We start from the raw sequence: 53,284 nt of genomic DNA on the forward strand, positions 1-53,284 counted from the left end.
TCCGGTTCTTGTCCATCGGCTCGCAGCTTCGCTCCGCGCTTCCTCCCCACACTCGGTCGCCCTGATGCAGTTGCGCTTCGCTTCGTTCGCTGTGATCAACTTACGGGAGGACTTGCACCTCCGGGAGTGCGCCCATGCTGGGCGCACCACGAAAAAGCCGCCCGAGGGCGGCTTTCCACTGTGAAGCGTGGCTTGGCTCTTACTTCTTCTGGCGGTACTTGCGCAGCGCAGCGAGCTGCGCTGCCATCACGACGAGTTCGGATTGCGCCAGTGCGATGTCGATGTCGCTCTTGGCGTTCTTCAGCGCTTCCTCCGCAGCCGCCTTTGCGGCGTTGGCTTTTTCTTCGTCGAGGTCCTTGCCGCGGATCGCGGTGTCGGACAGCACGGTCACGGTGGTGGGTTGCACCTCCAGGATGCCGCCAGCCACGAAGACGAATTCCTCGCCGCCATCGGCCGTCTCGATGCGCACCGCACCGGGACGGATGCGCGTGATCAACGGCGTGTGGCGCGGGTAGATGCCGAGCTCGCCGGCTTCGCCCGGCAGCGCGACGAACTTGGCCTCGCCCGAGAAGATGGACTCCTCGGCGCTGACCACATCGACGTGAATGGTGTGTGCCATCTGGGTTCCTTTGACGCCTGATCCTGAGATCAAGCGACCTTCTTGGCCTTCTCGAACGCTTCGTCGATGCCGCCGACCATGTAGAACGCTTGTTCCGGCAGGTGGTCGGCTTCGCCGTTCACGATCATCTTGAAGCCGCGGATGGTTTCGGCCAGCGGCACGTACTTGCCAGGCGAGCCGGTGAACACTTCAGCGACGTGGAAGGGCTGCGACAGGAAACGCTGGATCTTGCGGGCGCGGGCCACGGCCAGCTTGTCGTCGGGGGCCAGTTCGTCCATGCCCAGAATCGCGATGATGTCGCGCAGTTCCTTGTACCGCTGCAGCGTGCCCTGCACCGCGCGGGCCACGTTGTAGTGCTCTTCGCCGACCACGTTCGGGTCGAGCTGGCGCGAGGTCGAGTCCAGCGGGTCCACCGCGGGGTAGATACCGAGCGACGCGATGTCGCGCGACAGCACCACGGTCGAGTCCAGGTGGGCGAAGGTGGTGGCGGGCGACGGGTCGGTCAAGTCATCCGCCGGCACGTACACGGCCTGGATCGAGGTGATCGAGCCGACCTTGGTCGAGGTGATGCGTTCCTGCAGGCGGCCCATTTCTTCGGCCAGCGTCGGCTGGTAGCCCACGGCGGAAGGCATGCGGCCCAGCAGCGCGGACACCTCGGTACCGGCCAGCGTGTAGCGATAGATGTTGTCCACGAAGAAGAGCACGTCGCGGCCTTCGTCACGGAAGGACTCGGCGATGGTCAGGCCGGTCAGCGCCACGCGCAGACGGTTGCCCGGGGGCTCGTTCATCTGGCCGTAGACCATGGCCACCTTCGAGTCTTCGAGCTTCTCGAGGTTCACGACGCCGGAATCGGCCATCTCGTGATAGAAGTCGTTCCCCTCGCGAGTGCGCTCGCCCACGCCGGCGAACACGGACAGGCCCGAGTGCGCCTTGGCGATGTTGTTGATGAGTTCCATCATGTTCACGGTCTTGCCGACGCCGGCGCCGCCGAACAGGCCCACCTTGCCGCCCTTGGCGAACGGGCACACGAGGTCGATCACCTTGATGCCGGTTTCCAGCAGGTCGGTCGACGGCGAGAGTTCGTCATAGGCCGGCGCCTTGCGGTGGATCGAGGCGGTGAGCGCCTGGTCGACATCGCCGCGCTCATCGATCGGGCGACCGAGCACGTCCATGATGCGGCCCAGCGTCGCCTTGCCGACCGGCACGGTGATGGGAGCGCCGGTGTTGGAGACGATCAGACCGCGACGCAAACCGTCCGACGAGCCGAGCGCAATGGTGCGCACGACACCGTCGCCGAGCTGCTGCTGCACCTCGAGGGTCAGGCCGCCGCCTTCGAACTTCAAGGCGTCGTAGATCTTGGGCATCTGGTCGCGCGGGAATTCCACGTCGACCACCGCGCCAATACATTGAACGATCTTGCCTTGTGCTGCAATTGCTTGAGCCATCATCTGCTCCGATAAAAATTTAAATCTTGTTGACGTCGAAAGCGGGCGACTCAGACGCCAGCGGCCGCCGCGGCGCCCGAAACGATTTCCGACAGCTCTTTGGTGATGCCTGCCTGGCGGGTCTTGTTGTAGACCAGCTTCAGCTCATCGATCACGTTGCCGGCGTTGTCGGTCGCCGACTTCATCGCGACCATGCGCGCCGATTGCTCGGAGGCCATGTTCTCGGCCACCGCCTGGTACACCAGCGACTCCACGTAGCGCACCAGCAGTTCGTCGATCACGCTTTGTGCATCGGGCTCGTAGATGTAGTCCCACGAATGCTGGCCCTTCTCGACCTTCAGCGAGTCCGCCGCCAGCGGCAGCAGCTGCTCCACCACCGACTCCTGGCGCATCGTGTTGATGAACTTGGTGTAGCAGAGGTAGACGGCGCCGAGCTTGCCCTCGGCATAGGCGTCGAGCAGCACCTTGACGGGGCCGATCAGCTTCTCGAGGTGCGGCGTGTCGCCCAGCTGGGTGACATGCGATACCACGCGAGCGCCGATGCGGTTCAGAAAGCTGAAGCCCTTGTTGCCGATCGCCACCGCCTCGATCGCGACGCCGCCCGCCTGCTGCTCGCGCAGCTTGGTGGTCAGCGCGCGCAGGACGTTGGTGTTCATGCCGCCGCACAGACCCTTGTCGGTCGTGACGACGATGAAGCCCGCCGCCTTCGCGTCGTGTGTCTTCATGAACGCGTGCGTGTATTCCGGGTTCGCCTGGCCGAGATTGGCCGCGATGTTGCGGATCTTCTCGCTGTAGGGGCGGGCCGCGCGCATGCGTTCCTGCGCCTTGCGCATCTTCGACGCGGCCACCATTTCCATGGCCTTGGTGATCTTCTTGGTGTTCTCCACCGATTTGATCTTGCCGCGGATTTCCTTACCAGCTGCCATTGGGGCTCCTTGCGTGGTCGATCAGGCGAACGACTTCTTGAACGACGTGACGGCTGCCATCAGCTCGGCCTCGGCGTCCTTGTCGAGCGCCTTGGCCTGCTCGATCTTCGCGAGCAGCGGGCCGTGGCTGGACTTCAGGAACTGGTGCAGGCCGTGTTCGAACGGCAGCACCTTCTTGACGTCGAGGTCGTCCATGAAGCCCTTGTTCACCGCGAACAGCGAGGCACCCATCAGCGAGATGGGCAGCGGGCTGTACTGGGCCTGCTTGAGCAGTTCGGTCACGCGGGCACCGCGGTCGAGCTGCTTGCGGGTGGCTTCGTCGAGGTCGGAGGCGAACTGCGCGAAGGCCGCGAGTTCACGGTACTGCGCCAGGTCGGTACGGATACCGCCGGACAGGCCCTTGATGACCTTCGTCTGCGCCGCCGAACCCACGCGCGACACCGAGATACCGGCGTTGATGGCGGGGCGGATGCCGGCGTTGAACAGGTTGGTTTCCAGGAAGATCTGGCCGTCGGTGATCGAGATCACGTTGGTCGGAACGAAGGCGGACACGTCGCCGGCCTGGGTTTCGATGATCGGGAGCGCGGTCAGCGATCCGGTCTTGCCCTTGACTTCGCCCTTGGTGAAGTCTTCGACATACTTGTCGTTCACGCGGGCCGCGCGTTCGAGCAGGCGGCTGTGGAGATAGAACACGTCGCCAGGGTAGGCTTCGCGGCCCGGCGGGCGGCGCAGCAGCAGCGAGACCTGGCGGTAGGCCACGGCCTGCTTGGACAGGTCGTCATAGACGATCAGCGCGTCCTGGCCGCGGTCGCGGAAGTACTCGCCCATCGTGCAGCCCGAATACGCGCTCACGTATTGCATGGCGGCCGATTCCGAAGCGGAGGCGGCGACGACGATGGTGTATTCCATCGCGCCGGCCTGTTCCAGGGCACGCACCACGTTCTTGATCGACGAGGCCTTCTGGCCGATCGCGACGTAGACGCAGGTCATGTTCTGACCCTTCTGGTTGATGATCGCGTCGATCGCCACCGCCGTCTTGCCGGTCTGGCGGTCGCCGATGATCAGTTCGCGCTGGCCGCGGCCGATCGGCACCATCGAGTCGATGGACTTGAGACCGGTCTGCATCGGCTGGTCGACCGACTTGCGGGCGATCACGCCCGGTGCGACCTTCTCGATCACGTCGGTCATCTTGGCATTGATCGGGCCTTTGCCGTCGATCGGCTGGCCGAGGGCGTTCACCACGCGGCCGATGAGCTCTGGGCCGACCGGCACTTCCAGAATGCGGCCCGTGCACTTGACGGTGTCGCCTTCGGAGATGTGTTCGTATTCGCCCAGAATCACGGCGCCGACCGAGTCGCGCTCGAGGTTCAGCGCCAGGCCGAACGAAGGCGTGCCGTCCGCGCTGGGCGGGAACTCGAGCATTTCGCCCTGCATCGCGTCCGACAGGCCATGCACGCGCACGATACCGTCGGTCACCGAAACCACGGTGCCCTCGTTGCGGATGTTCGCGCTGACGCCGAGGCCTTCGATGCGACTCTTGATCAGTTCGGAAATTTCTGCGGGATTGAGTTGCATGACTCTTTCCTTCTTTCTTTAAGGGGGCTGAGGGCCTCAGGCCGCCAGCGCAACTTTCATTTGTTCAAGGCGCGCTTTGACGGAGGTGTCGAGCACCTCGTCACCCACCACCACACGAATGCCGCCGATCAGCGACGGATCCTGTTGGACCGTGACCTGCAGCTTGCGGCCGAAACGCTTCTCGAGCGTCGCGGAGACACCGTCCAGCGCGGCACCTTCGATGGGGAAGGCGCTGTAGACCACGGCATCCGACGTGCCGCTCTGCGCATTGGCCAGCACACGGAATTGCTTCGCGATCTCCGGCAAGGCGGCGAATCGACCGTTTTCCAGCAGGGCGACCAGGAAGTTGCTGGCCGTGGAAGACAGCGCAGAGCCGTAGGCCCCGGCGATCACGCCCAATACCTGCTCAGGCGTGGCCTTGGGGTTGTCCGCGAACTGCTGAAGCTCGGGATTGCCGGCGATGGCGGCAACCTTGTCGAGCCAGGCGCCCGCGCCGGCCAGGTCCGATGAAGACGCCTTGAAGAGCGCTTCAGCGTAGGGGCGTGCAATGGTGGCGAGTTCTGCCATGGCTGATCAGAGTTCGGTCTGCAGGCGGGCCAGCAAATCGGCATGGACGGCCGGATTCACTTCCTTGCGCAGGATCTGCTCGGCGCCCTTGACGGCCAGCGCGGCCACCTGCTCGCGCAGTGCCTCGCGCGCCTTCAGCGCCTGCTGTTCGGCTTCCACTCGGGCTGCCGCAACGATCTTGTTGCCTTCTTCCGTGGCGCGGGCCTTGGCCTCTTCAACGATGGCCTGCGCACGACGTTCGGCATCGGCAAGACGCTGGGCGGTCTCGTTGCGAGCCTGGCCGAGTTCGGCTTCCACGCGCTTGTTCGCGGCGGACAGTTCGGACTTGGCCTTGTCGGCGGCGGCGAGGCCTTCGGCGATCTTCTGGGCACGGTCGTCCAGCGCCTTCGCGATCGGCGGCCACACAAACTTCATCGTGAACCCGACAAGAATCAGGAACACGATCATCTGGACGATCAGGGTACCGGTAATGCTCACTTTTCACCCTCTCTTTGGGATTGAATCCGAAGCCATTCCAAACTGGGAAGGAAGGACGTGGAATCGACGAGAAAGCCTGTATTCGATTACTTCGGCAGGTTGGCGATTTGCGAGAGGAACGGGTTGGCCGTTGCGAACCACAGCGCGATACCGGTACCGATAATGAACGCGGCGTCGATCAGACCAGCCAACAGGAACATCTTGGTTTGCAGCTCGCCCATCAGTTCGGGTTGGCGGGCAGCCGACTCGAGGTACTTGCTGCCCATGATGCCGATACCGATACAGGCACCGACTGCGCCCAGGCCGATGATCAGGCCGGCGGCCAGTGCGACAAAGCTAATAACTTCCATGATGACTCCTAGAGGACTTTGGTTGAAGAGAAAAGGAAAAAAACGAAAACGGATCAGTGGTGGTCGTGCGCCTGACCGACGTAGACGAGCGCAAGCATCATGAACACGAAGGCCTGCAGCGTGATGATCAGGATGTGGAAGATGGCCCAGGCCGTGCCCGCCACGATGTGGCCGAGGGCCAGGAGCACGCCGGTGGTCGACAGCGTCCACGCGCCGCCCATCAGGGCGATCAGCAGGAAGATCAGTTCGCCCGCGTACATGTTGCCGAACAGCCGCATGCCGTGCGAGACCGTCTTGGCGACGAACTCGATGATCTGCATCGCGAAATTGAAGGGGTAGAGCGCCCAGTGGTTGCCGAAGGGGGCGGTGAACAACTCGTGGATCCAGCCTCCCAGGCCCTTGATCTTGACGTTGTAGTACAGGCAGATCAGCAGCACCGAGACCGACATGCCCATGGACACAGAGAGATCGGCCGTGGGAACGACGCGCAGATAGGCATGATGCGGATCACCGCCGGCCGCGCCGAAGATCGAACCCCAGATGGCAGGGAACAGATCGACCGGGAACAGGTCCATCGCGTTGAGCAGGAAGATCCACACGAAGATGGTGAGGGCCAGCGGCGCGACGAACTTGCGGCTGGTCGCGTTGTGGACGATGCCCTTGGCCTGCTGATCGACCACTTCCACGAGGATTTCGACGGCAGCCTGGAAACGGCCTGGCACGCCGGACGTGGCCTTGCGGGCGCCCAGCCACAGGAGCCAGCAGCCGATGACGCCCAGCAGGATCGAGAAGAAGAGCGAGTCGAAATTGAAAACCGTGAAGTCGGCGACACCCGCGGGCTTCGAGCTCTGAAGATGGGTCAAGTGGTGAACGATGTATTCACCAGCGGTCTGACCATGTTCCGCAGCGTTTTCAGCAGCCATCCGTTACTCGTCTCTAAGTTTCTGGCGCCGGGGAGCAAGCATCACTGCCACCCACGCCGCCTTCATTGTCACCACCAAGCCCACCAGCATCGCCGGCCAGCTCAGCGCCGTAATCAGTCTTGGCGCCGCGATCAGCATCGCAAGCGACAAGGCCATCTTGACCATTTCCCACAAGAAAAACCCAAACACCGCAGTGCCTGGATTCAGGGATGAGAACCGCCCGGTCAAACCCCGCGCGAACACCGCAGCGGGAATGACCACTGCCAGCGCGCCGTACCCGGCGGACCACCCCAGATTTCGCCTCCCCGTCAGACCCCAGGCGACCAACGCCACCAGGAGCCCCGCAACGACCTGAACCGCGATCACTCGCCAGGGCGAGAGCTGCGGCTTCTTGTCGCGCAGCCGCTGCGCCTCCTCGGCGCTCAACGGCTTGAAGTCAGCATCCGGGTCGTAAGCGTCCTCCTGGACTTCCCTCTCGGCATCACGGGCAATTGTTTTCATTTCGAATGAAGCCCGAATGACGACCCAAATTTCACAAAGCCATTGATTATAAGTAAAAACCCATCCTGATCCGCCAAGTTCCACCCCCCTGGTCGGAAATGACCTGACCGCCGTTGGCGGCGCCAACGGTTGGAAAGCCGCGGAACGACCCCACCATAATCTCTCATGCACCCCATCCTGGACGCCCTTCCCGACTCGCTTTGCTATCTTGACGGCGGCTACACGCCGCTGCGCGACGCCAAGGTGAGCGTGCTCGATCGCGGCTTCATTTTCGGCGACGGCGTGTATGACGTCGTGCCGGTCTATGGCGGCAATCCCTTCTGTTTCGATGAGCACATGGCGCGGCTCGAGCGTTCACTCGGTGAACTGCGCATCGAGAATCCTCACAGCCGCGCGCAGTGGTTCGCCATTGTCATGCACCTGATCGAGGTCGCCGACCCGGCCGCGAGGGCGGGTGCCCAGTCGGTCTATATCCAGGTGACGCGCGGCGTGGCGCCCCGCGAGCACGCCATGCCGAAGGGCCTCACGCCCACCGTGTTCGCGATGATCAATCCCATGAAGCTCGTGCCCGAGGCGGTGCGGGCCCAGGGCGTCGCCTGCGTGAGCGCACCCGACTTCCGCTGGCAGAAGGCCCATATCAAGACAACCAGTCTGCTCGGGGCGGTGCTCGCGCGGCAGATCAGCATCGAAGCCGGCGCGGCGGAAACCATCATGTTTCGCGGCGATTGGCTCAGCGAGGCGTCGTCGAGCAACGTCTGGACGGTCAAGGCCGGCACCGTCAGCGGGCCGCTCAAGGACGGGCTGGTGCTGCCCGGCATCCGCTACGGCCTGCTCGAACGGATCTGCGCCGACGCCGGGATTCCCTTCACCTTGCGCCGCATCGCGCGCGAGGAGGTCTTCGGCGCCGATGAACTGCTGCTGTCCTCGGCCGGCAAGGAAGTCCTTCCCGTCGTGACGCTCGACGGGCAATCCATCGGTTCGGGCCGGCCAGGCCCGGTCTATCAGGCGCTGTATGCGGGCTACCAGCAAGCCAAGCAGCGCAGCACACAGGAACACGGAGTCAACGCATGAGCACCTCACCAGACGCATCGCCCGACGGATCGCCCGACGCACCCATCGAGGGGCGCCAGGAATCGCTGATCGAGTACCCCTCGCAGTTCCCCATCAAGGTCATGGGAATGAAGGTCGACGGCTTCGTGCACGCGATCACGCAGATCGCCGAACTCTTCGACCCGGCCTTCGATGCCACCACCATCGAACTGCGCAACAGCAAGGCGGGCAACTACCTTGGCGTGACGATCACCGTCACGGCCACGAGTCGGGAGCAGCTCGATTCGATCTACATCGCGCTGTCCAAGCACCCGATGGTGAAGGTGGTGCTCTGAGCATGGCGATCGAGACCGCGCTGCTGGGCCGCGTCGACTACGCCGCGACCTATGCCGCGATGCGCCGGATCACGCTGGAGCGCGGGCCGGACGCGCCCGACGCGCTGTGGATCTGCGAGCACGCGCCGATCTATACGCAGGGTCTGGCGGGCAAGGCCGACCATGTCCTGAATCCTGGCGACATTCCGGTGGTGCAGACGGATCGCGGCGGCCAGGTGACTTACCACGGCCCCGGCCAGGTGGTCGCCTACCCGCTGATCGACCTGCGCCGCGCCGGCTACTATGTCAAGGAATACGTCTACCGCATCGAGGAATCGGTGATCCGCACGCTGGCGCACTTCGGTGTCACCGGCCACCGCGTGGCGGGCGCGCCCGGCATCTACGTCCGGCTGGACGATCCTTTCTCGCATGCGGCGCTGACGGGTCCCGCGCACCCCGCCGACCCGTTCCGCGGCCTCGGCAAGATCGCCGCGCTGGGCATCAAGGTCAGCCGCCATTGCACTTACCACGGACTGGCGCTCAACGTGGCGATGGATCTCGAACCCTTCTCGCGGATCAACCCCTGCGGCTACGCCGGACTCCAGACCGTCGATCTTTCTACAATCGGCGTTCAAACAACCTGGGACGAAGCGGCGCAGGTGCTGGGCAGCAAGCTCAACGTCTACCTCGCACCTTGAGCCCCACCTTAGGGAAGCCATGAGCACACTCGATGTTGTCCCCTCCGTCGTCAGAGAGGCGCAAAGCGCCGAAGACTACAACCCGCTGATCAAGCAGAAGGCCGCGGCCAAGCTCTCGCGCATCCCTGTCAAGGTGATCCAGGGCGAAGTGCTCAAGAAGCCCGACTGGATCCGCGTCAAGGCCGGCTCGCCGACCACCCGCTTCTACGAGATCAAGCAGATCCTGCGCGAAAGCAATCTGCATACCGTTTGCGAAGAGGCCTCGTGCCCCAATATCGGCGAGTGCTTCGGCAACGGGACGGCCACCTTCATGATCATGGGCGACAAGTGCACGCGCCGCTGCCCGTTCTGCGACGTGGGCCATGGCCGGCCCGACCCGCTCGACAAGGACGAGCCGCTCAACCTCGCGAAGACCATCGCCAGGCTGCGCCTCAAGTACGTCGTGATCACGAGCGTGGACCGCGACGACCTGCGCGACGGCGGCAGCCAGCACTTCGTCGACTGTATCCGCAACATCCGCGAGCTCTCCCCGCAGACGCAGATCGAGATCCTCGTGCCCGACTTCCGGGGCCGCGACGACCGGGCGCTGGAAATCCTCAAGGCCGCGCCGCCGGACGTGATGAACCACAACCTCGAAACCGCGCCGCGCCTGTACAAGGAAGCACGCCCCGGCAGCGACTACCAGTTCAGCCTGAGCCTGCTGAAGAAGTTCAAGGCGCTGCACCCCGAGGTGCCGACCAAGAGCGGCATCATGGTCGGCCTCGGCGAGACCGACGAGGAGATCCTGCAGGTGATGCGCGACATGCGCGCGCACGACATCGACATGCTGACCATCGGCCAGTACCTCGCGCCCAGCAGCAGCCACCTCCCGGTGCGCCGCTACGTGCATCCCGACACCTTCAAGATGTTCGAGGAAGAGGCCTACAAGATGGGATTCAGCCACGCTGCCGTCGGCGCGATGGTGCGCAGCAGCTACCACGCGGACCAGCAGGCCCACGCGGCCGGGGTCTGACGCTCGGCATGTTCGAGCGCGACTTCGGCGTCATCGCCGAACTGATCCATGGCCACGCCCTGCGGGCGCCCGAACGTCTCGCGCTGGTCGACGCCGTCGGCCAATTGAGCTATGGCGAGCTCGATGCCCTGATGGACCGCATTGCCGCGAGCCTGCAGCGCGATGGCCTGCGGGCTGGCGACGCGATCGCGGTCTGCGCGTCCTCCAGCGTGAATTACGCGGCAGTGTTCCTCGGCGCGCTGCGCGCCGGCATCGCGGTCGCGCCCCTGGCACCCGGGTCCACGCCTGCCAGCCTCGCCCGGATGATCGAGGACGCCGAGGCCCGCATCCTGTTCGTCGATGCGGCCGCGGCCGACATCATCGGGGCGCCGGCGGAAGGCGCCATCCCGCGCGTCGCTCTCGACGGCTGCGCGGCCGGGCGGGGCTTCGAGGCCTGGCTCGCTCCCGCCGGCGTGCATCCGGCTGCCGTCGAACCGCAGCCCGACTGGGCCTTCAACATCATCTATTCGTCAGGCACCACCGGCGAGCCCAAGGGCATCGTGCAAGGCCATGGCATGCGGTGGTCGCATGTGCGGCGAGGCGCGAAATACGCGTATGGGCCGGACACGGTCACCCTGCTCTCCACGCCGCTCTACTCGAACACCACGCTGGTGGTGTTCTTCCCGACCATCGCCTTCGGCGGCTGTGTCGTCCTGATGCCCAAGTTCGACGCCGCGCTCTACCTGAAGCTGGCCGAGCACCATCGCGTGACGCACACGATGCTGGTGCCGGTGCAATACCAGCGCCTGATGACGCATCCGGATTTCGACCGGCACGACCTGTCGAGCTTCCGGTTCAAGTTCAGCACCAGCGCGCCCTTCAATGCCGCGCTGAAGGCGGATGTGCTCGCGCGCTGGCCCGGCGGCCTGGTGGAGTTCTACGGCATGACCGAAGGCGGCGGCACCTGCATCCTCGAAGCGCACCTCCATCCGGACAAGCTGCACACCGTCGGCCGCCCGGCCGAAGGCAGCGACATCCGGCTGATCGACGAAACCGGCAAGGAGGTCGCGCATGGCGAGGCCGGTGAAGTGGTGGGCCATTCGGCCGGCATGATGGTCGGCTATCACCGGCAGCCGGAGAAGACGCGCGAGGCCGAGTGGTTCGACCCCAGCGGCAAGCGCTTCATTCGCACCGGCGACATCGGCCGCTTCGACGAAGACGGCTTCCTCACGCTGTTCGACCGCAAGAAGGACATGATCATCAGCGGCGGCTTCAACATCTACCCCAGCGACCTCGAGGCCGTGCTGCGCGGCCATGCGGCGGTGGCGGATGCCGCGGTCATCGGCGCGGCGTCCGAGCAGTGGGGCGAGACGCCGGTCGCATTCGTTGTGCGCCAGCCCGGCGACGACACGCCAGCCGAGGGGCTGCTGCAATGGGCCAATGCCCAGCTCGGCAAGACGCAGCGCCTCGCGCGCATCCACTGGATCGACGAACTCCCGCGCAGCGCGATCGGCAAGGTGCTCAAGCGGGAACTCCGTGAGCGCGACGCGCGCTGACTCCGCCTCGGGCGAGGCCGAGCACGGCGGCAGCGGCAACGGGCTGCTGTGGGTGCTGCTGCTGGTCGCCGTGGTCTTCGCCATCGCGCGCCCACGGGCGCCGCTCGACACGCTCAAGCTGGTCGACTGGCAGACCGTCGGCGCGCTGGCTGGCCTGCTGGTCATCACGCAAGGCGTGGAGCGCAGCGGCATGCTGCAGGCCGCCGCGGCGCGCCTGCTGTCGCGCACCAGCGACCTGCGAGGCCTCGTCATGCTGCTCACGGCCAGCGCGGCGCTGCTCTCGGCGCTGGTGACCAACGACGTGAGCCTCTTCCTGCTGGTGCCGCTGACGCGCGTCCTCGCGGCGCAGGCGCACCTGCCATTGGCCAGGCTGGTGGTGCTGGAGGCGCTCGCGGTCAACGCGGGTTCGGCCCTCACGCCGATCGGGAATCCGCAGAATCTCTATCTCTGGCACCGCTCGGGCGAAAGCTTCGCGGGCTTCGTGACGATGATGGCGCCCACCGTGGCGATCATGCTGTTCTGGCTCTTCGCCGCGGTCTGGCTGCTGGTGCCGCGCATCCCCGTCGCGCTCAAGCCGGCCGGCGACACCACGCCCGTCCAGCCGCGCCTGCTGGCGCTGGCGGGCGCGCTGTTCGTCGGCTTCGTGATCGCACTCGACCGGCACTGGCTGCTCGCGGGCCTGGGCGTGGTGTTCGGCGCCTTCCTGCTGCTCTACCCGCGCGTGCTGCTGCGCGTGGACTGGGCGCTGCTCGCCATCATCGCGCTGATGTTCGTCGACCTGCGGCAGTTGGCCGCGCTGCCCGCCGTCGCCACGCTTGTCGGCCAATGGCCGATCGGCGAGGGATGGCGCGCCTATCTCGCGGCGATCGTGAGCTCGCAATTCATCAGCAACGTGCCCGCCACCATCCTGCTCGACGGCTACGTGCGCGACCTGCCCGCGCTGGCGGCGGGCGTGAGCGTGGGCGGTTTCGGCTGCGTGCTGGGCTCGCTGGCCAACCTGATCGCGTTGCGGCTGGCGAAGGTGCCGAACGGCCTGCGCGAATTCCATCGGTTGAGCATTCCCTTCCTGCTGGTCTGCACCGCATCGGCGCTGCTGCTGCGCCTGGGGTGACAACGCGTCGGCGTTGCGAGGCGCCCGCGCGGCTTAAGCTCGGCGCCCATGTCTTCCACGCTCTATGCCCTCGCCGCCATTGCGCTCTGGGCAACGCTCGCCACGCTCGGCACCGCCTTGTCCCACCTGCCGCCCTTTCTGCTGACCGGCCTGGCCCTGATGATCGGCAGCGTCATGAGCTGGCCGCTGGTGCTGCGCAACCGGCAGGCCTGGGCGGTGCCGCCGGGCACGCTGGCCCTCGGGGTCTACGGCCTGTTCGGCTTTCACTTCCTGCTTTTCATTGCGCTGCGGCACGCGCCGCCCGTCGAGGCCAACCTGGTCAACTACCTCTGGCCGCTGTTGATGGTGGTGCTCGCGCCCGTGCTGTTGCCGGGCATGTCGCTGCGTCCGCTGCACGTGGCGGCCGCATTGCTGGGCTTCGCCGGCGCGGCGATCGCGATCCTGGGCGCGGCGCGCGGTGCGGGCGGCGCGAGCGCGGCGGCAGGCAGCGGCGAGGTCTGGGGCTTCCTGCCGGCACTGGGCTCGGCGCTCATCTGGGCCAGCTACTCGTTGTGGACGAAGCGCGTGGCCGCGTTTCCCACCGCGGCCATCGGACTGTTCGGCCTGGTGTCCGGCGGGCTGTCGCTGTTCTGCCACGTGCTGCTCGAACCCTCCGCGGCGCTCTCCTCACGCGACTGGCTGCTGGTCACGCTGTGCGGCCTGGGCCCGCTGGGCGCCGCCTTCTACTTCTGGGACATGGCGCTCAAGCGCGGCGACGCGCGGCAGATCGGCATCCTGAGCTACATCACGCCGCTGGCCTCGACGGCGCTGCTGCTGACCGCGACGCAGCGCCCGCTCAGCTGGACCATCGCGCTCGCCGCGGCCCTGATCATCTCCGCGGCGGTCATGGGCACGCGCGCGCGCTGAGCGGCTTCAGTCCGCGACCTTGAGCACCAGCTTGCCGAAGTTCTCGCCGGTGAAGAGCCGGGTCAGCGCCTCGGGGAAGGTGTCGATCCCCTCGACCACGTCCTCCCGGCTCTTCATGCGGCCGTCCTTCAGGTAGCCGGCCAGCTCGGCCACGGCCAGGGGAAAGCGCTCGGCATAGTCGAAGACGACGATGCCCTGCATCCTTGCCCGGTTCACGAGCAGGCTGAGATAGTTCTTGGGGCCCTGCACCGGCGTCGTGTTGTTGTACTGGCTGATCGCGCCGCAGATGATGATGCGGGCGCCACGCGCAAGGCGCGCCAGCACAGCGTCGAGGATGTCGCCGCCGACGTTGTCGAAATAGATGTCCACGCCCTTGGGGCAATGTGTCTTCAATCCCTCGCGCACGGCCGAGGGGCCGGCCTTGTAGTCGATGCAGGCGTCGAAACCCAGCTCCTTGACCACCCAGTCGCATTTGGCCTGGCCGCCGGCGATGCCGACCACTCGGCAGCCCTTGATCTTCGCGAGCTGGCCGACGGTCTGGCCCACCGCGCCGGCCGCGCCGGACACCACCACCGTGTCCCCAGGCTTCGGCTGCCCCACGTCCATCAGGCCGAAGTAGCCCGTCATGCCCGGCATTCCGAGCACATTGAGCCATTGGGTGATCGAACCCACGGCCAGATCGATCTTCGCCAGGCCGCTGCGCTTGATCTCCTCCTGCGGCACCACGATGTACTCCTGGACGCCGAGCGTGCCGTAGACGGTGTCGCCGACCGCGAAGGCCGCGTTGCGCGAGGCGAGCACGCGGCCCACTCCGCCGGCCCGCATCACCGCGCCGATTTCCACCGGCGCGATATAGCTCTTGCCCTCGTTCATCCAGCCGCGCATGGCGGGGTCGAGCGACAGCGAGAGGGTCTTGACGAGGACGCCGCCTTCGGGCGGCTCGCCCACAGGCTCGCTGGTGAACAACCAGTTGTCGCGCGTGGCCAACCCTTCGGGTCGCTTGGCGAGGCGAACCTGGCGATTGGTGAGGGTGTTGCTCATGCTCTTTTCTCCTTGGGGTGGATCTGCCGGGGGCGCATCGTAGTCCCGCCGGGCGCCAGGATCGGTAGCGCAGGCGACAACCACGCCGACGGCAGGGAGGACGAGTTCAGGCGGCAGGCAGCACGACGCTGACAGCCAGGCCGGGCCGCGCGTTGCGCGCGGTGAGCGTGCCGCCGTGCGCTTCGGCCACCAGGCGGCAGAGGTACATGCCCAGCCCGACGCCGCCCGTGGCGCGCTGGCGCGCGCTGTCGGTCCGGTAGAAGGGCTCGGTCAGCCGCCCGAGTTGCGCGGGGTCGACGCCCGGTCCGAAATCGCGCACCTCCAGTTCGACACCCTGGGCCGTCCTGCGCAATGCGACACGCGGCGCCTGCTCGGCGCCGCCGCCGTGGCGCAGCGCGTTGTCCAGCAGATTGCGCACCAGGAGCCGGATGCGCGCGCGATCGAGGGGGAGCATGAGCAGCTCAGGATCGATGGCCAGCCCGACGCGCTGGCCCTCGGGATGCTCCCGCACCAGTTCCCGCACCAGGGCCGCGAGATCGACCGCCTCGCGGTGCAGCGCCGCATGCGGGCTGGCGAGCCGCTCGCTCTCGAGCAGGTCGCTGATCAGGTCGCGCATCTCCGCCAGATCGCGCAGGAGCGCCTCGCGCTCCGTCTGGCCTTCGGGCGTCGCCGGCAGAAGCTCGGCGTTGAGCCGGGCGCGGGTCAAGGGGGAGCGCAACTCGTGGCTCAGCGCCAGCAGCAGCGCACGCTTGGCATCGAGCATGCCCTGGATGTCGTGCGCCATGGTGTTGATGCGATGGGCGAGCTCGCCCAGTTCGTCGTGACGGCGCAGCGGAATCGGCACGTCGAAGGCACCGCGGCCGAAACGCTCGGCGCCGGCGCGGATGTCGTCGAGCGGGCGCAGCAGGCGCCGGACATAGGCATAGGCCAGCCCGATGAGGCCGAGCAGCAGAGCCAGCGTGATCCAGCCGATGCCATGCGGCTCGCGCTGCCACGGCAAGGTGCCGAGGCCGAAGCTCACGCGGTGGCCGTCGGCGGTGGTCCGGCTCAACCACTCGCTTCCGCGCGAGCCGAAGTTCTGCCCCGCGCGGCGATCGGGATGCGAGTCCCAGTTCACGACGGGCCCCTCGATGCGGATCGAGATCGGCAGCCGCGTCACCAGCGCCTGCGCGCGGGCCACATCGGGCGGCACGCCGAGTTCGGCGACCAATCGGTCGATGTAGTCGCTCACGATCGGCCGCGCCGCGTCTCGCCAGCCGCCGGAGAAGGCGCGCTGCATGCCGCCCAGGAAGACGCCCGTCATCGCCAGCGCCAGCAGCACGAACACCGTGATCAGCCGCATCCGCAGCGAATGCCGCCAGCGGTGGCGCCAGCGCCGCTCTGCTCTTGCCATCGTCAGCTCTTTCCGACCGCCAGGGTATAGCCCGCGTTGCGCAGCGTCTTGATGCAATCGAGCGGCTCCAGCTTCTTGCGCAACCGGCTGACAACGATGTCGACGGCGCGCGTGTAGAGCTCCGCCTCGTGGCCACGCAGGCGGTTGAGGATGTCGTCGCGGCTCCACACCTTGCCGGGCTGGTCCGCCAGCAGGGCCAGCAGGTCGAACTCGGTGCTGGTCAGGTCCACGCGCTCGCCCTGGCGCAAGACCTCTCGCTTGTCGAGGTCGATGGCAAGGCCCTCGAACACGCGCCGCTGCGTCGGCGCGGTCGGCGCCGCCACCGGCGCGGCGCGCTGGCGCCGCAGGATGGTCTGCACCCGCGCCACGAGCTCGCGCGGCTCGAAGGGCTTGGGGAGGTAGTCGTCGGCGCCGAGCTCGAGGCCGACCACGCGATCCATCACATCGCCGCGCGCGGTCAGCATCACGATGGGAATATCGCTCTCCCTGCGGATCTCCCGGCACAGTGCGAAGCCGTCCATCTCGGGCAGCATGACATCCAGGATCGCGGCGTCGTAGGTCCCGGCGCGAAGCTTGGCGAGCCCTTCGCTCGGCCGGGCGGCGCTTTCCAGCACGCAGTCGAAGCGGGCGAAGTAGCTCGCCAGCGGCGCTGCCAGTTGCTCGTCGTCATCGATCAGCAGGATGCGTGGCATGGCGCGATTGTGCATACCGGCAAATAGGAGGCTCACGACCAGACCCGCCGGCATCAGATCGCGAGCCCGGCCATGAGGCTCACCACGAAGCGGCAAGCCCGGGGTTCCGCTTCAACTTCTTCCCCAGCGGCGGCCACGCTCCATGAACTCGCGCACCTTCTGCTGCTGCGTCGGGTTCAGGTTGTCGAAGAAGTCGGCCGCGGCCGCGATCACTTCGGGGCTCATGGATTGCACCGCGGCCATCTTGGCGTCGATCAGCTTCCTGGCGCGCTCCTGGTCGAGCTTCGCGCCCGCGAACAGCGAACGGAACTCGGCGCGCGGGTCGCCGCCGCCACGCAGCGCTTCGCGCTGTGCCTGCAGCTTCTCGGTCAGTACGTTGAGCTTCTCCTTTTGCGATGCATCGAGTTCGAGCTTGCTGCCGACGCGCTCGACCATCTTCGCGCGGAACTCGGCGGAGTCGCCGCCCCAGCCATGGCGGTGGCCGGCGCAGCCCGCGAGGCTGCCGGCGAGCAGGGCGGCACCCGCAATGCCGAAGAGCGAACGTTTGAACCAGGGTTTCATGAGAGTCTTCCTTCCAGAGAGATCGGAATCGATCAGGGAGACTCGATGGTGCGGCCGGGCCGTCGCGATGTCCTTTCGCGGCGGTTTCGGCGTGTTTCGTTTTATTTCGGCGCGGACGCGCCGGGGGTGCGGAGGCGGGCCGATGTCAGGCCTGGTCGAAGGACACCACCTGTCGAATCGCCTCTCCCCCGTGCAGGAGATCGAAGCCTTCGTTGATGTCTTCCAGACGCAGACGACCCGTCAGCAGTTTGTCGACCGGCAGCCGCCCCTGCTTGTAGAGCTCGATGTAGCGGGGAATATCGCGCGAAGGCACGCAGGTCCCGATGTAGCTGCCCTTGAGCGTGCGTTCCTCGGCCACCAGGCTGACGGCAGGCAATCCGAAACTGGCGGTCGATGACGGCAAGCCCGCCGTCACCGTCATGCCGCCGCGGCGCGTGACGGCATAGGCCAGGTCGAGCGCGCGGATGGCGCCCGCAAACTCGAAGGCGTACTCCACGCCCCCGCCGCCGATGGCGCGGATCTTCTCCCTGGCATCGGGATCTCCGGCATTGACCGCATGGGTCGCGCCGAGGGCCTTCGCCTGCTCGAGCTTGGCGTCCGACAGGTCGACGGCCACGATGTGGCGCGCCCCGGCCGCTTGCGCGCCGATCAGCGCGGCGAGGCCCACGCCGCCCAGCCCGATCACCGCGACGGACGCGCCGACACGCACCTGCGCCGTGTTCACCACGGCGCCGACACCGGTCAGCACGGCACAGCCGAACAGCGCGGCCTCGTCCAGGGGAACCCTCGGATCGATCTTGACGACCGAGCGCCGCGACACCGTGGCGTACTCGGCGAACACGGAACACCCCAGATGATGGTTCAGCGGCACGCCGTCCTGGCTCAGGCGCCGCTCGCCGGACAGCAGCGTGCCGGCGCCATTGGCGGCGGCGCCCGGCTCGCAGAGCGCGGGCCGGCCCTCCGCGCAGGGCGCGCAGTGCCCGCAACTCGGCACGAAGACGATCACGACATGGTCGCCGCGCTGCAGGTCGCGCACACCCGGCCCGAGCGCCTCGACCACGCCGGCCGCCTCATGGCCCAGCGCCATCGGCATCGGGCGCGGCCTGTCGCCGTTGATGACCGACAGGTCCGAGTGACAAAGACCGGCCGCGGCGATCTTCACCAGGACCTCGTCGGGCCCGGGCGGGTCCAGCTCGACGGTACGGATGGCCAGGGGGCGGCTCCGCGCGTAGGGCGGTGCGGCCCCCATCCTGTCGAGCACTGCTGCCTTGATCTTCATGCCTGCATTCCTTTCCGGGCGCTCACAGCGCGATGCCGATCGACTTGAGCTCGGTGTACTGCCCGATGGCCTCGTAGCCCATCTCGCGGCCCCAGCCCGATTGCTTGAAGCCGCCGAAGGGCAGGCCGACGTCGACGACGTGGTGGGTGTTGATGCCGATCGTCCCGGCCTTCAGGCGCTTGGCGACACGGTGGGCCACGCTCACGTCGCGCGTGTACAGGCTGGCCGCCAGGCCGTAGATCGAATCGTTCGCCTGGCGCACCACGCCCTCGATGTCATCGTCGTCGAAGACCATGGCGCACAGCACCGGGCCGAAGATTTCCTCGCGCACCACGCTCATGCCGGCGTGCGTGTTGGCCAGCACGGTGGGCTGGAGGAAGTAGCCCGCCTGGCCCACGCTGCCGCCGCCGGTCAGCAGCTCGGCGCCGGCCTTGCGGCCCTGGTCGATGTAGTCCGCCACGCGATCGCGCTGCTCGGCCGAGATCAGCGGGCCGATGCGCGTGGCCGGGTCGAGCCCGTGCCCGATGGTCAGCGACGCGGCTTCGCGCACGATGCCTTCCATCACCTTGTCGTAGACCTTGCGATGCACATAGAGGCGAGAACCCGCCGTGCAGGTCTGCCCATTGTTGTAGAAGATCGCGCTCGACGCGCCGGCCACGGCCTGCCCGATGTCCGCGTCGCCGAAGACGATCACGGGCGACTTGCCGCCGAGCTCCAGCGAGACCTTCTTCAGGTTGCCGGTGGCGGCACGCAGGATCAGCCGCCCCACTTCGGTCGAGCCGGTGAAGGCGACCTTGTCGATGTCGGGGTGCGCGGCGATGGCGGCACCCGCGCTTTCGCCGAAGCCGGTGATGACGTTGAACACGCCCGGCGGAAAGCCCGCTTCTTCTACCAGCTCGGCCAGGCGCAGGGCCGACAGCGGCGTCTGCTCCGCCGGCTTGAGGATGATCGTGCAACCGGCTGCCAGTGCCGGCGCCACCTTCCACACCGCCATCATCAGCGGGAAGTTCCACGGCACGATCTGGCCGACCACGCCCACCGGCTCTCGCAGCGTGTAGGCATGGAACTCGGCCGGGTTCGACAGCGGAATGGTCTGGCCCAGGATCTTGTTGGACCAGCCGGCCATGTAGCGCAGCAGCTCGACGGAAAACGCTACGTCCACGGCGCGCGCGTCCGTCACCGGCTTGCCGTTGTCCAGCGCCTCCAGCTGCGCGAGTTCGTCGGCATGGGCTTCCATCAGGTCTGCGAGACGCCACACGAGCTTGCCGCGCTCCGAGGGGTTGAGGCTGGTCCACGGGCCGTTGTCGAAAGCCTCGCGCGCGGCGGCGACGGCCAGGTCGACGTCCTTCGCGTCCCCCGCGGGGACCGTGCAGACCCGCGTGCCGAGCGCCGGGTCGAACACGTCCAGCGTCTTGCCGTTGACGGGGTCGCGCCACTGGCCGCCGATGAAGAGCTTCTTCGGGCGGGCGACGAAGGCGCGCACGTCGTCGCGCAGCAGGTTCCAGGGGTTGGTGATTGCGTTCATCGGGATCTCCTTGGGTAAGAACTGAATGTGTGAGGGACCAAGGGCTTCAGGCCACGCCGACGCAGACGTACTTGCGCTCGGTGTAGTCGTCCATGCCGTACTTCGAACCTTCGCGGCCGGTGCCCGATTGCTTGACTCCGCCGAACGGCGCTTCGGCCGTCGAGATCAGCCCGGTGTTGACGCCGACCATGCCGGCCTCCAGCCGTTCGGCCACGCGCCAGGAGCGCTGGAGATCCTTCGTGTAGAAATAGGAAGCGAGTCCGAACTCGGTGTCGTTGGCCAGGCGGACGACCTCGTCTTCGGTCTCGAAGCGGATCAGCGGCGCAAGCGGGCCGAAAGTTTCTTCCTCGCTCACGCGCATGGCACGGGTGACTCCCGTCAGCACGGCCGGCGAGATGAAATTGCCGCCCAGGCGCCGACCGCCGGTGCGCAGTTGCGCGCCCTTGCCGATCGCGTCGTCGATGTGCTCCTCGACCTTGGCAAGCGCGCGCGCGTCGATCAGAGGGCCGACCTGCACGCCCGCCTCGAGGCCGTTGCCGACGCGCAGTTCGGCCACTCGACGCGACAGCCTGTCGGCGAAGACGTCATAGATGCCGCTCTGCACGAAGATGCGGTTGGCGCAGACGCAGGTCTGGCCGTTGTTGCGGAACTTGGCGATCATCGCGCCGTCGACGGCCGCGTCGATGTCGGCATCGTCGAACACGATGAAGGGTGCGTTGCCGCCGAGCTCCAGCGAGAGCTTCTTGATCGTGTCCGCACAGGCGCGCATCAGGCTGCGGCCGATCTCGGTCGATCCGGTGAAGCTGATCTTGCGCACCAGCGGGTTGGCGCACAACTCGCCGGCGATCTCCGCCGCGCCGCCGGTCACCACGTTGATCACGCCCGGCGGAATGCCGGCGCGCTCGGCGAGCACCGCCATGGCAAGCGCCGAGAAAGGCGTCTGCGACGCGGGCTTGACCACCATGGTGCAACCCGCCGCGAGCGCGGGCCCGAGCTTGCGCGCCAGCATCGCGTTGGGAAAGTTCCAGGGCGTGATGGCGGCGCAGACGCCCACCGGCTGGCGCAGCACCACGATCCGATGACCGGGCTGCGTGGCGGGAATCACGTCACCGTAGCCGCGCCGCGCCTCTTCGGAGAACCACTCGATGAAGCTGGCGCCGTAGGCGATCTCACCGCGCGCTTCGGCCAGCGGCTTGCCCTGCTCCGTCGTCATGATCAGCGCGAGGTCGTCCTGCGCGGCCATCAGGAGTTCGTACCAGCGGCGCAGCAGATCGGAGCGGCGCTTGACCGACAGCGCGGACCACGCCGGAAAGGCGCGCGATGCCGCCTCCACGGCGCGTGCCGTCTCGGCCGCGCCCATGCGCGGCACCTCGCCGACCTCGTCGCCCGTCGCCGGGTCGCGCACGCCCAGTGTCGCGCCGGAATCGGCAGCCTCCCATTCACCCCCGATCAGCGCGCGGTCGCGCAACAGGGTCGGGTCCTTCAATGCAAGCATGGCGTGTCCTCGATAAGAAATAGGCTTGGGGTGGCGATTCAGTTCAGGGCTGCGTGCGCGGCGGCGATCTGCGCCCGCATGAAGGCGAGCGCCTTGCGCGCCGTGTCGTCCGAGTCGTGCCAGGGCTCGCGCCACAAGGCGATCAGGCCGGCGAGCTCGGGGCCGAGCACCGTGGGCGAGAAGGACTCGAACAGGATCGGCCCCTCGTAGCCGATCCGCGCGAGCGCGCCGAAGAAGGCGGCGAAATCCAGATTGCCCTCCCCCAGCCGCCCGCGATGGCTGTCCGCGACATGCACATAGCCGAGCAGGTCTCGCACATCGATGACGGCCTGCGCCAGGCGCTCTTCCTCGATGCACATGTGGAAGAGGTCCGCATGCACGAACATCGCGTCGGAGCCCACCTTGCGAATCAGGTCCGCCGCCTGGCCGACGGTGTTGATGAAGTTGCTCTCGTAGCGATTGAGCGCCTCCAGCCCAAGGCGGATGCCCGCCTCCCCGGCCTGCCGCGCCAGGCGCCGGTAGGCGTCGACCGCACGCTCGCGGGCCATCTCGGAAGGCTGGACCGCATAGCGATGCACAGCCGAATACGAGGGGCCGCCGAGCAGCGGCGAGCCCATGTCGCGCGCCACCGAGATCGCCTGGGCCACGAGCGCCTCGCCGCGCCGGGCGATCACCGGATCGGGGTTCGAGAGGTCGGCGCTGAGCTTGCCGCACATCGTGGCCATCACACCCAATCCGTGCTGCTCGGCCAGGCGCGCCGTCATGCGCGTGTCGACCGTGTCGGGATCGAAGATGAGCACCTCGACGAAGTCGTAGCCGATCTCGGCGGCCCGCTCGAACACGCGCCGCGCGCCGGCTTCGTCCCACCGCGGGGTGTAGACGAACATGTGGATGCCGAGCTTGTTCATCGCGCCCCCACCTGCAGGGCAACGCCGGGCGCCTTGGCAAGGCGCCCGGCGACAACGGCGCTGATGCGTTCGCGCCAGATGTCGACGCCGACGGCCAGGAGAATGATGCCGCCGATGGTGATGCTCTGCAGCGAGGTCGACACGGCGTTGAGGTTCAACCCGTTCTGCACCACGACGATGATCAGCACGCCGATCAGCGTGTTCAGCACATGGCCACGCCCGCCCGCCAGGCTGGCGCCGCCGACGACGGCGGCGGCGATGGCCTGCAGCTCGATCAGCGAACCGTAGTTGGGCGAGCCCGAATTGAGCCGCGCCGCGAGCAGCACGGCGCCGATGCCGGCGCAGGCGCCGGCGATCACGAAGGCCAGCATCCGCACGCGCGGCACGTGGATGCCCGACAGCCGCGCCGCCGATTCGTTGCCGCCCACCGCATAGATCTCGCGACCGAAGCGCGAGTGGTTCAGGACCAGCGTCGCGAACACGTAGAGGGCGACCATGTAATAGAAGGGCAGCGGCACGCCCAGCAACTCGCCGTAGAACACCTGCCCGAGGTCCGGCGACAGCGAGAACACCGGCGTGCCGCCACCGACCGTGAGCGCGATGCCCTTGAACGCGCTCAGGCCCGCCAGGGTGACGATGAAGGCGGGAATGCGCACATAGGCCACCAGCACGCCGTTGACCAGGCCCAGGACGCCGCCGAGCGCGATGGCCGCGGGAATGGCCACCCACAGGCTGGTGCCGTTGAGCTTGACCATGACCGCGAGCACCATCGTCAGGTAGGCGATCATCGAGCCCGGACTCAGGTCGATGCCGCCGGTGAGGATGACCACGGTGGCACCGATCGCGACAATCGACAGCACCGCCACCTGCAGCGCGATATTGCGGAAGTTCTCCGCGGCCAGGAAGCTCGGCGTGGTCGCGGCGACCACGCCCATGATGAGCAGCAGCGCGGCCATGGGCCCGGCGAACTGGCTGAGGACGGAATGTTTCATGTCATTGCTCCTTCAGGGATGGGGGATTCGGCAGGCGCCTCATGCCGCGTCTGCGAGGCACTGACCAGGTCCGCGTGGCGCACTTCGGCCGCCGCGTGAACGCCGGTCACGCGGCCGTGCTGCACGATCGCAATGCGGTCGCTCATCGCAATCAGTTCGTTGTGGTCGGAGCTGATCAGGACGACCGACTTGCCGGCGGCGGTCAGCCTGTTGATGAGCCGGTACACCGCAAGCTTGGCGCCCACGTCGATGCCCTGTGTCGGCTCGTCCATGATCAGGATGCGGGCCTGCGCGAACAGCCAGCGCGCGATCAGCACCTTCTGCTGGTTGCCGCCGGAGATCTGGCCGACCAGCTTGTGCCGGGCGAGCGGCGTGATCTCGAGCTCGCGGATGTAGTCGGTCGTGACACGCTCCTCTTCGGCGTGGTCGAGCCGCAGCCCGCGCATCACGCCGCCGAGCCTCGCCATGGTGACGTTCGGACCGGCGAAGAAGTTGAAGAACAGCCCGTCGAACTTGCGGTTCTCCGGCACCAGCGCGATCCCCGCTCGGATGGCGTCGGCCGGGCTGCGCAGGCGCAGCACACGCCCGTCGAGCCGTATCTCGCCCGCCTCCAGCCGGTCGACACCGAAGAGCGCGCGCGCGATCTCGGTCCGTCCGGCGCCGATGACGCCGCCGAGTCCGAGCACCTCGCCACGGTGCAATTCGAAGCTCACGCCGCGCACGCGGTTGGCCGTGCGCAGGCCCTCGGCGCGCAGCACCACTTCGCCGGTCGCGTGGCGCTCCTTCGGGTAGTGCTCGCCGACGCTCGCGCCCATCATGCAGCCGACGATCTCGTGCACATCGAGCCGCGTCTCGCCCGAGCGGCTGACCACGCGGCCGTCCTTCAGTATCGTCACCGCGTCGACCAGTTCGCACACCTCGTCGAGCCGGTGCGAGATATAGAGGATCGCCACGCCACGCGACTTCATGCGCCGCAGCAGTCGATGCAGCACGGCGATCTCGTCCTGGCCGAGGGCGGTGGTCGGCTCGTCGAGGATCAGCAGTTCGGCGTCCTGCGACAAGGCCTTGGCGATCTCCACCAGTTGCTGCTCGGCCACCGAGAGATCGACGACGCGCGAGGCCGGATCGATCGGTATGTCGAGCTGCCCGAGGATCTCGCGCGCGCCCTTCGCGATGGCCGGCCAGTCGACACGCAGGCCCAGCCACTTCGATGGATGGCGGCCGAGGAAGATGTTCTCGGCGACGCTCAGCTGCGGCACCAGCGAGAACTCCTGGAACACGGTCGCCACGCCATGGGCGCGCGCCTGTGTCGGGTCGCCCAGCCGCACCGGCTGGCCGCGATGGAGGATGGCGCCCTCGTCGGGCTGGATCACGCCCGACAGCAGCTTGATCAGCGTGGACTTTCCGCAGCCGTTCTCGCCAAGGAGGCCGTGGATCTCGCCCCCGTGCAGTTCGAGCGAGATCTGGTCGTTCGCCTTGACCCCAGGAAAGGACTTGCAAAGACCCTGCAGCGCCCACAGCGGATCGGCCCGCGTGGCCATGACCGGTTTCCCGTTCATCGCAAGCGCTCGACTCAGTAGGCCTTGGAGGGCTTCGGAAACAGGTCGGACGGCTGCCTGAGCACCGCCTCCACGTTGCCCTTGTACACGATCTCCGTCGGTACCCCGACATAGCCGCCGCTGGACTTCCTGTGAAGGAGGTCGACGGCGAACAGCGCGGCCATGCGGCCCATCTTGACCGGCGAGGTGTTGGTGGTGGCCGTGACGCCGCCACCGTTGGCGATGTCCTCCAGCGCACCGGTGTCGCCGTCGTAGCCGTAGATGGAGATGTTGGTGCGCCCGAGGCTCTTGGCGGCCAGCGCCGCGCCGAGCGCCATGTAGTCGCTGGAGGCGTAGATCGCATTGATGCCGGGGTTGGCCTGCAGCATGTCCATGGCCGCCGTGTTGCCCTTCTCCACGCTCCAGCCGCCGTTGATGCGCGTGACGAGCTTCCAGTTGCTGTCCTTCAGACCGTCGAGGAAACCGCCCGCGCGCTCGGTGGCGATGTAGCTCGGCTCGCCGTCGAGCACCCCCAGCGACTTCGGCGCGTCCTTGGCCTGTGCGCGCGCCCACTCGGCGAGCGCCTTGTTGGCGTTGCGCTGGTTGACGCCGACCACGCCATGCACCGGCGTCGGGAAGTTCGGGATGTCGGAGTTGACGATCACCACCACCTTGCCCGCGTCGACCGCCTTCTTGATCAGCGGCGCGAGCGAGTGTTCGTCGAAGCTGATGATCAGGATCGCGTCGACGTCCTTGCGCGACGTCACGTCCTGCAACATGCCCATCTGGCCGGCCTGGTCGGAGCCGGAGTAGGGCGAGAGCATGAAGGACTTGATGCCCGGCACCGACTTGATGCCCTCGTACAGCGCCACGTGGTAGTTGTACTCGGTGCCCATCGGCAGGTAGGCGATGGTGGGCGTGCCGCTCTTGTAGCTCACCTTGTCGAGCGTGGCCTGGGCGCCGGTGCCGAGCGGCCTGGGCGCGGGATAGCTCGGCGTCTGGGCCGACGCATGCGCCATCAGCAGCGCGGCGACCATTGTCATGAGTGCCTTGAGGCCGGTCTTGTGCAAAGTCATGGTTGTCTCCATCGGGTTGTGATCGGGAACGCCGCGACGCGACTGCGTGCGGGCGCACTGCAGGGTTGAAGCAGAGGCGCAGAGGGAGGCGGCTAGAACACCGTGCGGACGATGCCGCCGTCCACGCGCATCGCCGAGCCGTTGATGGCGCTCGCGCGCGCGCTGCACACGAAGGCCACCGCGTCGGCGATCTCCTGTGGATCGATCAGCCGCGCGATCAGCGAGGTCGATCGGTTCTCGCGCATGAAGCGGGCTTCGGCTTCTTCATAGGGCAAGGCGGGAAACAGGTTCTGCACGAAGGCCCGGACGCCCTCGGTTCGGGTCGAGCCCGGAAGGACCGCGTTGACGGTGACGCCGGTGCCCTTGGTCAGCTCCGCCAGGGTGCGCGAGATGGCCAGTTCCATGGTCTTGGTCGCGCTGTAATGCGGCAGTTCGGGCGCCGGCGATACACCGGATTCGCTGGAGATGAAGACGATCCGGCCCTTCTTGCGCTCCAGCATGCCGCGGATGTAATGGCGCGAGAGGCGCACGCCGCTCATGATGTTGATCTCGAACAGGCGCAGCCATGCCTGGTCGCTCACGTCGCAAAACGACGTGGCCTCGTAGATGCCGAGGTTGTTCACGAGGATGTCGACCGACGCCACCTGCGCGATCGTGGTCTCGCAGCCCGCGGCCGTGCCGTTGTCGGCCACGAGCGCCTCGAGCCTGGCATCGGGCACGGCGGAGGCGATGTCGTCCAGCGCTGCCTGCACGACGACTCGGGTGCGGCCGTTGACGATGACGCGCGCGCCCTCGCGGGCCAGCACGCGGGCGATCTCGCGCCCGATGCCGCCGCTGGATGCCGTGACGAGGGCGCGTTGGCCCTTGAGTTGCAGATCCATCTTCTTGTCTCCTTCTTTGTGGCGGGACGCTGGCTGTTCAGCTCAGGTCCGGCGAGCGCTTCCAGTCGCGCAGCGCGTAGACCGTGCCGGGACGCTTCTGCTCGGGGTTGGGGTTCTCGATGCGGCGGCGCAGGCTGTGGATCGGCGTGGCCTTGGCATCGGTGCGCACCTCGATCACCGACGCGCCGGGGTGGCCGAAGGCCTCGTCCAGCGCGGCTTCGATCTGGTCCGGGCGGTCGACCACGATGCCCTTGAGTCCGAGGCCCGCGGCGGCCGCCGCGTAGTTGGGCTTGGCATGCTCGGACTGCAGGTCCACCGACAGCCGGGTGTTGTTGTAGAAGATCTGTTCCCACATCCGCAGCCACCCGAGTTCACCGTTGTTGAAGACGATGTTGATGACCGGCATGTTGTAGCAGGCTTGTGTTGCCAGCTCTCCGATGGAGAACGAGAAGCCGCCGTCGCCGGCCACGGTGATCACGCGCTGGCCTGGCTTGACCATGCTCGCGCCCAGGGAAGCGGGCACCGCATAGCCGAGGCTGCCCTGCCCGCGGGCATAGAGGAAGCGGCGCGCGGCCTTGCGCGCCGGCAGGTACTGGCCGATCCAGCCCGACGCGAAGCTGGCATCGCTGATCACGACGTCGTCGGCGTCGAGCCGCGCGGCAAGGGACTTGAGCACGCGGCCCGGATGAATGGGCACGGCCTCGGATGCGTGGTCGCCGGCGATGACGGCCGCCTGCTCGGCCTTGACTTCGTTCACGCGGCTGTCCCAGGCATCGACCCGGTTCGCCTTCAGCAGCGGATTCAGCTCGTCGAGCACTTCGCGGATGTCGCCGAAGAGCGCCACCGTGGGCCGGAAGGTGCGGCCGTGTTCCTGCGGGTCGTCGTCGATGGTGATGGTGGCCTGCTGCGCGGTCGGCAGCGTCCAGTTGCTGGCGGTGTTCTGGCTCGCCTTGCAGCCGCACCAGATGATCAGGTCGGCCTCTGGCGCGAGGGCGAGCGCGGCCTTCGAGCCCATCGGGTTGAGCACGCCGACCGAGCGCTCGGACACTTCGGAGATCACGCCCTTGCCCGACAGCGAGGTCGCCACATAGGCGGCGCTGCGATCGGCCAGCGTCTGCAGTTGGGCGTAGGCGCCGGACATGTGCACGCCGCCGCCGGCGACGATCAGCGGTCGGCGCGCCTTGGCGATCAGGGCCGCGGCATCCGACAGGTGCTGCTTCATGGCGCGGGCCCGGTGCGCGGGGGCGCGGATGTAGCGGTCGTCCGCGGCCGCGGGTGCCGTGGCCGGATCCCATTCGGCATCCATCACATCGTGCGGCACGATGATGGCCACGGGGCCCGGACGCGGCGAGGTCGCGACGCGGAATGCGGTGCGGATGATTTCCTGGAAGGAGCTCGCCGTCGGCACCATGAAGGTCTCCTTGGTGATCGACTTCAGGAAGCTCAGCTGGTCGAAGCCCTGGGAAGCCACGCCCTTGGCCTTGAGCGGCAGCCAGTCGCGCGGCAGCTCGCCGACGATGGCGATCAGCGGGATCGAGGCATTCAGCGCTTCGACCAGGCCGTCGGTCAGCTTGGTGGCGCCAGGGCCGACGGTCACGTCGCAGACGCCGGGTTTGCCGGTGAGGCGCGCATAGGCATCGGCCGCGTAAACGCCGTTGCGCTCATCGCGCACCAGCACGTGCTTGATCCGGTCCTGGCGCTGCGCGATGCCCTCGTAGAGGCCCGAGGTCTGGCCGCCGGGCATGCCGAAGACCACTTCGACGCCGTACTCGATCAACATTTCCGTCAGCATGTCTCCGCAATGGGCCATGGTTGTTTCTCCTGGGGTGTATTCAAAAAGGTAAAGAAGGGAGGCGCGGGTTCAGACCAGGTACTTCCAGTCCTTCCTGGCTTTCTCGTAAGGCTTGGGCCAGGCGATCTCGACGCCCAGCACGCGCGCCGCATGCAGCGGGAAGTAGGGGTCACGCAGGAACTGACGGCCGACGGCAATGACGTCGGCGCGGCCGTTCTTGAGCACTTCCTCGGCGAGCAGCGGGTGGTCCAGCATCCCGACCGCGGCGCTCGGCACGCCGGCCTCGCGGCGGACCGCTTCGGCGAACGGCACCTGGTAGCCGGGGAAGGCATCGATGCGGATGCCGCTGGTGGGCGCCATCGCACCCGAACTGGCGATGACGAGGTCGAGGTACTCGCGCAGGCCCGCCACGCGGGCGACCACCTCGGCCTGCCGCGCGCCGCCCTCGTCGCGCTCGATGGTCGAGACCTTCATGAAGATCGGCTTGTGGCGCGGCCAGACTTCGCGCAGGGCCTGCAGGACCTCGCGCAGGAAGCGCTGCCGGTCGGCGCCGTAGGCATCGTCGCGCCGGTTGCTCAGTGGCGAGGTGAACTGGTTGATGAGGTAGCCGTGCGCCGCATGCAGCTCGATGTAGTCGAAGCCGGCCTCGTCGGCGCGCCGGGCCGCTTGCGCGTAGCTGTTCACCAGTTCGCCGACCTCCGCGCGCGTCAGCTCGCGGGGGGCGGGCCACTTCTCCGCGAAGGCGATGGACGATGGCGCCACCAGCCCCTGGTCGAAGAACTCGCCCTTGCGGCCCGCGTGCCCGAGCTGCACGCCGACCTTGGCGCCGTGCTGCTGGCAGGCCCGGGCGACGCCGCGCAGGCCGGGCACGTGTTCGTCCTTCCAGATGCCCAGGCAGCCGGGGGTGATGCGCCCGAGCGGATGCACCGCCGTCATTTCCAGCGAAATGAACCCGGCCTGGCCGACCGCTCGGCTCGCATAGTGGGTGAGGTGCCAGTCGTTTGCAAAGCCGTCCTCGGCGATGTACTGGCACATGGCCGACATCATCAGCCGGTTGCGGGCCTGGAGGTCGCGGAATTCGATGGGAGTGAAGAGCATGCCGACCCTCCTCAGCGCACGTAGCCGCCGACCACGCCGCCGTCGACGGTGAGGGCGGCACCGTTGATCACCGCGCTGTCGTCACAGCACAGGAACAGCACCGCCTTGGCGACCTCTTCCGGCGTGATGCTGACCTTGAGCGCATTGCGTTGCCGATAGAAGTCTTCGAGCTTGTCGGGCGCCACGCCGTGGCGCTTGGCGGCATTGATGCGCTGCTCGGGTGTGAAGATGCCGGTGCCCCGTATCACGCCGTCGGGCAGCACCATATTCACCCGGATGCCGAAGGGCCCGCCCTCCTCCGCGAGGCAGCGCCCGAGGTGCAGCTGTGCGGCCTTGGCAGCGCTGTAGGCCGCGGCCTTGGGTGTGGCGGCCACCGCCGACTTGCTGGTCACGAAGACGAGTTGTCCGCCGATGCCGCGCCCCTTCCATTCGCGAAAGGCCTGCTGGCTGACGAAGAAGGACCCTCCCGCATGCGTGTCGAGCATCAGGCGCCACTGCTCGACGCTGGTGTCCTCGATGGGTGCACCGAAGTGCGAACCGGCATTGCTCACGACGATGTCGAAGCCGCCGAAGCGGTTGCGCACCTGGTCGAAGGCGGCGCTGACGCTCTCGGGGATGCTGACGTCGGCCTGCACCGCCATGCAGCGATCGGCGCCGCCGATGGCTTCGAGAAGCGCGATGGTTTCGTCGAGTCGCTGCGCACCGCGCGCCATGATCGCGACGGAGGCGCCCTCTTGCGCCAGGCGCAGCGCGGTGGCGCGGCCGATGCCATAGGAGCCCCCGGTGACCACGGCCACGCGGCCGGCGAGCTTTGCTTCAGACATGTGCGTCTCCTGTTTGGGGGGTCATCGCTGGGTGAATCTTATGCATGGAATTACTTTCCGTCAAATGTTTTATGGAAGGAATTTACTTCTATCAACAAGGCGAACAGGGGCGCCGATCGGCCGTGCCGCGAGCCATCAGTCGTCCGTGGAAGCGCCGCTGGGGTGTTTCAGCTCATTTGCCCGCGCGGGCGAGCTTGTCGAATACGCTCTGGTTGCTCGCGAGCATGTCGAGGTAGGCCTCGGCCATGTCGTCGTAAAGCGGCTTCAGCGCGGCGTTGGGCTCTATCGGATCGCCCTTGGTCCGGTTCATCTGCTGCGACGCGGCGGCCAGGTCGCCGAAGAGGCCCACGGCCTTGCCGGCCACGAGCGCGGCGCCCAGCGTGCCGAATTCCTCGCGGTCCAGCGTGCGGTAGGGCAGGCCGAGGATGTCGGCCTTCACCTGCTTGAACACCTGGCTGCGCGCCCCGCCCCCGATGCCGATCACATGACTGGCATGGAAGCCCGGCACCAGCGCCTCGACGCTCTTGAGGTAGGCCCGGTACTCGTAGCCGATGCCCTCCAGAATGGCGCGGTAGAGGTGCTTGCGCTTGTGGGCCCAGTTCAGGCCGATGAAGGCGCCCCGCATGGACGTGTTGTTGGGACAGACGCGCCCGCCCAGATGCGGCAGGAACAGCAGGCGGTCGGCGCCCGGCGGCGCCTTCTCGGCCATGCGGCCGAGGCGCTGGTAGACGCTTTCGTCGTCCAGTTCGCAGATCGCCTTCTCGAGTTGGGAAAACTCGTCGCGGAACCAGCGCAGGTTGAGCCCGCCGCCGTTGACGTAGGCCATGGCGAAGTAGAGCCCGGGAATCACGTGCGGACACGAGAACAGCATGCCGTCACCCTCGTCCGCCACATAGCGGTCGACCACGATCGACAGGCAGGCGGCGGTGCCGGCGACGTCGAACACCATGCCGGGCTGCACGATGCCGGCGCCCAGCACGTTGGCCGTGGCGTCGCCGCAGCCGGCGGCAATGGGCGTGCCCTCGCGCAGGCCCGTCAGCGCGGCCGCGCGGCTGTCGACGCGCCCCACGATGTCGGTCGGATCGACGATCCGCGGCAACTTGCTGTCGTCAAGGCCGAACTCGCCGAGCAGCTCCTTGTTCCAGCGGCTGCGTGCGGTATCCGCGAAGTTGCTGAATGGCAGGTAGGTGCGGTCGATGAAGGCATCGCCGCCGCGCAGCCCCGCCATGCGCCCGGCCACATAGGCCGAGGGCACGACGAACTTGCTGATGCGGCGATAGATGTCGGGGTGCTCGTTCTTCCAGTACAGCATCTTGGCGCCGTGCGAGAACGAGGGCGGACCGCCCGCCGAGCGGATGATCTCGCCGCGGCAGCGCTTGAGTTGCTCGATGTAGGGCGCGCAGCGCGTGTCGAGCCAGGAGTCGTACACCGTCGGCGCGTCGCCCTGTGCATCGACCGTGCCTACGCCAGCCATCTGGCCGTCGCAGGCGATGCCCGCGATGTCGCGCGGGTTCACGCCGGAGCGGGTGAGGCACGCCTTGATCGTGTTCACCGCCGCGCCGTAGATGTCGTCGGGCAGCTGCTCGACCGCGCCGGGCGCCGGGTACAGCAGCTTCGACTCCTCGAACGCATCGGCCACGAGGCGGCCGGTTTCGTCGTAGAGCGCAGTCTTCGTGCCCATGGTGCCGATATCGACACCGATCAGATAAGCCATGTCCTTGTCTCCGTCTTCTTGTGTCGTCTCAGGCCGCCAGGCCTTGCCTGCGCCGGCGCAGCGCGGTCAGCCCGTCGAGGACCACCACCACCGTCAGGATCGCGCCCAGTGCCACGCCCTGCCATTGCGGCGCGACCTCGACCAGGTTGAAGCCATTCTTCAACAACGCCATGAAAAGTGCACCCAGTGCCGCGCACAGCACCGAGCCGCGGCCGCCCGCCAGAACCGCGCCGCCGATCAGGCAGGCGATGATCACCTCCATCTCGGCGCCGATGCCCAGGTAGCGGTTGGCCATGCCGACGCGCGCCGTGGCCATGAGGCCCGCCAGGGCAGCCAGCCCGCCGGTCAGCACGAACACGGCGAAAGTCGCACGGCGCACCGGCAGGCCGAGCAGCCGCGCCGAGGCCGGGTTGCCGCCGATCAGGTAGAGCTGCCGCAGTCGAGGCCAGCGCGCCAGCCCCCAGTCGACGGCCACCACCAGCAGCAGGCCCGCCCAGACCACGGCGTAGAGACCCAGGAACTTGGCATTGCCGAGCGCCACGAAATCGGCCGGCATCGAGGTGAAGCCGGCAACGCCGAGGCCGCGCACCAGCCACTCGATCACGCCGCGCACGATGGCCAGCATCGCGAGCGTCGCCATGAGCGGGTTGATGCCCACGACGGCCACCAGGAAGCCGTTGAGCGCGCCCACCACCAGGCCGCTGCCCATGGCGAGCAGGCACGCCACGAAGACGCCGAGTCCCGCATTCATCGCGATGGCCGCGACGATGCCGGCAAGCCCCATCACGGCGCCGATCGACAGGTCGAAATGGCCCAGGACGAACAGCAGCGTCATGCCGACCACCAGGATCAGCAGGGGCCCGACGATGGTCTGAAGGGAATCGAGGTTGTTGATGTCGCCGAAGGCATCGCTGCCGAGCGCCAGCGCGGCGAGCGCCAGGACGACCAGGCCGGCGGGAATGGGCAGCGAACGACGGATGAAGTTGACCATGGGCCTGCTCCTTTCGATTCAGCGGCGGCGGATTTCGAGGCGGCGGTCGAGTGCCACGCCAGCGATGAGCAGCACGCCGGTCACCAGCGATTGCAGCGCCGGCTCGACGTCGAAGGCCACCATGCCGTTGATGACGACCGCCAGGAAGGCCAGCCCCAGGAACGCGCCGGCCAATGTCCCCTTGCCGCCCGTCAGGCTGGCGCCGCCCAGCACGGCCGCCGTGACCAGGGTGAATTCCAGTCCGTCGCCGAGCTGCGCGTCGGCATGCGTGACCCGCGAAGCCGCGACCAGACCGGCCGCGCCCGCGGCCAGCGCGCTGCACGCAAAGGCCGCGATCTTGATGCGGTCGACGCGAATGCCATACAGCACCGCGCTGGCCGCGCTCTCGCCGGCAAGGTAGAGACGGCGGAAGGTCGCGGTGCGCCGCTCGAGCACGGTGAACAGCACGAGCATGGCGAGCGCCACGATCACGATCACATGCACGCCGCCCACCTGCAGGCGCCCCAGCTGGCGGAATGCCGAGGAGAAGGTCTGGCCGACAAGCACGGTATTGAGGACGCCCCCGAGGCCGCGGATCAGGACCATGGTGCCGATGGTCAGCATCAGCGAGTTCAGGCGCAGCCGCACAGTCAACCATCCGTTGATCAGGCCGAACAACAGCGCGGCCGCCAGCGACAACCCCGCCGCAGCAAGGAAAGGCACGTCCAGTTGCATCAGCAAGCCCGTGAACGCGCCCGTGAAACCGTACACCGCGCCAGCCGAGAGATCGATCTCGCCGATGGCCATCACGTACACGAAGCCGCTCATGGCCAGGGTCTGCAGCGAAAGATCGAGAAGAAGCGCGTAGAGGTTGCCGCCCTGGACGAAGCCCGGATGCGCGAGGCTGAGCAGCACGGTGACGGCCACCACCATCAGGGCGATCGGCACGACCTGCCGGTCGACCGGAGACAGCGCCAGGCGGCGCGGGAGCAAGAGCTGGGGCGTTTCGACTGCAAGGGGCTTCATGCGGCGACTCCCGGTGCCTGGGCGACAGGCGCGTGGCCGGCCGCGAGGGTCATGATTGTCTCGGCGTTCATCTGCGTGAGCGCGCAGTCGCCGACGATGCGGCGCGAACGCATGACGACGATGCGATCGCACAGTCCCAGCAGCTCGGGCAGTTCCGACGACATCACGAGCAGGCTCTTTCCTTCCCTGGCGAGGCTGCGCAGATGGCGATGGATGTCGGCCTTGGCCGCCACGTCCACGCCGCGCGTGGGCTCGTTGATCAGCACGACCTGTGGGTCGTCCGCCAGCGCCGCCGCCAGCATCACCTTCTGCTGGTTGCCGCCGCTCAGATCCGACGGCTGCGTCTCGGTGCTGGCCGCCTTGATCGAGAAGCGCTGCATGTAGCTGCGGGCGAAGTCGACAGCCTCCTGGCGGCGCAGCCAACCCGCGAAGCCGCTGAAGTTCGACAGCACCGGCGCCGAGATATTGGATGCGATGCTGCTGCGCATGAAGAGCCCGGCTTCCTTGCGGTTGGTGTTGACGAAGCCGACACCGTGACGGCGAAGCTCGTGCGGCAGCAGGCGCGGCACATCCTTGCCGCGGACCTGCAAGCTGCCGCTCGCCACATGCAGCCCGAAGAGCGCGGGTGCCACTTCGCTGCTGCCGGAGCCCTCGAGGCCGAACAGGCCCACGACCTCGCCCGCATGAAGCCTCAGGTTCACGTCGTCGAGCCGGCCCGGCACTCGAAGGCCACGCACGTCGAGCATCACTTCGCTCTTCGCCGGCCTGGCCGTGCGCACGGCCGTATCGCGCGCCAGTTCGCGGCCGGCCATGCGGTTGACCAGCTCGGCCTCGGTGGCGCGGCGGCAGTCGAAAGTCTCGATGTAGCGGCCGTCGCGCAGCACGCTCACTTCATCGCAAGCGCCGAGGATCTCGGGGATGCGGTGGCTGATGAAGAGAATGGTCTCGCCGCCGTCGGCCAGCTTGCGCAGGATGCGCATGAGGCGATCGGCCTCGGCGCTCGAGAGCCCCGACGTGGGTTCGTCCAGAATCAACAGCTTGCGCGGCTGGTTGAGGGCCCGAAGAATCTCGATCAGCTGCTTCTGGCCGAGCGCGAGTCCCGCCATCAGCGTGTCCGGATGCAGATCGAAATCGAAGCTCGCAAGTGCGCGGCGCGCCTCGGCGCGCAGGCGGTCGGCGTCGATCATCCCACCGCGCAGGAAGCGGCGCATGTCGGGGAAGATGTTCTCGGCGACCGAGAGGTTGTCGAACACGGCCAGCTCCTGGTGCACCATGATCACGCCCAGGCGCCGCGTGTAGGCGGGCTCGTAGCGCTCGTAGGCCTGCCCGTCGAGCATGATGCTTCCGCGATCGGGCATCACTTCGCCCTTGATGACCTTCATCAGCGTGCTCTTGCCGGCGCCGTTCTCGCCGAGCACGGCATGGATCGTGCCGCGGCGCACGCTGAAGGACACGTCCTGCAGGGCCCGCACAGCCCCATAGGACTTGGAGACATTCTCGATCTTGAGACTGCAATCGTTCATGGCGGCGTTCAGCTGCGGTACTGCGGGATCTTTTGGTGATTGAACAGATCGACGGTCTCGCGTGTGATCAGCTCCGTGCCCATGAACACCTGCTGCGGCGCGGGCATGGTGCCCGCCGCCTTGTTGTCGGCCGCGATAGGCACGCCGGCCAGCCCGTTCGGGCTGTTCCAGGATTCCAGCATCTGGACCGCGCTGAAGCACTGCAGCGCGGTCTTGTTGATGACGGAGCACTTGATGAGCCCCTTCTTGATGAACTCCAGCACCGGCGATTCGCGGTCGTGCACGACCACGGTGATCTTGCCGAGGTCCACGCCCATTTCCTCGGCTGCCAACGCGATGCCGCTGCCCGAACTCGAATCGAGCCCGACGACGGCATCGAGAGCCTTGTAGGTGTTGAACATGGCCTTGGACGAGGCGATGGCTGCTTCGGTGCTGGCCTTGTCGTCGACGCGGCCGGCCAGTTCCCATTCGCTGTTGGCCTTCAGGTAGTCGGTCAGGCCCTTGAACTTGGCATCGGTGTTCGATGCGCCCCAGTTGCCGCTGGCGACGTACTTGCCCTTCTTGCCGGCGAACCTGATCAACGCCTTGGCGGTATCCGCGCCGCAGGCATAGTTGTCCATGCCGATGAAGCTCAGCGCGCCGCTGTCGGGCACGTTGGCCTCGATGACCACCACCGGGATGCCCTGCTGCATCGCGCGGCGGATGGCCGGGACGGCGCCGGGCTCCCACAGGCTGGTGATGATGCCGGAGGGCTTCTTCGCGATGGCCTGCTCGACCGCCGCGGCATGACCGACCGGGTCCCAACCCTGCGGGCCCACCGTGCGGATGTCCGCGCCAAAGGCCTTCGCCGCATAGCGCATGCCCAGGTGACAGTCGAGCAGGTACGGGTGGCCGAGAAGTTGCGAAGCGTAGTAGTAGGTGCGGCCCTTGCCTGCCGCCGCTGTCTGCGCATGGAGCGCCGAAGTGCCGGCCATCAGCGCGGCGCCGGCGCCCAGCAGGGATGCGCCGAAGGCACGGCGCCTGGGGGTGAAGCGGGTGGTTGTCATGGTCTTGTCTCCAGTGGGAAGGTTTTCTCGGGATGCATCTGGGCGCGGGCTAGCGCATGTAGGCGGCCGTGAGCCCGCCATCGACGGAAAGGGAGGCGCCGGTGATGCTCCGGCTGCGCCCGTCATCGCACAGGAACAGCACCGCGCGCGCCACGTCCTCGGGTCCGATCGAGGCCTTGAGCGCATTGCGCTGCGCGTAGTAGTTCTCCAGCGCCTCAGGGGCCACGCCGTGCCGGCGGGCGTTGGCGGTGCGTTGCACGGCGTCGAAGATGCCGGTGCCGCGGATTACGCCATCCGGCAGCACGCTGTTGACGCGGATGCCGTGCGGGCCGCCCTCTTCCGCCAGGCAGCGCGCGAGGTGCAGCTGCGCGGCCTTCGCGCTCGCATAGGGAGCGGCGCCCGGGCTGGCGGCCACCGCCGCCTTGCTCGCCACGAAGACGAGGCAACCATTGCGACCTCCGCGCTTCCAGTGCGCGAAGGCTGCGCGGCTGAACAGGAAGGCGCCGCCCAGGTGGGTATCGAACACCGAACGCCACGTATCGGGCGAGACGTTCTCGACGGCATCGGCGTGGTGAAAGCCGGCATTGCTGACCACGATGTCGACGCCTCCGAATGTCTGCTCGACGTCATCCATGAAGCGCGCGACATCCGCCGGCCGGCCCACATCGCCGTGCGCCACGAGCCAAGGGGTCGACGGGTAGCCCTGCACGTCCCGCCTGCGCGCCGCGCGCAGGTGATGGTCGTCGCGCGCCAGGACCGCGACGCGCGCGCCCTCCGAAGACAGCAGCCTCGCGATGGCAAGCCCGATGCCGGATGTCCCGCCCGTCACGACGGCGGCGCGCCCGGCGAGTGCCCCGCGTTCCGGCAAGGGCCGGCGCGCAGTCTCGGAAGGCAAGGGGTCGAATGGGTGCTGCATGTCTCGAATCGGTGGTGATGGAATTTAATACCGCACCTTTTTCAATGCAAGGAATTTCCTTCCATCGTTTTCCCCCAAGGGAAAACCCCAGGTGCGGAACCTGGGCGGCACAGAGCGGGAGGGGCCGGTACCATGGAGGAAAATTCCTTCCATTGCCACAGGAGCCCCCCGAAATGACAAATCAGCTTGACCGGACCGGCGTCCTGAACACGATCCGGCAGGCGCAGGGCCAACTCAATCCCGCGCTCAAGCGCATTGCGAACTACGTGCTCAAGCACCCGGACATCGTCAAGACGCAGTCGATCAAGGATCTGGCGGAGGTGTGCGAGGTGTCGGAGTCCACCATCACGCGTTTTGTGCAGGCGCTGGAAGTGCCGAGCTACCAGCAGCTCAAGATCGGCATCGCGGAGGCCCTGTCGACCCACGGCCAGGCGGCGCCGGCTGCCCACGAGGCCTTCGTCTATGACGACATCGCGGCCTCGGACACCAACGCGCAAATCATCAAGAAGATCCTCTTTCGCAACATCAGCGCGCTGCAGGACACGGCGCAGCGGCTCGACCTGCGGCTCCTCGACAAGGTGGCGGCCGCCATCGACAAGGCGGATTCGCTCGCGTTCTTCGCCATGGGCTCGTCGACGCTGGCGGCGGAGAACGCCGTGATGCGCTTCATGCGCGTCGGCAAGCGTTGCATCTTCTACAAGGACCAAGGCGTGCAGCAGATTTCCGCGGCCACGCTGGGCAAGAGTTCGGTGGCATTCGCCATCAGCAATTCGGGACGCACGATCCCGGTCGTCGAGGCGCTGCGGACGGCGCAGAAGCGCGGCGCCACGACAGTCGCCATTACCTCCTATCCGGACTCTCCGCTGGCGCAGAGCGCGCACATGACCTTGCTGACGAACACCACGGACGCCGCGGTCGGCTCAGCGCCCTACCACGAAGCCATGCTGTCGAAGATGGCGCAACTGCTGGTGACGGATGTCGTGTACTCGCGCTACGCGGTGAAGCATGTCGACAAATCGATCGCCGCCATCAAGGACACGAACACGGTCACGGAAGGCAGCCGCTACCGGTAGGAGCGAGCACCCGTCACTGCTCGCGCACCAGCGCCGCAGCCGGGTCGTCGGCCTCGATCACCTCCCGCGCCCAGGCTTCGAGCTTGCTGGTGTCCGCGCGCAGCACCTCCTGCTTGACGGCGAGGATCTGCGAGGGATGCATCGAGAAGCTGCGCAGGCCCATTCCCAGCAGCAGGCGCGTGAATGCGACGTCGCCGGCCATCTCGCCGCAGACGCTCACGCCCTTGCCCTGTCGGCGGCACTCGGCAATGGTGTCGGCGACCAGGCGCAAAACGGCGGGGTGGGCCGGATCGTAGAGATGGGCCACCGATTCATCCGCGCGGTCGATCGCCAGCGTGTACTGGATCAGATCGTTGGTGCCGATCGACAGGAAGTCGAAGTGCTTCAGGAAGGTCTTGAGCGTCAGCGCGGCAGCGGGAATCTCGATCATCGCGCCGAGCTTCACGTTGCCGTAGGGCACGCCACGGTTGTCGAGTTCGGCGCGCGCGAAGTCGATCAGCGAAAGCGTCTGGCGGATCTCGCTGGCGTGCGCGAGCATCGGGATCAGCAGATGAATCTCCCCGTGCACCGCGGCGCGCAGGATGGCCCGCAACTGCGTGAGGAACATGGCCGGGTCGGCCAGGCTCCAGCGAATCGCGCGCAGGCCCAGGGCCGGATTCAGGTGCGAGTCGTCGCGCACCGATTTGCCGTCGAGCGACTTGTCGGCGCCGACGTCGATGGTGCGGATCGTCACCGGCATGCCTTGCATGCCCTCGACGGCGCGCCGATAGGCCTGGTACTGCTCTTCCTCATCGGGCAGGCGCGTGAGGCGCTGCGCCTCGCGGCCCATGAACAGGAACTCGCTGCGGAACAGACCGACGCCGACCGCACCGGCCTTGACCGCACCGGCGGTGTCTTCGGGCATCTCGATGTTGGCGAGCAGATCGACGCGCTGGCCATCGAGCGTGATGGCGGGCTTGTGGCGCAACCTGGAGAGCCGTCCGCGCTCGAGATCGCCCTGCCGCTGCTTGAAGCCGTATTCGGCCAGGATGATCGGCGACGGGTCGACGATCATCACGCCGGTGTCGCCGTCGATGATCACCCAGTCGTCCTGCCGCACCAACTGGCTCGCGCTGCGGGCACCGACCACGGCCGGGATGTCCATGCTTCGCGCAACGATCGCGGTGTGTGACGTGCGTCCGCCGACATCGGTGACGAAGCCCGCGAACACGCTCTTCTTGAACTGCAGCATGTCGGCCGGCGACAGGTCGTGCGCGATCAGCACGAGTGGCGCGTCAATGGCATCGCTCGTGGTCGGGTCGGATTGATCGTCGTCGTCCTGCTCGGCCGCGCGCCTGCGCCTGGGCGGCGTCGGGGCCAGAACCGCCGCTGTTCCCTTCATGCGATGCAGCAGCCGCTCCACCACCTGCTCGAGGTCGGCCTTGCGCTCTCGGAGGTACTCATCCTCCATCTCGTCGAACTGGCGCGCGATCACCTCGAGCTGGGTGGTCAGGGCCCATTCGGCGTTGTAGAGCCGTTCGACGATCCAGTGCTTGACGCCACCGGTCAGGACCTCGTCCTGCAGGAGCATCTGGTGCACTTCGAGCAGCGCGGAGAGTTCGTGCGGGGCGTCGTTGGGGCCCATCAGCGCGACGCTGGCCTGCAGCTTGAGCAACTCCTCGGCAACCGCGTTGCGCGCGGAGCGCACGCGCTCGATCTCGCTTTCGATCTCTTCCGGCTTGATGAAGTAGTGCGCGACGTCGATGCGGCTCGAAACCACGAGCACCGCGCGGCCGATGGCGATGCCACGAGCGACGGGGAGTCCGTGGACTGCGAAGGTCATTCGCCTTCTCCGAATTTGTCGTTCATCAGGGCGACGATGGCGTCCATGGCCTCCTGCTCCCGCTCGCCGATGGTTTCGATTTCAACTGTCACGCCGAGGCCGGCGGCCAGCATCATCACGCCCATGATGCTCTTGGCATTGACGCGACGGTCGCCGCGCGCGAGCCACACCTCGCACGGGAAGCTGCCGGCGAGCTTGGTGAGTTTGGCCGAGGCGCGTGCATGCAGGCCCAGCTTATTGCTGATGGTCACGGATGTCTTGGTCACTGTGCTTTCTTCTTGCTTGATTCTGCGGCGCCGCCACCGCCACCTGCATCACGCCAGCGGTGCCGCCTGTGACGGCACGCTGCACCAGGGTGTCGAGCGGTTCGTTCCGGTAGCTCACCGCGCGCAGCAGCATCGGCAGGTTGACGCCGGCCACCAGCCGGGAGTGGATGCCGTCGACCAGCTTCTGGGCGACGTTGCAGGGTGTGGCACCGAACACGTCGGCCAGGACGAGCACCTGCGAGCGCGGCGTGCGCTGGAGCTGCGCCAGTGTGATGCGCGCGGCGGCCAGCGTTTCTTCCGGTGAAACGTTGGGCAGCACATCCAGCGCGACGATCGCCGCCTCGCTGTCCGGGAACACATGCAACGCGCATTGCCGCAATGCCTGAGCGAGCGGGGAATGGGCGATGATGAAGATGCTGTTCATACGGGTGGAGGTGCCTGCTGCCGATTATGCGGGGCGGCCACCGGAAGGCGAAATGGGCCCCGATGCGGCTGCCGGGTCTCACCCTGTGTTTGTACGCCGGGCGCGCTGTCTCCGCCAGCCCAGCGGATGACGCCATGGCGGCGACGGGCCTGCAGACTCATGGCAGGTGCAGACCTTCGAAGAAGGCGGCCACGGCCTCGGCCGACGAAGGCTTGCCGATCACGGTCGCCTGGTACAGCGCCACGCCGCCAGTGCGCTGCTGCGCGAACCAGAGTATGTGGGTTGGGGCGCCTTTTCCGTCGACGGCTGGAGCATCGAGCCTTGCCGGCGCCGGCAAGGCTGCCGCGCGAGGCAAGGTGGCCTCAGTCTCGACGACCGGTGCACTCGCCAGCTGTGCGCGCGTCGCCGCGCGCCATGCCCGCATCCAGCCCTCAGCCTGTGTCGCGCTGCTGGCCGTGGCGTGCGCCACGGCGAAGACGGCCCCGCCGGCCTCGCACCCCGCCATGTCCACCGCGACCGATTCGGCGCCCAGCGGCAGCTGCCGCGTTGCGCGATCGGGCTTGCAGGGCAGGAGCACGACGAGGCCTTCGTCTCCAATCGGCACTTCGCGCCAGTTGAATGTGGGGCTGCAGGCGGCGAAGGCGGTGGCAGCCAGGGCAAGAACCGCGAGGCGAATGTGGGGCAGGAGTGACATCGGAAGCGCGATTATCGGACCGCCTTCCGGCGGCGCAGTCGCGCCCAGATCAACGCAAGGCGCCAAACACCTTCTGCAGGATGGCGCTGCCGCTGCCGACCGGGTCCTGGCGGATCTTGCGTTCTTCCTCGCCGATGATCAGGTACAGGCCGTCTAGCGTCTTGCCCGTGACATAGCGCTGGATGTTGGCGTCTTCCTTTTTCACCAACCCGAAGCCGGCTGCCTTGTCGGCGATGCGGTTGTATTTTTCGGCCAGGCTGACCTTCAGCGTCGCGGCCGTGACCACTGGAAGGAAGCGCTCGGTGAGAGGTGCGCGGGTCTTTGAGGCGAAAAACTGGGTGACGGAAGTGTCTCCGCCCGTCAGTATTCCTTTCGCGTCCGCGACGCTCGTGGTGCGCACCGCGTTCACCAACAGGTCCTTGCCCGCGGGTACCGCCTGCTCGGCCGCGCGATTCATGGCGGTGACGAGTTCGTCGATCCGGCCGCCCTGCCCGATCATGCGCAGCATCTTGGCTCCATCCTCAAGATAGCCTGGCAACGGAATTCGTACCTTGGGATTGCCAAGGAATCCGTCTTCACGACCAAGCAAGCTGACGGCAACTGTGGCGCCTTTCTCCAGCGCAGCCTTCAACCCTTGCGACGCGTCGGCCGACGTGAGATCGCCCAGTGTCAGGGCCGCCGCGCGCTGCGCGGCAAGAAAAAACAGCGCGCTAGGCGCGATCAGGCAGGCGGAACTAAAATTGCGACGGTCCATTGATTGGTTCTCCCATGAAAAAAGTCATCTATGTTGCCGCAACCGCGATTGCCCTGGCCGTCGGCGTCGGCGTTTACATGAGCACGGGAGTATCGGCTGCGCCGGCGTCGACCTTCGTGCTCCTCGACGGTAGCAAGAAGAGCACCGAAGACCTCAAGGGCAAGGTCACGCTGGTCAATTTCTGGGCCACGAGTTGCGTCACCTGCGTGGGAGAAATGCCCAAGGTGATCGCAACCTACGATAAGTACAAGGACCAAGGCTACGACACGCTCGCCGTGGCCATGAGCTACGACCCGCCGAGTTATGTGGTCAACTTTGCCGAGACACGCAAGCTGCCTTTTAAGGTTGCCATCGACAACACAGGCTCGGTGGCGCAGGCATGGGGCGACGTGAAGCTCACGCCGACCACCTATCTCGTCAACAAGCGCGGCGAGATTGTCAAGCGCTATGTCGGTGAGCCCGACTTTGCCGAGCTGCACAAGCTGATCGAGAAGTTGCTCGCCGAAGCCTGAGAGGCTGGATCTTGAACGGAGGGGCAAGGCGGTCCGGCCGGCATTGGGACGCGTCCCATGACCGCCCGGGATAACCCCCTAGTACAGTTGTTGCCGGATTTTGCTAATCTGCGCGTTCCGCAGCGCCGCAGATCCCCTCCGATGACCCACTGCTTCGAGCCCTCCACGCGCGGCGTCACGTGGGAGGGCGCGAATCCAGGCCAACGCGCGTCAGGAATTGGCAGGCGAGGTCTTGACCGGCAAGTCACGACGCTGCAAGCATGAGTTTCTCGGTTTCACGACCGCTGCCGCTGGCCGATACCCCTGCCGTTGTGCTGACGACACCGGACACGGCGCACGAGTTGGAGGCGACCCGCGCGATCCTCCGTGACTACGCGGCTTCGCTCGGCATCGATCTTGGCTTTCAAGATTTCGAGGGCGAGCTTGCGAGCCTGCCCGGGGAGTACGCGGAGCCCAGGGGCGCGTTGCTCCTGGCGTTGATGGACGCGGCCGAATGCACGACGGCAGCCGGAGCGGCGCCGCTTCAACTACCCTCTGGACGTCTCGCCCACGTCGCGGGTTGCTGCGCGTTGCGGCCCCTGGATACAGCCGACTATCCCAACGCCGCCGAGATGAAACGCCTGTACGTGCGACCAGCCTTCCGGGGCATGGGTCTCGGCCGCCAACTGGTGGAAGCCATTCTCGATGTTGCGCGCGGTGCCGGCTATGCCTGCGTTCTGCTCGATACACTGGATGACATGGAGTCGGCGCGAGCACTCTACGAAGATCTGAACTTCGTGGAAGTGCCACCCTACTATCACAATCCGATTGCCGGGTCGCATTACCTCAAAGCGGATTTGTAGGGCGCGGACACACTCCGAGGGACGTGCGCCCGCAAGGGCGACTAGCCTCGCGCCTGCGCCAGGAGCGTGTCGGCGTCGCTGACCTCGAACTTCCCGGGGGCCTCGACATTGAGCGTGACGACCTTGCCATCCTTCACGAGCATCGAGTAGCGATTGCTGCGCAGGCCCATCCCGCGGCCGGTCAAGTCGAGCGTGAGGCCCGTGGCGTTGGCGAAAGCAGCGCTGCCGTCGGCCAGCATGCGGACCTTGGTCCCCGTCTTCTGGTCGCGCGCCCAGGCGCCCATCACGAATGCATCGTTCACGCTCACACACCAGATTTCGTCCACGCCAGCGGCCTTGAAGTCATCGAAATGTTGTACGTAACCGGGTACGTGTTTGGCCGAGCAGGTCGGCGTGAAGGCGCCCGGCAACGCGAAGAGCGCGATAGTCTTGCCTGCGGCCGCCTTGGTCACTTCGACCGGATTCGGGCCGATGCTGCAGCCTTCGCCCTCGACCTCGGAATATTCCTGCAGAGTCACCGGTGGAAGGGTGTCGCCAATTTTGATCATATGAAGTGCTCCTGAAAAAGAAAACGGCCCACATTGTGGGCCGCTTTTGATTTGGCTGTTGTCGCCTGGGATCAGACCATCACGGCCTTTTCGACCAAGCGGGTGACGACCCAGTTCTTGGTCTTCGAGATCGGCCGGCTTTCGGTGATCTCGATCGTGTCGCCCAACTTGTACTCGCCCTTTTCATCGTGCGCGTGGTACTTGCTGGTCTTGGCCACGATCTTGCCGTAGAGCTCGTGCTTCACACGACGCTCGACCAACACTGTCACGGTCTTCTCACGCTTGTCGCTGACCACCTTGCCGATCAAGGTGCGCTTGAGGGATCTTTTAGCTTCCGTCATGTTCACTCCTTACTTGGCGGCTTGGGTTTCTTGCTGCTTCTGCGCAAGAATGGTCTTGGCACGCGCGATGTCGCGACGTGTGACGCGCAGCGTCGACGTGTTCGACAGCTGCTGCGTGGCTTTCTGCATGCGCAGGCCGAAATGAGCCTTCTGCAGATCCTTGATTTCGGTCTGCAGGCCGCCGACATCCTTGTCGCGCAGCGTTGCGGCCTTCGACACCTTGACCGGCTTGGCCGCGGCGTCCTTCTTCTTACGTGTTGCCATCAGTGTTCTCCTCGATCAGGCGCCGAGCTGGCGCGCGACGAAGGTGGTGCGCAGCGGCAGCTTGGCAGCAGCCAGGCGGAACGCTTCGCGTGCGAGCTCTTCGGGGACTCCGACGATCTCGTAGATCACCTTGCCGGGCTGAATTTCAGCGACGTAGTACTCGGGGTTGCCCTTGCCGTTACCCATCCGCACTTCTGCGGGCTTGTGGGAGATCGGCTTGTCGGGGAACACGCGAATCCAGATGCGGCCACCGCGCTTGACGTGACGCGAGATCGCGCGCCGTGCGGCTTCGATCTGGCGCGCCGTCAGGCGGCCGCGGTCGATCGACTTCAGGCCGAAGTCACCGAACGACACTGCGTTGCCGCGTGTCGCGATGCCGGTGTTGCGGCCCTTTTGTTCCTTGCGGAACTTTCTGCGTGCAGGTTGCAGCATGTTTTCTTACTCCGTGGATCTAAGACCGATCACTCGGTCTTGGCACCGTCAGCTGCTGCAGCTGGCGCGGCTTTGCGGACGCGCTTAACGGCGGGTTTCGGGGCTTCAGCAGATCCTGGCGCGCCAGGGGCGGCACCAGTGGCTTCTGCGGGTTTGTCGCTGCCATCGGCCGGAGCGACGTTGCCGCCGATCGGGCCGCGGGCACCGGCGCGAGGGCCGGGGCCTGGGCCGCGACGGTCGGAGCCGGGACGATCGCCACCGGGGCGACCATCGCGACGCGGACCACGCGGGCGACGCTCTTCGTCGGGACGCGGCGTCTCGACGGCAGGCAGGTCATTGCGCCCCAGCGTATCGCCCTTGTAGACCCAGACCTTGACGCCGATGACGCCATAGGTGGTCTTGGCCTCCGAGGTGCCGTAGTCAATGTCGGCGCGCAGCGTGTGAAGCGGCACGCGACCTTCGCGGTACCACTCGGTGCGTGCGATTTCGATGCCGTTCAGACGACCCGCCGACATGATCTTGATGCCTTGGGCACCCAGACGCATGGCGTTCTGCATCGCACGCTTCATCGCGCGGCGGAACATGATCCGCTTCTCGAGCTGCTGCGTGATGCTGTCGGCGATCAGTTGGGCATCGATTTCAGGCTTGCGCACTTCCTCGATGTTCACTGCGACCGGCACACCCAGCTGCTTGCCGAGCTCGCGCTTGAGGTTTTCGATGTCTTCGCCCTTCTTGCCGATCACGACGCCCGGACGTGCCGAGTAGATCGTGATACGGGCGTTCTTGGCGGGACGCTCAATCAGCACGCGCGAAACGGATGCGTTCTTGAGCTTCTTCTTCAGGTACTCGCGCACCTTGATGTCTTCGGCCAGCATGCCCGCGAAGTCACGGTTGCTTGCGTACCAGCGGCTGGACCAGTTACGGGTGACCGCGAGGCGGAACCCGGTTGGGTGGATTTTCTGTCCCATATTTCTTCCAGGCCTCTTAGTTGCCAACCGTCACGTACACATGGCACGTGGGCTTGCTGATGCGGTTGCCGCGACCCTTGGCGCGCGCGGTGAAGCGCTTGAGCGTGGCACCTTGCTCGACATAGATCGTCTTGACCTTCAGTTCGTCGATGTCGGCACCGTCGTTGTGCTCGGCGTTGGCAATCGCCGACTCGAGCACCTTCTTGATGATCACAGCGGCCTTTTTCTGCGTGAATTGCAGAACGTTGAGCGCTTGGTCAACCTTCTTGCCGCGAATCAGATCGGCGACCAGCCGGCCCTTGTCGACCGAGAGGCGGACGCCGCGGAGGACTGCACGTGTTTCAGACATGGTCGTTCCTTACTTCTTCTGGACTTTCTTGTCCGCGGGGTGCCCCTTGAAAGTACGCGTGAGCGCAAATTCGCCGAGCTTGTGGCCGACCATCTGGTCGGTAATGTAGACAGGCACGTGCTGCTTGCCGTTGTGCACTGCAATGGTCAGGCCGATGAACTCGGGCAAGACCATCGAGCGGCGCGACCAGGTCTTGATCGGCTTCTTGTCCTTGGTGGTCACTGCCTTGTCGGCCTTGGCCACCAGGTGATGGTCGACGAATGGACCCTTTTTGAGAGAGCGAGTCATTTGCTATCCCTTACTTCTTGCGACGCGACACGATGAAGACTTGCGTGCGCTTGTTGTTACGGGTGCGATAACCCTTGGTCAGATTGCCCCATGGATCGACAGGATGGCGACCTTCGCCGGTCTTGCCTTCACCGCCACCATGCGGGTGGTCGACGGGGTTCATCACCACACCGCGAACGGTCGGGCGAATACCCATCCAGCGCTTCACACCGGCCTTGCCGAGTTGGCGCAGGCTGTGTTCTTCGTTGGCGACTTCACCGATGGTTGCGCGACACTCCACGTGAACGCGGCGAACCTCACCCGAACGCATGCGGACCTGGGCATAGACGCCTTCACGGGCCAGCAAGGTGGCTGACGTACCGGCCGAACGAGCGATCTGCGCGCCCTTGCCGGGTTGCAGTTCGATGCAGTGGATGGTCGAGCCGACCGGAATGTTGCGAATCGGCAGCGTATTGCCGGCACGAATCGGGGCTTCCGAACCACTCAGCAACGTGGCGCCGGCTTCCAGCCCGCGCGGCGCGATGATGTAGCGGCGCTCACCGTCGGCGTAGCAAACAAGCGCGATGTGGGCGGTGCGGTTCGGGTCGTACTCGATGCGTTCGACCTTGGCCGGAATGCCGTCCTTGTTGCGCACGAAGTCCACCACGCGGTAGTGGTGCTTGTGGCCACCACCCTTGTGACGGGTCGTAATGTGGCCGTTGTTGTTGCGGCCAGCCTTCTGGAATTGCGGTTCCAGCAGCGCAGCGTGCGGCGCACCCTTGTAGAGGTGATCCCGCGAAATCTTCACCGCGCCACGTTGGCCCGGCGAAGTGGGCTTCATTTTGATGACGGCCATGATTAAGCGCCTTCCCCAGCAAGGTTGAGCTCTTGACCGGCCTTGAGCGTCACGTAAGCCTTGCGAACGTTGTCGCGGCGGCCCATGGACTTGCCAAAGCGCTTGGTCTTGCCCTTGGTGTTGAGCACCGACACACCCTGGACCTCGACCTTGAACATCAGTTCAACGGCGGCCTTGATCTCAGGCTTGGTGGCGTCCTGCAACACCTTGAAAGTGACTGCATTCGACTTCTCGCCGACCATCGTTGCCTTTTCGGACACGACCGGAGCGACCAGCACGTTCATCAGGCGACCTTCGTCGAACTGACGTTGCAGCGGAGTTGGGTTCATGCGGCTCATGCGAACATCTCCTTGAGCTTGTCGACGGCACCCTTGGTGACCAGGACCTTCTTGTAGTGGACCAGCGACACCGGATCGGCGTAACGCGGCTCGACCACGAGCACGTTCACCAAGTTGCGCGAAGCCAGGTACAGGTTCTCGTCAACTTCCTCGGCGATCACGAGCACGGACTCGAGATTCATTGCCTTGAACTTGGCGGCAAGCGCCTTGGTCTTGGGCGAGTCGACCTTGATCGAATCGACCACGGCCAGACGGCCTTCACGCGCGAGCTGCGAGAAGATGGCGGCCATGCCAGCGCGGTACATCTTCTTGTTGATCTTTTGCGAGAAGTTTTCGTCAGGCATGTTCGGGAAGATACGACCACCCCCGCGCCACAGGGGCGAGGAAGTCATACCGGCGCGAGCGCGGCCCGTTCCCTTTTGCTTGAAAGGCTTCTTGGTCGAGTGCTTGACCTGCTCGCGATCCTTTTGAGCGCGAGTGCCTTGGCGTGCGTTGGCCTGGAATGCGACAACGATCTGGTGCACCAGATCTTCGTTGTAGTCACGGCCAAACACGGTCTCCGGCGCGTCGTATTTCGACGCAGCCTGACCTTGTTCGTTCAGGAGTTCGAGTTGCATTACTTCGCTCCTTCAGCGGCTTGCGGCTTGACCTTGACGGCCGGACGCACGGTGACGAAGCCACCCCTGGAGCCGGGGATCGCGCCCTTGATCAGGAGCAATTGGCGCGCCTCGTCAATGCGGAATACGGCGAGATTCTGGGTTGTCACGGTGACGTCGCCGAGGTGGCCCGTCATGCGCTTGCCAGGGAACACGCGACCGGGATCCTGCGCCATACCGATGGAACCCGGAACGTTGTGCGAACGGCTGTTGCCGTGCGATGCGCGCTGCGAGCTCATGTTGTGACGCTTGATGGTGCCGGCAAAGCCCTTGCCGATCGAGGTGCCTTGCACGTCGACCTTCTGGCCCACCGCGAACACGCTGCTCACGGCGATCGCACCACCGGCTTTGTGCTGTGCGGCAGCATCGGCGGTGACACGGAATTCCTGGATGATCTCACCAGCCTCGACGCCCGCTTTCGCGAGGTGACCGGCTTCCGGCTTGGTCACGCGCGATGCCTTGCGCGAACCGAACGTCACCTGCAGCGCGACGTAGCCATCCGTCTCTTGGGACTTGATCTGGGTCACACGGTTGTTGGACACATCCACCACCGTGACAGGAACTGCATCCCCGTCATCGGTGAAGAGACGCATCATCCCCACCTTGCGGCCCAGCAACCCGAGGGAGTTGCTCAGACTCATTTGTTTTCTCCAAAAATGGAATCCTCTCCCACCGCTGCCACTTCAATTGGCGACAGCGTTTGGTGTGCGGAAGAAGGTTGATAAAGCTCTAGCCGCTAGCGCCCTCGCGGACGCAAGTTAGGCAGAGCCAAAGATTATAGCCCGGGAAGGATCCGAACTGCAAGACATCCAAGGAGCGGCCCTGAGGGCCTACTTGACCGGCATGGAAAGGATCTTGTCGCCGGAGGGTGTCTGCTTCAATTCACCGCTTGACGGCATGGCCGACGGCGCCTTGCCGACCTGCACGGGAATCGAGGTAGCGCCGGTCACACCGTGCTGCGTCGTGAAGACATTGAGATACGCGATGCCGGCAGCGGCCGGAACAACCCCCACCGTCAAAGTAGTGACCGTGTTGGCCGGCACTGTAGTGAGTGTGGAGGCGCCCACAAGCGACAGGCCCGCATCAACGCTCAGTCGGACCGTGGCTCCTGCGGGGTCTGTGACGCCGTCGAATTTCAATGTAACTGTCGTGGCGGTTCCCGCCAGTGGAGTTGCTTCAATCCTGTAGCTCACGGCAACACCGGAGCTATTCGCCTTCATTGGAGCAGTTGTCATTGATGCGGGCGCCTTTGAATGCTTGGCGGCTCCATGCTTGGCCGCACCGTCGGCGCATGCCATCAAGGGGGCACACATCGCGGCCGTCAGCACGGCAACAACAGCACCCACCTCAAGGCGCGCCCGCGCCGATGAGCATCTCATTGAATGGTGGCGGTCATGCATGAGGATCCGGGTCCCAAGGAGTTATTGAAGTCATTGATCACCAGAATGCTTTCGCCGGCGGGCAGGTTGACCGTTGCGGCTTCACTGGTCCCCAAACCGTCAGCTTGGGCGATCTGGCCCCCACTGTAAACAACGAAATCCGGGTCTGCTCCCGTTGGGCCGACGACCGTGATCGTGTAACTCTTCGCTGTCGGCGCATTGAATTTCAAGTAGACGAAGCTTCCCAGCTTATTCCCGCCAGCACCGGCTTGATTGGTAACGCATGCTGAGTTATTGAGCCCTACCGTCGCCGCCTGGTACATCGGCAGCGCCCTCGGAACACCACCGTCGTTCGCTTCCGCGATCCCGAAAGGATCATTCGCGGCCGCACTGATGCTCTGGCCAACGAGCAACCCCGCCAATACGGACGCGCTGCCGGGGGCGGCTACGTCGAACGCCGCGGTAAAGGGATGAATCGATGTCACGGCCAGCCCGCTCTTGAATGGCCCGGCGAGCGTGTCATGAATCGGCTTGAAGCCGACCTGCTTGTTGAGGTTCCACAGAATGGATTGAATGGAAGCCTCCCTGTACCAGCCGGGGTTGGAAGACACCCCCGCCGACAGGTCGATATTGGAACCCTGGGCTTGGCCTTGTCCGACCGAATCCGTGTAGTTGCTGCGATCCAGTGCGATACCCGACCAAGCATTGCCCCAGCCTTCCGAGAACGCCAGCCGCCGATCTACAAGATCCCCCAAGGAATGGCTGCCTCCCGGGGAATCGTCTCGACTGAACGCTGACTGGTAGTAGTGACCCCACTCGTGGGCAATCACGGAGGCGTCGTACTCATCGGTGTCGACGTTTTCCTTGCCAAGGACATAGATTGCCCGTCCGCTGCTCGTGCTGGTGAAGAACGTGGTTCCGATCTGTCCGAGCGCAGGATCGCCGCTCGCCGGCACATTGTTTACGCTCCAGAATACCTGCAGCGGAGGGAAGACACTGCTTGGCGCCACCGAAAGAACCTTCATTTGGGCGGCGTAGATCGTGTCGAGCACGGCAAAAGGCGCAGCCACTCGCGGCGCGGTGTAGCCCGCCCCACCCCAACCCGAGGGGGCGTTGAGATTGCGGGTGCCCGCGGCAACGCCCGAAGAGAACACAGGTGTTTCCATCGCATAGATGGCGTTCGACTGCGTGTTGTCGCGCACGCTCACGTCCCCGCTCGACCCTGCGCCGCTTTGCGAAAACTGAGCCTTCACCCGAACCATGATCGCCGTACTCGAAGGCACGGAGACTGAATAAGAGCCAGTGGCGTCGGTCGTCGTCGTCGCCACCACTACGGAAGCGCTGTTGAGAACCTCGACGATTGCGCCACGCACCGGCTTGGGGGCGATCGTCGAATAATTCAACGCACCCGTCGTATTTGGAACCGAGTCAAAGGTGGCGACGCCATTCAACGTGACCGTGGTCGCACCCGGCACACCTCCCGTACCGCTTCCGCCACCGCCTCCTCCACCCCCGCAGGCGCCGAGCAGAACCAGAGCGCCGCATGCCACGCCCCGCCAAAACCACTTTCGTTCCATGTTCGCGTCTCTTCGAGAATTCGCAACGGCAAATTGCCGTCTTTCAAGGATGCCACAGCCAAGCCCAAAAGAATTGAAGCCCGCCTGCATTTCTGCAAGCGGGCTTTACGAAGTAAGCCTAGGGGACTTACTGAAGTTTGATCTCGACATCCACGCCGGCCGGCAAGTCGAGCTTCATGAGCGCGTCCACCGTCTTGTCGGTCGGGTCGACGATGTCCATCAGACGCTGGTGCGTGCGGATTTCGAACTGGTCACGGCTCGTCTTGTTGACGTGCGGCGAACGCAGGATGTCGAAACGCTTCATGCGCGTCGGCAGGGGTACGGGACCCTTGACGATGGCGCCCGTGCGCTTGGCGGTGTCCACGATCTCGGCAGCCGACTGGTCAATCAGCTTGTAGTCGAATGCCTTGAGGCGAATGCGGATTTTTTGCTTGGTTGCCATGATGATTCCTTTTCGCGTTCCGATCAGGCGAGGATCTTTGCCACGACGCCCGAGCCCACGGTACGGCCGCCTTCGCGGATCGCAAAGCGCAGGCCTTCTTCCATGGCGATCGGGTTGATCAGCTTCACCGTGATCGACACGTTGTCGCCCGGCATGACCATTTCCTTGTCCGCGGGCAGTT

61 protein-coding genes are annotated in these 53,284 nt (G+C 66.1%); 11 read left to right on the plus strand and 50 right to left on the minus strand.

Annotation, left to right across the window (positions count from 1 at the left end):
- The coding region (locus tag AC1DNF_RS27110; RefSeq protein ID WP_478151749.1) for a hypothetical protein at window positions 1–184 on the plus strand (184 nt) is incomplete at its 5' end.
- A gap of 15 nt (window positions 185–199) precedes the next feature.
- On the opposite strand, the gene AC1DNF_RS27115 is transcribed toward AC1DNF_RS27110, so the two are convergent.
- The 9 genes from AC1DNF_RS27115 to AC1DNF_RS27155 form a co-directional block, all read right to left on the minus strand.
- On the minus strand, window positions 200–619 hold the full coding sequence (locus AC1DNF_RS27115) for a F0F1 ATP synthase subunit epsilon (RefSeq protein WP_478151750.1): 420 nt from the start codon (window positions 617–619) through the stop codon (window positions 200–202).
- Window positions 620–648: 29 nt separating this feature from the next.
- Window positions 649–2,064 (minus strand): F0F1 ATP synthase subunit beta, encoded by a 1,416-nt coding sequence (atpD, locus tag AC1DNF_RS27120; RefSeq protein WP_478151751.1) that lies wholly within the window; start codon window positions 2,062–2,064, stop codon window positions 649–651.
- 50 nt (window positions 2,065–2,114) lie between these two features.
- Complete coding sequence (atpG, locus tag AC1DNF_RS27125) at window positions 2,115–2,990, minus strand: F0F1 ATP synthase subunit gamma (RefSeq protein ID WP_478151752.1); 876 nt, start codon at window positions 2,988–2,990, stop codon at window positions 2,115–2,117.
- Between the two features lie 21 nt (window positions 2,991–3,011).
- The gene (gene atpA / locus AC1DNF_RS27130; RefSeq protein ID WP_478151753.1) at window positions 3,012–4,565 is read right to left on the minus strand and encodes a F0F1 ATP synthase subunit alpha; all 1,554 of its coding nucleotides are present in this window, start codon (window positions 4,563–4,565) and stop codon (window positions 3,012–3,014) included.
- Window positions 4,566–4,601: 36 nt separating this feature from the next.
- The gene (locus tag AC1DNF_RS27135) at window positions 4,602–5,132 is read right to left on the minus strand and encodes a F0F1 ATP synthase subunit delta (protein WP_478151754.1); all 531 of its coding nucleotides are present in this window, start codon (window positions 5,130–5,132) and stop codon (window positions 4,602–4,604) included.
- 6 nt (window positions 5,133–5,138) lie between these two features.
- Complete coding sequence (locus AC1DNF_RS27140) at window positions 5,139–5,609, minus strand: F0F1 ATP synthase subunit B (protein WP_478151755.1); 471 nt, start codon at window positions 5,607–5,609, stop codon at window positions 5,139–5,141.
- Between the two features lie 86 nt (window positions 5,610–5,695).
- A complete protein-coding gene (atpE, locus tag AC1DNF_RS27145) occupies window positions 5,696–5,959 on the minus strand; it encodes a F0F1 ATP synthase subunit C (RefSeq protein WP_019657641.1) in 264 nt (87 codons plus the stop codon).
- Between the two features lie 53 nt (window positions 5,960–6,012).
- Window positions 6,013–6,882, minus strand: a complete 870-nt coding sequence (gene atpB / locus AC1DNF_RS27150) for a F0F1 ATP synthase subunit A (RefSeq protein ID WP_478151756.1) — start codon at window positions 6,880–6,882, stop codon at window positions 6,013–6,015.
- Between the two features lie 3 nt (window positions 6,883–6,885).
- Window positions 6,886–7,383: an ATP synthase subunit I gene (locus AC1DNF_RS27155; protein WP_478151757.1), complete on the minus strand. Its 498-nt coding sequence runs from the start codon at window positions 7,381–7,383 to the stop codon at window positions 6,886–6,888.
- 165 nt (window positions 7,384–7,548) lie between these two features.
- Here AC1DNF_RS27155 and AC1DNF_RS27160 point away from each other — a divergent pair, with 165 nt between their 5' ends.
- From AC1DNF_RS27160 to AC1DNF_RS27190, 7 genes are read left to right on the plus strand one after another with little or no spacing between them, the layout of a single operon-like run.
- A complete protein-coding gene (locus tag AC1DNF_RS27160; RefSeq protein ID WP_478151758.1) occupies window positions 7,549–8,454 on the plus strand; it encodes a D-amino acid aminotransferase in 906 nt (301 codons plus the stop codon).
- Window positions 8,451–8,768, plus strand: coding sequence for a YbeD family protein (locus AC1DNF_RS27165; protein ID WP_478151759.1), 318 nt, complete (start codon window positions 8,451–8,453; stop codon window positions 8,766–8,768). Before AC1DNF_RS27160 ends, AC1DNF_RS27165 begins: the two co-directional genes overlap by 4 nt.
- Window positions 8,769–8,770: 2 nt before the next feature.
- Window positions 8,771–9,445, plus strand: a complete 675-nt coding sequence (gene lipB, locus AC1DNF_RS27170) for a lipoyl(octanoyl) transferase LipB (RefSeq protein ID WP_478151760.1) — start codon at window positions 8,771–8,773, stop codon at window positions 9,443–9,445.
- Window positions 9,446–9,464: 19 nt separating this feature from the next.
- A complete protein-coding gene (gene lipA, locus AC1DNF_RS27175) occupies window positions 9,465–10,457 on the plus strand; it encodes a lipoyl synthase (protein ID WP_478151761.1) in 993 nt (330 codons plus the stop codon).
- A gap of 8 nt (window positions 10,458–10,465) precedes the next feature.
- Window positions 10,466–11,992 carry a class I adenylate-forming enzyme family protein gene (locus tag AC1DNF_RS27180; protein ID WP_478151762.1) on the plus strand — a complete coding sequence of 509 codons (1,527 nt, stop codon included), beginning with the start codon at window positions 10,466–10,468 and terminating at the stop codon, window positions 11,990–11,992.
- Entirely contained in the window at window positions 11,973–13,103 is a 1,131-nt protein-coding gene (locus AC1DNF_RS27185; RefSeq protein WP_478151763.1) for an SLC13 family permease, read from the plus strand. Before AC1DNF_RS27180 ends, AC1DNF_RS27185 begins: the two co-directional genes overlap by 20 nt.
- Before the next feature lie 48 nt (window positions 13,104–13,151).
- Complete coding sequence (locus AC1DNF_RS27190) at window positions 13,152–14,009, plus strand: DMT family transporter (RefSeq protein WP_478151764.1); 858 nt, start codon at window positions 13,152–13,154, stop codon at window positions 14,007–14,009.
- A gap of 6 nt (window positions 14,010–14,015) precedes the next feature.
- On the opposite strand, the gene AC1DNF_RS27195 is transcribed toward AC1DNF_RS27190, so the two are convergent.
- The 21 genes from AC1DNF_RS27195 to AC1DNF_RS27295 all read right to left on the minus strand — a co-directional run bounded on the left by AC1DNF_RS27195 (window position 14,016) and on the right by AC1DNF_RS27295 (window position 38,299).
- Entirely contained in the window at window positions 14,016–15,050 is a 1,035-nt protein-coding gene (locus tag AC1DNF_RS27195; RefSeq protein ID WP_478151765.1) for an NADP-dependent oxidoreductase, read from the minus strand.
- A 106-nt stretch (window positions 15,051–15,156) separates the two neighbouring features.
- Entirely contained in the window at window positions 15,157–16,443 is a 1,287-nt protein-coding gene (locus tag AC1DNF_RS27200; protein WP_478151766.1) for a HAMP domain-containing sensor histidine kinase, read from the minus strand.
- A gap of 2 nt (window positions 16,444–16,445) precedes the next feature.
- Window positions 16,446–17,135, minus strand: a complete 690-nt coding sequence (locus AC1DNF_RS27205) for a response regulator transcription factor (RefSeq protein ID WP_478151767.1) — start codon at window positions 17,133–17,135, stop codon at window positions 16,446–16,448.
- Window positions 17,136–17,246: 111 nt separating this feature from the next.
- Window positions 17,247–17,696, minus strand: a complete 450-nt coding sequence (locus AC1DNF_RS27210; RefSeq protein ID WP_478151768.1) for a Spy/CpxP family protein refolding chaperone — start codon at window positions 17,694–17,696, stop codon at window positions 17,247–17,249.
- 145 nt (window positions 17,697–17,841) lie between these two features.
- Window positions 17,842–18,975: a zinc-dependent alcohol dehydrogenase family protein gene (locus AC1DNF_RS27215; protein WP_478151769.1), complete on the minus strand. Its 1,134-nt coding sequence runs from the start codon at window positions 18,973–18,975 to the stop codon at window positions 17,842–17,844.
- Between the two features lie 22 nt (window positions 18,976–18,997).
- Window positions 18,998–20,500 (minus strand): aldehyde dehydrogenase family protein, encoded by a 1,503-nt coding sequence (locus AC1DNF_RS27220; RefSeq protein WP_478151770.1) that lies wholly within the window; start codon window positions 20,498–20,500, stop codon window positions 18,998–19,000.
- Between the two features lie 46 nt (window positions 20,501–20,546).
- On the minus strand, window positions 20,547–21,995 hold the full coding sequence (locus AC1DNF_RS27225; RefSeq protein ID WP_478151771.1) for an NAD-dependent succinate-semialdehyde dehydrogenase: 1,449 nt from the start codon (window positions 21,993–21,995) through the stop codon (window positions 20,547–20,549).
- Window positions 21,996–22,033: 38 nt separating this feature from the next.
- Window positions 22,034–22,903, minus strand: a complete 870-nt coding sequence (locus AC1DNF_RS27230) for a sugar phosphate isomerase/epimerase family protein (RefSeq protein ID WP_478151772.1) — start codon at window positions 22,901–22,903, stop codon at window positions 22,034–22,036.
- A complete protein-coding gene (locus AC1DNF_RS27235) occupies window positions 22,900–23,895 on the minus strand; it encodes an ABC transporter permease (RefSeq protein WP_478151773.1) in 996 nt (331 codons plus the stop codon). The genes AC1DNF_RS27230 and AC1DNF_RS27235 overlap by 4 nt, the downstream gene beginning before the upstream one ends.
- Window positions 23,892–25,454, minus strand: a complete 1,563-nt coding sequence (locus AC1DNF_RS27240; RefSeq protein WP_478151774.1) for a sugar ABC transporter ATP-binding protein — start codon at window positions 25,452–25,454, stop codon at window positions 23,892–23,894. Before AC1DNF_RS27240 ends, AC1DNF_RS27235 begins: the two co-directional genes overlap by 4 nt.
- A gap of 14 nt (window positions 25,455–25,468) precedes the next feature.
- A complete protein-coding gene (locus AC1DNF_RS27245; protein ID WP_478151775.1) occupies window positions 25,469–26,509 on the minus strand; it encodes a sugar ABC transporter substrate-binding protein in 1,041 nt (346 codons plus the stop codon).
- Between the two features lie 92 nt (window positions 26,510–26,601).
- The gene (locus AC1DNF_RS27250; RefSeq protein WP_478151776.1) at window positions 26,602–27,390 is read right to left on the minus strand and encodes an SDR family NAD(P)-dependent oxidoreductase; all 789 of its coding nucleotides are present in this window, start codon (window positions 27,388–27,390) and stop codon (window positions 26,602–26,604) included.
- Between the two features lie 37 nt (window positions 27,391–27,427).
- Window positions 27,428–29,200 (minus strand): thiamine pyrophosphate-binding protein, encoded by a 1,773-nt coding sequence (locus AC1DNF_RS27255; RefSeq protein ID WP_478151777.1) that lies wholly within the window; start codon window positions 29,198–29,200, stop codon window positions 27,428–27,430.
- Window positions 29,201–29,251: 51 nt separating this feature from the next.
- A complete protein-coding gene (locus AC1DNF_RS27260) occupies window positions 29,252–30,280 on the minus strand; it encodes an NADH:flavin oxidoreductase/NADH oxidase (protein WP_478151778.1) in 1,029 nt (342 codons plus the stop codon).
- Window positions 30,281–30,291: 11 nt separating this feature from the next.
- Window positions 30,292–31,104, minus strand: coding sequence for an SDR family oxidoreductase (locus tag AC1DNF_RS27265; protein WP_478151779.1), 813 nt, complete (start codon window positions 31,102–31,104; stop codon window positions 30,292–30,294).
- A 172-nt stretch (window positions 31,105–31,276) separates the two neighbouring features.
- Entirely contained in the window at window positions 31,277–32,818 is a 1,542-nt protein-coding gene (locus AC1DNF_RS27270; RefSeq protein ID WP_478151781.1) for an FGGY-family carbohydrate kinase, read from the minus strand.
- 28 nt (window positions 32,819–32,846) lie between these two features.
- Window positions 32,847–33,809 carry an ABC transporter permease gene (locus tag AC1DNF_RS27275; protein ID WP_478151782.1) on the minus strand — a complete coding sequence of 321 codons (963 nt, stop codon included), beginning with the start codon at window positions 33,807–33,809 and terminating at the stop codon, window positions 32,847–32,849.
- An 18-nt stretch (window positions 33,810–33,827) separates the two neighbouring features.
- Window positions 33,828–34,814, minus strand: a complete 987-nt coding sequence (locus AC1DNF_RS27280) for an ABC transporter permease (protein ID WP_478151783.1) — start codon at window positions 34,812–34,814, stop codon at window positions 33,828–33,830.
- Window positions 34,811–36,337, minus strand: a complete 1,527-nt coding sequence (locus AC1DNF_RS27285; RefSeq protein WP_478151784.1) for a sugar ABC transporter ATP-binding protein — start codon at window positions 36,335–36,337, stop codon at window positions 34,811–34,813. Before AC1DNF_RS27285 ends, AC1DNF_RS27280 begins: the two co-directional genes overlap by 4 nt.
- An 8-nt stretch (window positions 36,338–36,345) precedes the next feature.
- A complete protein-coding gene (locus tag AC1DNF_RS27290; RefSeq protein ID WP_478151785.1) occupies window positions 36,346–37,383 on the minus strand; it encodes a substrate-binding domain-containing protein in 1,038 nt (345 codons plus the stop codon).
- Window positions 37,384–37,432: 49 nt separating this feature from the next.
- A complete protein-coding gene (locus AC1DNF_RS27295; protein WP_478151786.1) occupies window positions 37,433–38,299 on the minus strand; it encodes an SDR family oxidoreductase in 867 nt (288 codons plus the stop codon).
- Window positions 38,300–38,472: 173 nt separating this feature from the next.
- On the opposite strand from AC1DNF_RS27295, the gene AC1DNF_RS27300 reads away from it, so the two are divergent.
- Window positions 38,473–39,372, plus strand: coding sequence for a MurR/RpiR family transcriptional regulator (locus AC1DNF_RS27300; protein WP_478151787.1), 900 nt, complete (start codon window positions 38,473–38,475; stop codon window positions 39,370–39,372).
- A gap of 13 nt (window positions 39,373–39,385) precedes the next feature.
- On the opposite strand, the gene ptsP is transcribed toward AC1DNF_RS27300, so the two are convergent.
- The 5 genes from ptsP to AC1DNF_RS27325 all read right to left on the minus strand — a co-directional run bounded on the left by ptsP (window position 39,386) and on the right by AC1DNF_RS27325 (window position 43,332).
- Entirely contained in the window at window positions 39,386–41,194 is a 1,809-nt protein-coding gene (gene ptsP / locus AC1DNF_RS27305; protein WP_478151788.1) for a phosphoenolpyruvate--protein phosphotransferase, read from the minus strand.
- Window positions 41,191–41,460, minus strand: a complete 270-nt coding sequence (locus AC1DNF_RS27310) for an HPr family phosphocarrier protein (protein ID WP_478151789.1) — start codon at window positions 41,458–41,460, stop codon at window positions 41,191–41,193. The genes ptsP and AC1DNF_RS27310 overlap by 4 nt, the downstream gene beginning before the upstream one ends.
- The gene (locus tag AC1DNF_RS27315; RefSeq protein ID WP_478151790.1) at window positions 41,429–41,884 is read right to left on the minus strand and encodes a PTS sugar transporter subunit IIA; all 456 of its coding nucleotides are present in this window, start codon (window positions 41,882–41,884) and stop codon (window positions 41,429–41,431) included. Before AC1DNF_RS27315 ends, AC1DNF_RS27310 begins: the two co-directional genes overlap by 32 nt.
- A gap of 157 nt (window positions 41,885–42,041) precedes the next feature.
- The gene (locus tag AC1DNF_RS27320; protein ID WP_478151792.1) at window positions 42,042–42,578 is read right to left on the minus strand and encodes a hypothetical protein; all 537 of its coding nucleotides are present in this window, start codon (window positions 42,576–42,578) and stop codon (window positions 42,042–42,044) included.
- A 49-nt stretch (window positions 42,579–42,627) separates the two neighbouring features.
- On the minus strand, window positions 42,628–43,332 hold the full coding sequence (locus AC1DNF_RS27325) for a DUF4197 domain-containing protein (RefSeq protein ID WP_478151793.1): 705 nt from the start codon (window positions 43,330–43,332) through the stop codon (window positions 42,628–42,630).
- A gap of 14 nt (window positions 43,333–43,346) precedes the next feature.
- Here AC1DNF_RS27325 and AC1DNF_RS27330 point away from each other — a divergent pair, with 14 nt between their 5' ends.
- Both AC1DNF_RS27330 and AC1DNF_RS27335 read left to right on the plus strand, forming a co-directional pair.
- Window positions 43,347–43,844 (plus strand): TlpA family protein disulfide reductase, encoded by a 498-nt coding sequence (locus AC1DNF_RS27330; protein WP_478151794.1) that lies wholly within the window; start codon window positions 43,347–43,349, stop codon window positions 43,842–43,844.
- Between the two features lie 260 nt (window positions 43,845–44,104).
- A complete protein-coding gene (locus AC1DNF_RS27335) occupies window positions 44,105–44,686 on the plus strand; it encodes a GNAT family N-acetyltransferase (RefSeq protein WP_478151795.1) in 582 nt (193 codons plus the stop codon).
- A gap of 41 nt (window positions 44,687–44,727) precedes the next feature.
- Here AC1DNF_RS27335 and AC1DNF_RS27340 read toward each other — a convergent pair whose 3' ends face one another.
- From AC1DNF_RS27340 to AC1DNF_RS27410, 15 genes are all read right to left on the minus strand, one after another.
- Entirely contained in the window at window positions 44,728–45,234 is a 507-nt protein-coding gene (locus AC1DNF_RS27340; RefSeq protein ID WP_478151796.1) for a redoxin family protein, read from the minus strand.
- A gap of 71 nt (window positions 45,235–45,305) precedes the next feature.
- Entirely contained in the window at window positions 45,306–45,575 is a 270-nt protein-coding gene (gene rpsQ / locus AC1DNF_RS27345) for a 30S ribosomal protein S17 (protein WP_478151797.1), read from the minus strand.
- 9 nt (window positions 45,576–45,584) lie between these two features.
- Window positions 45,585–45,794 (minus strand): 50S ribosomal protein L29, encoded by a 210-nt coding sequence (rpmC, locus tag AC1DNF_RS27350; protein WP_478151803.1) that lies wholly within the window; start codon window positions 45,792–45,794, stop codon window positions 45,585–45,587.
- Between the two features lie 60 nt (window positions 45,795–45,854).
- Entirely contained in the window at window positions 45,855–46,271 is a 417-nt protein-coding gene (gene rplP, locus AC1DNF_RS27355; protein WP_028250943.1) for a 50S ribosomal protein L16, read from the minus strand.
- Window positions 46,272–46,300: 29 nt separating this feature from the next.
- Window positions 46,301–47,239: a 30S ribosomal protein S3 gene (rpsC, locus tag AC1DNF_RS27360; protein WP_478151798.1), complete on the minus strand. Its 939-nt coding sequence runs from the start codon at window positions 47,237–47,239 to the stop codon at window positions 46,301–46,303.
- Between the two features lie 16 nt (window positions 47,240–47,255).
- A complete protein-coding gene (gene rplV / locus AC1DNF_RS27365; protein ID WP_007838134.1) occupies window positions 47,256–47,588 on the minus strand; it encodes a 50S ribosomal protein L22 in 333 nt (110 codons plus the stop codon).
- 9 nt (window positions 47,589–47,597) lie between these two features.
- The gene (gene rpsS / locus AC1DNF_RS27370) at window positions 47,598–47,876 is read right to left on the minus strand and encodes a 30S ribosomal protein S19 (protein ID WP_007838132.1); all 279 of its coding nucleotides are present in this window, start codon (window positions 47,874–47,876) and stop codon (window positions 47,598–47,600) included.
- 10 nt (window positions 47,877–47,886) lie between these two features.
- Window positions 47,887–48,711 (minus strand): 50S ribosomal protein L2, encoded by an 825-nt coding sequence (rplB, locus tag AC1DNF_RS27375; RefSeq protein ID WP_028250945.1) that lies wholly within the window; start codon window positions 48,709–48,711, stop codon window positions 47,887–47,889.
- A 2-nt stretch (window positions 48,712–48,713) separates the two neighbouring features.
- Window positions 48,714–49,040: a 50S ribosomal protein L23 gene (rplW, locus tag AC1DNF_RS27380; protein WP_478151804.1), complete on the minus strand. Its 327-nt coding sequence runs from the start codon at window positions 49,038–49,040 to the stop codon at window positions 48,714–48,716.
- Between the two features lie 5 nt (window positions 49,041–49,045).
- Window positions 49,046–49,666, minus strand: a complete 621-nt coding sequence (rplD, locus tag AC1DNF_RS27385; RefSeq protein ID WP_478151799.1) for a 50S ribosomal protein L4 — start codon at window positions 49,664–49,666, stop codon at window positions 49,046–49,048.
- Window positions 49,666–50,346: a 50S ribosomal protein L3 gene (gene rplC, locus AC1DNF_RS27390; protein WP_478151800.1), complete on the minus strand. Its 681-nt coding sequence runs from the start codon at window positions 50,344–50,346 to the stop codon at window positions 49,666–49,668. The genes rplD and rplC overlap by 1 nt, the downstream gene beginning before the upstream one ends.
- 189 nt (window positions 50,347–50,535) lie before the next feature.
- Window positions 50,536–50,925 (minus strand): hypothetical protein, encoded by a 390-nt coding sequence (locus AC1DNF_RS27395; protein ID WP_478151801.1) that lies wholly within the window; start codon window positions 50,923–50,925, stop codon window positions 50,536–50,538.
- Window positions 50,926–51,080: 155 nt separating this feature from the next.
- Window positions 51,081–52,661: a hypothetical protein gene (locus AC1DNF_RS27400; protein ID WP_478151802.1), complete on the minus strand. Its 1,581-nt coding sequence runs from the start codon at window positions 52,659–52,661 to the stop codon at window positions 51,081–51,083.
- Between the two features lie 127 nt (window positions 52,662–52,788).
- Window positions 52,789–53,103: a 30S ribosomal protein S10 gene (gene rpsJ, locus AC1DNF_RS27405; RefSeq protein ID WP_028250951.1), complete on the minus strand. Its 315-nt coding sequence runs from the start codon at window positions 53,101–53,103 to the stop codon at window positions 52,789–52,791.
- Between the two features lie 23 nt (window positions 53,104–53,126).
- On the minus strand, window positions 53,127–53,284 hold a 158-nt coding region (locus AC1DNF_RS27410), incomplete at its 5' end, for an EF-Tu C-terminal domain-related protein (RefSeq protein ID WP_478151805.1).

The sequence above is a fragment of the Variovorax sp. 01T432 genome (assembly GCF_056398605.1).

Excerpts from the sequence above, each read along its gene's own strand:
- AC1DNF_RS27115 (WP_478151750.1), bottom strand. The coding sequence starts at position 619 with ATGGCACACACCATTCACGTCGATGTGGTCAGCGCCGAGGAGTCCATC.
- atpD (WP_478151751.1), bottom strand. The coding sequence starts at position 2,064 with ATGGCTCAAGCAATTGCAGCACAAGGCAAGATCGTTCAATGTATTGGC.
- atpG (WP_478151752.1), bottom strand. The coding sequence starts at position 2,990 with ATGGCAGCTGGTAAGGAAATCCGCGGCAAGATCAAATCGGTGGAGAAC.
- atpA (WP_478151753.1), bottom strand. The coding sequence starts at position 4,565 with ATGCAACTCAATCCCGCAGAAATTTCCGAACTGATCAAGAGTCGCATC.
- AC1DNF_RS27135 (WP_478151754.1), bottom strand. The coding sequence starts at position 5,132 with ATGGCAGAACTCGCCACCATTGCACGCCCCTACGCTGAAGCGCTCTTC.
- atpE (WP_019657641.1), bottom strand. The coding sequence starts at position 5,959 with ATGGAAGTTATTAGCTTTGTCGCACTGGCCGCCGGCCTGATCATCGGC.
- atpB (WP_478151756.1), bottom strand. The coding sequence starts at position 6,882 with ATGGCTGCTGAAAACGCTGCGGAACATGGTCAGACCGCTGGTGAATAC.
- AC1DNF_RS27155 (WP_478151757.1), bottom strand. The coding sequence starts at position 7,383 with ATGAAAACAATTGCCCGTGATGCCGAGAGGGAAGTCCAGGAGGACGCT.
- AC1DNF_RS27160 (WP_478151758.1), top strand. The coding sequence starts at position 7,549 with ATGCACCCCATCCTGGACGCCCTTCCCGACTCGCTTTGCTATCTTGAC.
- AC1DNF_RS27165 (WP_478151759.1), top strand. The coding sequence starts at position 8,451 with ATGAGCACCTCACCAGACGCATCGCCCGACGGATCGCCCGACGCACCC.
- lipB (WP_478151760.1), top strand. The coding sequence starts at position 8,771 with ATGGCGATCGAGACCGCGCTGCTGGGCCGCGTCGACTACGCCGCGACC.
- lipA (WP_478151761.1), top strand. The coding sequence starts at position 9,465 with ATGAGCACACTCGATGTTGTCCCCTCCGTCGTCAGAGAGGCGCAAAGC.
- AC1DNF_RS27180 (WP_478151762.1), top strand. The coding sequence starts at position 10,466 with ATGTTCGAGCGCGACTTCGGCGTCATCGCCGAACTGATCCATGGCCAC.
- AC1DNF_RS27190 (WP_478151764.1), top strand. The coding sequence starts at position 13,152 with ATGTCTTCCACGCTCTATGCCCTCGCCGCCATTGCGCTCTGGGCAACG.
- AC1DNF_RS27195 (WP_478151765.1), bottom strand. The coding sequence starts at position 15,050 with ATGAGCAACACCCTCACCAATCGCCAGGTTCGCCTCGCCAAGCGACCC.
- AC1DNF_RS27200 (WP_478151766.1), bottom strand. The coding sequence starts at position 16,443 with ATGGCAAGAGCAGAGCGGCGCTGGCGCCACCGCTGGCGGCATTCGCTG.
- AC1DNF_RS27205 (WP_478151767.1), bottom strand. The coding sequence starts at position 17,135 with ATGCCACGCATCCTGCTGATCGATGACGACGAGCAACTGGCAGCGCCG.
- AC1DNF_RS27210 (WP_478151768.1), bottom strand. The coding sequence starts at position 17,696 with ATGAAACCCTGGTTCAAACGTTCGCTCTTCGGCATTGCGGGTGCCGCC.
- AC1DNF_RS27215 (WP_478151769.1), bottom strand. The coding sequence starts at position 18,975 with ATGAAGATCAAGGCAGCAGTGCTCGACAGGATGGGGGCCGCACCGCCC.
- AC1DNF_RS27220 (WP_478151770.1), bottom strand. The coding sequence starts at position 20,500 with ATGAACGCAATCACCAACCCCTGGAACCTGCTGCGCGACGACGTGCGC.
- AC1DNF_RS27225 (WP_478151771.1), bottom strand. The coding sequence starts at position 21,995 with ATGCTTGCATTGAAGGACCCGACCCTGTTGCGCGACCGCGCGCTGATC.
- AC1DNF_RS27230 (WP_478151772.1), bottom strand. The coding sequence starts at position 22,903 with ATGAACAAGCTCGGCATCCACATGTTCGTCTACACCCCGCGGTGGGAC.
- AC1DNF_RS27235 (WP_478151773.1), bottom strand. The coding sequence starts at position 23,895 with ATGAAACATTCCGTCCTCAGCCAGTTCGCCGGGCCCATGGCCGCGCTG.
- AC1DNF_RS27240 (WP_478151774.1), bottom strand. The coding sequence starts at position 25,454 with ATGAACGGGAAACCGGTCATGGCCACGCGGGCCGATCCGCTGTGGGCG.
- AC1DNF_RS27245 (WP_478151775.1), bottom strand. The coding sequence starts at position 26,509 with ATGACTTTGCACAAGACCGGCCTCAAGGCACTCATGACAATGGTCGCC.
- AC1DNF_RS27250 (WP_478151776.1), bottom strand. The coding sequence starts at position 27,390 with ATGGATCTGCAACTCAAGGGCCAACGCGCCCTCGTCACGGCATCCAGC.
- AC1DNF_RS27255 (WP_478151777.1), bottom strand. The coding sequence starts at position 29,200 with ATGGCCCATTGCGGAGACATGCTGACGGAAATGTTGATCGAGTACGGC.
- AC1DNF_RS27260 (WP_478151778.1), bottom strand. The coding sequence starts at position 30,280 with ATGCTCTTCACTCCCATCGAATTCCGCGACCTCCAGGCCCGCAACCGG.
- AC1DNF_RS27265 (WP_478151779.1), bottom strand. The coding sequence starts at position 31,104 with ATGTCTGAAGCAAAGCTCGCCGGCCGCGTGGCCGTGGTCACCGGGGGC.
- AC1DNF_RS27270 (WP_478151781.1), bottom strand. The coding sequence starts at position 32,818 with ATGGCTTATCTGATCGGTGTCGATATCGGCACCATGGGCACGAAGACT.
- AC1DNF_RS27275 (WP_478151782.1), bottom strand. The coding sequence starts at position 33,809 with ATGGTCAACTTCATCCGTCGTTCGCTGCCCATTCCCGCCGGCCTGGTC.
- AC1DNF_RS27280 (WP_478151783.1), bottom strand. The coding sequence starts at position 34,814 with ATGAAGCCCCTTGCAGTCGAAACGCCCCAGCTCTTGCTCCCGCGCCGC.
- AC1DNF_RS27285 (WP_478151784.1), bottom strand. The coding sequence starts at position 36,337 with ATGAACGATTGCAGTCTCAAGATCGAGAATGTCTCCAAGTCCTATGGG.
- AC1DNF_RS27290 (WP_478151785.1), bottom strand. The coding sequence starts at position 37,383 with ATGACAACCACCCGCTTCACCCCCAGGCGCCGTGCCTTCGGCGCATCC.
- AC1DNF_RS27295 (WP_478151786.1), bottom strand. The coding sequence starts at position 38,299 with ATGCAGCACCCATTCGACCCCTTGCCTTCCGAGACTGCGCGCCGGCCC.
- AC1DNF_RS27300 (WP_478151787.1), top strand. The coding sequence starts at position 38,473 with ATGACAAATCAGCTTGACCGGACCGGCGTCCTGAACACGATCCGGCAG.
- ptsP (WP_478151788.1), bottom strand. The coding sequence starts at position 41,194 with ATGACCTTCGCAGTCCACGGACTCCCCGTCGCTCGTGGCATCGCCATC.
- AC1DNF_RS27315 (WP_478151790.1), bottom strand. The coding sequence starts at position 41,884 with ATGAACAGCATCTTCATCATCGCCCATTCCCCGCTCGCTCAGGCATTG.
- AC1DNF_RS27320 (WP_478151792.1), bottom strand. The coding sequence starts at position 42,578 with ATGTCACTCCTGCCCCACATTCGCCTCGCGGTTCTTGCCCTGGCTGCC.
- AC1DNF_RS27325 (WP_478151793.1), bottom strand. The coding sequence starts at position 43,332 with ATGGACCGTCGCAATTTTAGTTCCGCCTGCCTGATCGCGCCTAGCGCG.
- AC1DNF_RS27330 (WP_478151794.1), top strand. The coding sequence starts at position 43,347 with ATGAAAAAAGTCATCTATGTTGCCGCAACCGCGATTGCCCTGGCCGTC.
- AC1DNF_RS27335 (WP_478151795.1), top strand. The coding sequence starts at position 44,105 with ATGAGTTTCTCGGTTTCACGACCGCTGCCGCTGGCCGATACCCCTGCC.
- AC1DNF_RS27340 (WP_478151796.1), bottom strand. The coding sequence starts at position 45,234 with ATGATCAAAATTGGCGACACCCTTCCACCGGTGACTCTGCAGGAATAT.
- rpsQ (WP_478151797.1), bottom strand. The coding sequence starts at position 45,575 with ATGACGGAAGCTAAAAGATCCCTCAAGCGCACCTTGATCGGCAAGGTG.
- rplP (WP_028250943.1), bottom strand. The coding sequence starts at position 46,271 with ATGCTGCAACCTGCACGCAGAAAGTTCCGCAAGGAACAAAAGGGCCGC.
- rpsC (WP_478151798.1), bottom strand. The coding sequence starts at position 47,239 with ATGGGACAGAAAATCCACCCAACCGGGTTCCGCCTCGCGGTCACCCGT.
- rplV (WP_007838134.1), bottom strand. The coding sequence starts at position 47,588 with ATGTCTGAAACACGTGCAGTCCTCCGCGGCGTCCGCCTCTCGGTCGAC.
- rpsS (WP_007838132.1), bottom strand. The coding sequence starts at position 47,876 with ATGACTCGCTCTCTCAAAAAGGGTCCATTCGTCGACCATCACCTGGTG.
- rplB (WP_028250945.1), bottom strand. The coding sequence starts at position 48,711 with ATGGCCGTCATCAAAATGAAGCCCACTTCGCCGGGCCAACGTGGCGCG.
- rplW (WP_478151804.1), bottom strand. The coding sequence starts at position 49,040 with ATGAACCCAACTCCGCTGCAACGTCAGTTCGACGAAGGTCGCCTGATG.
- rplD (WP_478151799.1), bottom strand. The coding sequence starts at position 49,666 with ATGCAACTCGAACTCCTGAACGAACAAGGTCAGGCTGCGTCGAAATAC.
- rplC (WP_478151800.1), bottom strand. The coding sequence starts at position 50,346 with ATGAGTCTGAGCAACTCCCTCGGGTTGCTGGGCCGCAAGGTGGGGATG.
- AC1DNF_RS27395 (WP_478151801.1), bottom strand. The coding sequence starts at position 50,925 with ATGAAGGCGAATAGCTCCGGTGTTGCCGTGAGCTACAGGATTGAAGCA.
- AC1DNF_RS27400 (WP_478151802.1), bottom strand. The coding sequence starts at position 52,661 with ATGGAACGAAAGTGGTTTTGGCGGGGCGTGGCATGCGGCGCTCTGGTT.
- rpsJ (WP_028250951.1), bottom strand. The coding sequence starts at position 53,103 with ATGGCAACCAAGCAAAAAATCCGCATTCGCCTCAAGGCATTCGACTAC.